General features: G+C 53.2%; 56 protein-coding genes (1 of these 56 running past the window's edge). 33 read left to right on the forward strand and 23 right to left on the reverse strand.

The window, feature by feature from the left end:
• From K0B01_09140 to K0B01_09150, 3 genes are all read left to right on the forward strand, one after another.
• Positions 1-309, forward strand: a 309-nt coding sequence (locus K0B01_09140; protein MBW6486298.1) for a hypothetical protein, incomplete at its 5' end; no start/stop codon positions are given.
• Positions 310-385: 76 nt separating this feature from the next.
• Positions 386-625 carry a hypothetical protein gene (locus K0B01_09145; protein ID MBW6486299.1) on the forward strand — a complete coding sequence of 80 codons (240 nt, stop codon included), beginning with the start codon at positions 386-388 and terminating at the stop codon, positions 623-625.
• A gap of 201 nt (positions 626-826) precedes the next feature.
• Entirely contained in the window at positions 827-1,024 is a 198-nt protein-coding gene (locus K0B01_09150; protein MBW6486300.1) for a hypothetical protein, read from the forward strand.
• Between the two features lie 274 nt (positions 1,025-1,298).
• Here the strand turns inward: K0B01_09150 and K0B01_09155 are convergent, their stop codons facing one another.
• Positions 1,299-1,652 (reverse strand): hypothetical protein, encoded by a 354-nt coding sequence (locus K0B01_09155; GenBank protein ID MBW6486301.1) that lies wholly within the window; start codon positions 1,650-1,652, stop codon positions 1,299-1,301.
• Between the two features lie 81 nt (positions 1,653-1,733).
• Positions 1,734-2,048 (reverse strand): hypothetical protein, encoded by a 315-nt coding sequence (locus tag K0B01_09160; GenBank protein MBW6486302.1) that lies wholly within the window; start codon positions 2,046-2,048, stop codon positions 1,734-1,736.
• A gap of 1,509 nt (positions 2,049-3,557) precedes the next feature.
• Between K0B01_09160 and K0B01_09165 the strand changes: the two genes are divergently transcribed.
• The 10 genes from K0B01_09165 to K0B01_09210 all read left to right on the forward strand — a co-directional run bounded on the left by K0B01_09165 (position 3,558) and on the right by K0B01_09210 (position 14,784).
• Positions 3,558-4,391, forward strand: coding sequence for a hypothetical protein (locus K0B01_09165; GenBank protein ID MBW6486303.1), 834 nt, complete (start codon positions 3,558-3,560; stop codon positions 4,389-4,391).
• Positions 4,348-5,346 (forward strand): flagellar motor switch protein FliM, encoded by a 999-nt coding sequence (gene fliM, locus K0B01_09170; GenBank protein MBW6486304.1) that lies wholly within the window; start codon positions 4,348-4,350, stop codon positions 5,344-5,346. The genes K0B01_09165 and fliM overlap by 44 nt, the downstream gene beginning before the upstream one ends.
• 16 nt (positions 5,347-5,362) lie before the next feature.
• A complete protein-coding gene (fliN, locus tag K0B01_09175) occupies positions 5,363-5,809 on the forward strand; it encodes a flagellar motor switch protein FliN (protein MBW6486305.1) in 447 nt (148 codons plus the stop codon).
• A gap of 102 nt (positions 5,810-5,911) precedes the next feature.
• Entirely contained in the window at positions 5,912-6,778 is an 867-nt protein-coding gene (locus K0B01_09180; protein MBW6486306.1) for a MinD/ParA family protein, read from the forward strand.
• A gap of 62 nt (positions 6,779-6,840) precedes the next feature.
• The gene (locus tag K0B01_09185) at positions 6,841-7,611 is read left to right on the forward strand and encodes a hypothetical protein (GenBank protein ID MBW6486307.1); all 771 of its coding nucleotides are present in this window, start codon (positions 6,841-6,843) and stop codon (positions 7,609-7,611) included.
• 96 nt (positions 7,612-7,707) lie between these two features.
• The gene (locus tag K0B01_09190; protein ID MBW6486308.1) at positions 7,708-7,941 is read left to right on the forward strand and encodes a hypothetical protein; all 234 of its coding nucleotides are present in this window, start codon (positions 7,708-7,710) and stop codon (positions 7,939-7,941) included.
• Between the two features lie 64 nt (positions 7,942-8,005).
• On the forward strand, positions 8,006-9,493 hold the full coding sequence (locus tag K0B01_09195) for a response regulator (GenBank protein MBW6486309.1): 1,488 nt from the start codon (positions 8,006-8,008) through the stop codon (positions 9,491-9,493).
• A gap of 165 nt (positions 9,494-9,658) precedes the next feature.
• A complete protein-coding gene (locus K0B01_09200) occupies positions 9,659-10,447 on the forward strand; it encodes a glucose 1-dehydrogenase (protein MBW6486310.1) in 789 nt (262 codons plus the stop codon).
• Positions 10,448-10,625: 178 nt separating this feature from the next.
• Positions 10,626-11,450, forward strand: coding sequence for a hypothetical protein (locus tag K0B01_09205; protein ID MBW6486311.1), 825 nt, complete (start codon positions 10,626-10,628; stop codon positions 11,448-11,450).
• 4 nt (positions 11,451-11,454) lie between these two features.
• Positions 11,455-14,784, forward strand: coding sequence for a PAS domain S-box protein (locus K0B01_09210; protein MBW6486312.1), 3,330 nt, complete (start codon positions 11,455-11,457; stop codon positions 14,782-14,784).
• Between the two features lie 142 nt (positions 14,785-14,926).
• Here K0B01_09210 and ppdK read toward each other — a convergent pair whose 3' ends face one another.
• The 8 genes from ppdK to K0B01_09250 all read right to left on the reverse strand — a co-directional run bounded on the left by ppdK (position 14,927) and on the right by K0B01_09250 (position 25,907).
• Entirely contained in the window at positions 14,927-17,656 is a 2,730-nt protein-coding gene (ppdK, locus tag K0B01_09215) for a pyruvate, phosphate dikinase (protein MBW6486313.1), read from the reverse strand.
• 24 nt (positions 17,657-17,680) lie between these two features.
• The gene (locus K0B01_09220; GenBank protein MBW6486314.1) at positions 17,681-18,259 is read right to left on the reverse strand and encodes a LemA family protein; all 579 of its coding nucleotides are present in this window, start codon (positions 18,257-18,259) and stop codon (positions 17,681-17,683) included.
• A 33-nt stretch (positions 18,260-18,292) separates the two neighbouring features.
• Positions 18,293-19,024 carry a hypothetical protein gene (locus tag K0B01_09225; GenBank protein MBW6486315.1) on the reverse strand — a complete coding sequence of 244 codons (732 nt, stop codon included), beginning with the start codon at positions 19,022-19,024 and terminating at the stop codon, positions 18,293-18,295.
• 15 nt (positions 19,025-19,039) lie between these two features.
• Complete coding sequence (locus tag K0B01_09230; protein ID MBW6486316.1) at positions 19,040-19,822, reverse strand: TPM domain-containing protein; 783 nt, start codon at positions 19,820-19,822, stop codon at positions 19,040-19,042.
• Positions 19,823-19,860: 38 nt separating this feature from the next.
• On the reverse strand, positions 19,861-20,151 hold the full coding sequence (locus K0B01_09235; GenBank protein MBW6486317.1) for a hypothetical protein: 291 nt from the start codon (positions 20,149-20,151) through the stop codon (positions 19,861-19,863).
• Positions 20,148-23,297: an efflux RND transporter permease subunit gene (locus tag K0B01_09240; GenBank protein MBW6486318.1), complete on the reverse strand. Its 3,150-nt coding sequence runs from the start codon at positions 23,295-23,297 to the stop codon at positions 20,148-20,150. The genes K0B01_09235 and K0B01_09240 overlap by 4 nt, the downstream gene beginning before the upstream one ends.
• Positions 23,284-24,411, reverse strand: coding sequence for an efflux RND transporter periplasmic adaptor subunit (locus tag K0B01_09245; GenBank protein MBW6486319.1), 1,128 nt, complete (start codon positions 24,409-24,411; stop codon positions 23,284-23,286). Before K0B01_09245 ends, K0B01_09240 begins: the two co-directional genes overlap by 14 nt.
• Positions 24,412-24,593: 182 nt before the next feature.
• Positions 24,594-25,907 (reverse strand): TolC family protein, encoded by a 1,314-nt coding sequence (locus K0B01_09250; protein MBW6486320.1) that lies wholly within the window; start codon positions 25,905-25,907, stop codon positions 24,594-24,596.
• 420 nt (positions 25,908-26,327) lie between these two features.
• Between K0B01_09250 and K0B01_09255 the strand changes: the two genes are divergently transcribed.
• The 7 genes from K0B01_09255 (at position 26,328) to K0B01_09285 (ending at position 32,661) form a co-directional block, all read left to right on the forward strand.
• Positions 26,328-27,089 (forward strand): ABC transporter substrate-binding protein, encoded by a 762-nt coding sequence (locus tag K0B01_09255; protein MBW6486321.1) that lies wholly within the window; start codon positions 26,328-26,330, stop codon positions 27,087-27,089.
• Positions 27,090-27,284: 195 nt separating this feature from the next.
• Positions 27,285-27,956 (forward strand): amino acid ABC transporter permease, encoded by a 672-nt coding sequence (locus K0B01_09260; GenBank protein MBW6486322.1) that lies wholly within the window; start codon positions 27,285-27,287, stop codon positions 27,954-27,956.
• Positions 27,957-27,969: 13 nt separating this feature from the next.
• Entirely contained in the window at positions 27,970-28,728 is a 759-nt protein-coding gene (locus K0B01_09265; protein MBW6486323.1) for an amino acid ABC transporter ATP-binding protein, read from the forward strand.
• Positions 28,725-29,402, forward strand: coding sequence for an amino acid ABC transporter permease (locus tag K0B01_09270; GenBank protein MBW6486324.1), 678 nt, complete (start codon positions 28,725-28,727; stop codon positions 29,400-29,402). Before K0B01_09265 ends, K0B01_09270 begins: the two co-directional genes overlap by 4 nt.
• A 354-nt stretch (positions 29,403-29,756) precedes the next feature.
• Complete coding sequence (locus K0B01_09275) at positions 29,757-30,764, forward strand: DctP family TRAP transporter solute-binding subunit (GenBank protein MBW6486325.1); 1,008 nt, start codon at positions 29,757-29,759, stop codon at positions 30,762-30,764.
• Between the two features lie 107 nt (positions 30,765-30,871).
• Positions 30,872-31,387: a TRAP transporter small permease gene (locus K0B01_09280; GenBank protein ID MBW6486326.1), complete on the forward strand. Its 516-nt coding sequence runs from the start codon at positions 30,872-30,874 to the stop codon at positions 31,385-31,387.
• Positions 31,384-32,661 carry a TRAP transporter large permease gene (locus tag K0B01_09285; protein ID MBW6486327.1) on the forward strand — a complete coding sequence of 426 codons (1,278 nt, stop codon included), beginning with the start codon at positions 31,384-31,386 and terminating at the stop codon, positions 32,659-32,661. The genes K0B01_09280 and K0B01_09285 overlap by 4 nt, the downstream gene beginning before the upstream one ends.
• A 16-nt stretch (positions 32,662-32,677) precedes the next feature.
• On the opposite strand, the gene K0B01_09290 is transcribed toward K0B01_09285, so the two are convergent.
• The 11 genes from K0B01_09290 to mtaB all read right to left on the reverse strand — a co-directional run bounded on the left by K0B01_09290 (position 32,678) and on the right by mtaB (position 43,891).
• Positions 32,678-33,751: a 3-isopropylmalate dehydrogenase gene (locus tag K0B01_09290; protein ID MBW6486328.1), complete on the reverse strand. Its 1,074-nt coding sequence runs from the start codon at positions 33,749-33,751 to the stop codon at positions 32,678-32,680.
• 256 nt (positions 33,752-34,007) lie between these two features.
• Entirely contained in the window at positions 34,008-34,865 is an 858-nt protein-coding gene (locus K0B01_09295; GenBank protein ID MBW6486329.1) for an isocitrate lyase/PEP mutase family protein, read from the reverse strand.
• A gap of 56 nt (positions 34,866-34,921) precedes the next feature.
• Complete coding sequence (locus tag K0B01_09300; GenBank protein ID MBW6486330.1) at positions 34,922-36,121, reverse strand: CoA transferase; 1,200 nt, start codon at positions 36,119-36,121, stop codon at positions 34,922-34,924.
• 25 nt (positions 36,122-36,146) lie between these two features.
• Entirely contained in the window at positions 36,147-37,085 is a 939-nt protein-coding gene (locus K0B01_09305; protein ID MBW6486331.1) for a hydroxymethylglutaryl-CoA lyase, read from the reverse strand.
• Positions 37,086-37,276: 191 nt separating this feature from the next.
• Entirely contained in the window at positions 37,277-38,011 is a 735-nt protein-coding gene (locus K0B01_09310) for a GntR family transcriptional regulator (GenBank protein MBW6486332.1), read from the reverse strand.
• A 178-nt stretch (positions 38,012-38,189) separates the two neighbouring features.
• A complete protein-coding gene (locus tag K0B01_09315) occupies positions 38,190-38,933 on the reverse strand; it encodes an AAA family ATPase (GenBank protein ID MBW6486333.1) in 744 nt (247 codons plus the stop codon).
• Positions 38,930-39,595, reverse strand: coding sequence for a GGDEF domain-containing protein (locus tag K0B01_09320; protein ID MBW6486334.1), 666 nt, complete (start codon positions 39,593-39,595; stop codon positions 38,930-38,932). Before K0B01_09320 ends, K0B01_09315 begins: the two co-directional genes overlap by 4 nt.
• Before the next feature lie 29 nt (positions 39,596-39,624).
• A complete protein-coding gene (gene era, locus K0B01_09325; protein MBW6486335.1) occupies positions 39,625-40,587 on the reverse strand; it encodes a GTPase Era in 963 nt (320 codons plus the stop codon).
• Between the two features lie 103 nt (positions 40,588-40,690).
• Complete coding sequence (locus K0B01_09330; protein MBW6486336.1) at positions 40,691-41,746, reverse strand: radical SAM protein; 1,056 nt, start codon at positions 41,744-41,746, stop codon at positions 40,691-40,693.
• A complete protein-coding gene (gene rnc, locus K0B01_09335) occupies positions 41,743-42,468 on the reverse strand; it encodes a ribonuclease III (protein MBW6486337.1) in 726 nt (241 codons plus the stop codon). Before rnc ends, K0B01_09330 begins: the two co-directional genes overlap by 4 nt.
• Before the next feature lie 19 nt (positions 42,469-42,487).
• Positions 42,488-43,891: a tRNA (N(6)-L-threonylcarbamoyladenosine(37)-C(2))-methylthiotransferase MtaB gene (gene mtaB / locus K0B01_09340; GenBank protein ID MBW6486338.1), complete on the reverse strand. Its 1,404-nt coding sequence runs from the start codon at positions 43,889-43,891 to the stop codon at positions 42,488-42,490.
• 387 nt (positions 43,892-44,278) lie between these two features.
• On the opposite strand from mtaB, the gene K0B01_09345 reads away from it, so the two are divergent.
• Positions 44,279-44,731: a hypothetical protein gene (locus K0B01_09345; protein ID MBW6486339.1), complete on the forward strand. Its 453-nt coding sequence runs from the start codon at positions 44,279-44,281 to the stop codon at positions 44,729-44,731.
• 70 nt (positions 44,732-44,801) lie between these two features.
• Here the strand turns inward: K0B01_09345 and K0B01_09350 are convergent, their stop codons facing one another.
• Positions 44,802-45,293: an alpha/beta fold hydrolase gene (locus tag K0B01_09350; protein MBW6486340.1), complete on the reverse strand. Its 492-nt coding sequence runs from the start codon at positions 45,291-45,293 to the stop codon at positions 44,802-44,804.
• A gap of 165 nt (positions 45,294-45,458) precedes the next feature.
• Here K0B01_09350 and K0B01_09355 point away from each other — a divergent pair, with 165 nt between their 5' ends.
• Both K0B01_09355 and K0B01_09360 read left to right on the forward strand, forming a co-directional pair.
• The gene (locus K0B01_09355) at positions 45,459-46,784 is read left to right on the forward strand and encodes a DUF1015 family protein (GenBank protein ID MBW6486341.1); all 1,326 of its coding nucleotides are present in this window, start codon (positions 45,459-45,461) and stop codon (positions 46,782-46,784) included.
• 2 nt (positions 46,785-46,786) lie between these two features.
• Positions 46,787-47,560: a methyltransferase gene (locus K0B01_09360; protein MBW6486342.1), complete on the forward strand. Its 774-nt coding sequence runs from the start codon at positions 46,787-46,789 to the stop codon at positions 47,558-47,560.
• Here the strand turns inward: K0B01_09360 and K0B01_09365 are convergent.
• On the reverse strand, positions 47,520-48,026 hold the full coding sequence (locus tag K0B01_09365; protein ID MBW6486343.1) for a DUF721 domain-containing protein: 507 nt from the start codon (positions 48,024-48,026) through the stop codon (positions 47,520-47,522). The genes K0B01_09360 and K0B01_09365 overlap by 41 nt on opposite strands.
• Before the next feature lie 468 nt (positions 48,027-48,494).
• On the opposite strand from K0B01_09365, the gene K0B01_09370 reads away from it, so the two are divergent.
• The 10 genes from K0B01_09370 to mutL all read left to right on the forward strand — a co-directional run.
• A complete protein-coding gene (locus K0B01_09370; protein MBW6486344.1) occupies positions 48,495-49,118 on the forward strand; it encodes a protein-L-isoaspartate(D-aspartate) O-methyltransferase in 624 nt (207 codons plus the stop codon).
• Positions 49,106-50,065 (forward strand): M23 family metallopeptidase, encoded by a 960-nt coding sequence (locus K0B01_09375; protein MBW6486345.1) that lies wholly within the window; start codon positions 49,106-49,108, stop codon positions 50,063-50,065. The genes K0B01_09370 and K0B01_09375 overlap by 13 nt, the downstream gene beginning before the upstream one ends.
• A gap of 195 nt (positions 50,066-50,260) precedes the next feature.
• Positions 50,261-50,746 (forward strand): CarD family transcriptional regulator, encoded by a 486-nt coding sequence (locus tag K0B01_09380; GenBank protein MBW6486346.1) that lies wholly within the window; start codon positions 50,261-50,263, stop codon positions 50,744-50,746.
• 53 nt (positions 50,747-50,799) lie between these two features.
• Positions 50,800-51,807 (forward strand): PIN domain-containing protein, encoded by a 1,008-nt coding sequence (locus tag K0B01_09385; GenBank protein MBW6486347.1) that lies wholly within the window; start codon positions 50,800-50,802, stop codon positions 51,805-51,807.
• A gap of 47 nt (positions 51,808-51,854) precedes the next feature.
• Entirely contained in the window at positions 51,855-52,613 is a 759-nt protein-coding gene (gene ispD, locus K0B01_09390; protein MBW6486348.1) for a 2-C-methyl-D-erythritol 4-phosphate cytidylyltransferase, read from the forward strand.
• The gene (ispF, locus tag K0B01_09395) at positions 52,613-53,086 is read left to right on the forward strand and encodes a 2-C-methyl-D-erythritol 2,4-cyclodiphosphate synthase (protein MBW6486349.1); all 474 of its coding nucleotides are present in this window, start codon (positions 52,613-52,615) and stop codon (positions 53,084-53,086) included. Before ispD ends, ispF begins: the two co-directional genes overlap by 1 nt.
• Positions 53,087-53,215: 129 nt before the next feature.
• A complete protein-coding gene (locus tag K0B01_09400; protein MBW6486350.1) occupies positions 53,216-54,409 on the forward strand; it encodes a phosphoglycerate kinase in 1,194 nt (397 codons plus the stop codon).
• A 27-nt stretch (positions 54,410-54,436) separates the two neighbouring features.
• Positions 54,437-55,198 (forward strand): tRNA pseudouridine(38-40) synthase TruA, encoded by a 762-nt coding sequence (gene truA / locus K0B01_09405; protein MBW6486351.1) that lies wholly within the window; start codon positions 54,437-54,439, stop codon positions 55,196-55,198.
• Between the two features lie 106 nt (positions 55,199-55,304).
• Positions 55,305-56,066, forward strand: a complete 762-nt coding sequence (locus K0B01_09410; protein MBW6486352.1) for an MBL fold metallo-hydrolase — start codon at positions 55,305-55,307, stop codon at positions 56,064-56,066.
• A 119-nt stretch (positions 56,067-56,185) separates the two neighbouring features.
• Positions 56,186-57,671, forward strand: the 5' portion of a protein-coding gene (gene mutL, locus K0B01_09415) for a DNA mismatch repair endonuclease MutL (protein ID MBW6486353.1). It continues 455 nt past the right edge of the window; the window shows 1,486 of its 1,941 coding nt (coding positions 1-1,486); its start codon is at positions 56,186-56,188; the stop codon falls past the right edge of the window.

A 57,671-nucleotide genomic window follows, 5' to 3' on the forward strand; every position in this document is an offset into this window, starting at 1 on the left:
TGCCTTTCTCTGGGCAGGAGTCCCTTCATCGAATCGGTCAAGAAACGCGAGGGGGCTCCTTTTACTTCCCCTCACCCTTCTTGGCTAAATCAGATTATTTGTCCACCATTTTCTGTGGCCGTGCTCAATGTGGAAACGCTGATCTCCACGCGGCACAAGAGGGGCTATAAGCTCAACTTTGCCAAAGAAAACGTACTGATCCTAAAAAAGCAGGATATCCTTTTGATTGCTTTGGCCGTCATTTTACGGTGGAATGAGCTTTTCTCCGACTTCATTCTGGATATAGAAGAATTGCTCATTCTTTGCTGAGGGCGCCAGAAAAGCAGTTGATATTCAGTGGCGAAAGAGTTACATTGTGCTCAGTTAATTATGGAGGTAATGTTCAATGAGAACAATTGAAACAACCGCACGGGTGGGGAAGAACCGCAAGGCAAACCTGCTTTTGGAATTTCCGCCGGACGTTTCTCCGGGCGACTACAGAATGCTTGTGGTGGTAGATGAAAAGGCGATCGGTCCCGGCGACAACGGACATGTGGCCTTTGAATGTCAGACTTGGGACTGGAACGGCTGGCCCAAAAATACAACATTCCGGCGGGAAGAAATCTATGGCGAAAACGGACGATAAATTCTGCTTCCTCGATACAAACATCATTGTGTATGCTTCGGACAGCAGTTCTCCCTGGCATCAGTCTTCTCGAGAGAAGATCAAGAAGCTTCTCAGCGACGGATTCCGTTTGTTCATCAGTCCCCAGATATTGAGGGAGTATGTCTCGGTTGCCAGCCGGTCTACAGGAACCGAGAAACCTACTTGAGCACGGCAAGATAAATGGCACGATCACGGATACTGAAGCCAGAATTCTGGAGCGACGAGAAGCTTGCCACGGTGCCGAGGGAGGCGCGCCTTACCTTCGCGGGACTCTGGACCTGTTCCGACGACTACGGCGTCACCAAGGGACATCCCGCCTGGCTCAAGGCGCAAATCTTTCCCTATGACGTTGATCTGCCGCTTACGGAGTTCCTTTAAGTGGTAATCCTCACTTCTATTCCATATCAAATATAGCGGACTTGTAGGTGGACACAATAACCAGCGCATGTCTTTGGGGCTAACCATTACGGGTCGAACTCTGCTACAAAACCGAACCGACCGCCTTCGCTGACTACAATAATAAGTCGTTGAAATCTCAGCAATGTAAATGCTGTTAGAAAAAACCCCGCAGAGATTATGGTCGCTATCGGAAAAGAAAATCTTATAAGAACGCCACAGCGACATTAAGAAGCTCTTGCCGGACACTCAATTCTCAATACCATCGCTCATATCCAGCCTCATGTAGCGCCGTGGCTATCTCATTCAATGATTTCCTGCCAATCTTCCTGATCTTCAGTATCTTTACCGCACTCATATCGGCAATAATTTGAGGGTTCTCCAATATGTCTTCTGAACCGAAATATTCAGTTAATGCAATTTGAACCTTCTTTGATAATCGCTTTTTGAAAACTGGGGATGAATCGAAATTATCTTTTAGTTCCTTCAACCTGAGGTATATATGCCGTGCTCTTTCTATACTGATATCAAAGTCTTTTGCTATTTTACTGTATGTAGCTCCGGATTCCCTCATGGCGAAGATTTTTTCATTTCTTTCAGGTAGATTCATGGAGTAACTCTTAAATATTTTCCAAAGCAATATTATGATCGCAATGATTATCCGGCAAGAGCTGGCAACTGCCCCTTAAATTCAGCCTCTTTTATCCCTCTTTACGCCTGGCAGAAACGCTGTAAATGCCTTCACCAATGACGCTATCTGTCCGAAAAACATCTGCTGCATCTCTGCCGCCAGATGATTTCCCGGCGCCACACCCTCAAACTCCTCTGACGTGAACTTGCTGTTTTCAAACTTCTTCTCTTTGGCTTTTACGTAAGTGTTTCCGCCCACAGAAGATACTTCCCGATAGGAATACCGGAATGATAGAAACGGGCTGTTTCTTTTGACAGGATTGAGAATCTCCAGTTGTTTCACACGATCATCTTTGATTTCGGGTCTTTTTTCCATCTCAGCCTCTTTTTTGTTCGTAACAATCCGCAACTGAAATTGATTGTTTATATCAGACACATCATAGATCGAAATTGTGATAAGGTAAAGGGAAACGATATCATTCACAGCAAAAGGACTGATCAGCATGCAGTAAACAACCGCACTCACGGACCTTCAGGACCAGATAGAACGTTTGCCTTAAAAGCCGCCTCATGACTCTTGTGTATGTTGCCTGCCATAATTTCCTCCTTTTCCTCCGTTATGGCAGCCTGCCATGCACCAGGTTGCCCTGTCCAGATTTTGGGGAGTGTTATAGCCAACGGTTAGTCTGGCGGTCGGATTCTCAAGGGACTTGCGCCTACTGCGCCGGTGAATATCCCGTAAGACGGGTTCGTCGGACGGTAACAAACTGTCAAGAACTCTGAAATTGCTGGTCCGCAACAAATTGGATGCACAATCATGATTATTCTGCTATACTTCACATTGCGTGGTAGTTCACTGAAATACCGTCCAGAGCGGTACATTTTCAAACCGCCCGCTTTAGGGCAATATAAGGTTGCCACTGATATTTTTGGGGATATCACTGAGAACATCTATTCTCTAATAGCAATAAATACAATATATTAACATATCATTTCGACTCCCGCCGCCGCCCTGATTTCAGGAACTCAGGTAATTCCCGTTGTCAGTTTTGCAAGGGGAATTACCTTTCCCCTTTACCTGCAAGCCGATCTTAAATCATCGTCAGTATTCCTTCCCGGATACCGTTCCAAGGCTTTATTGGGATAGCTCGTGGCAGCCCATTTTATTCTTCCCGGTGAACGATATTTTCTCAAGGCCCGGACGGATGAATGGCAAATTCTGCAATAAAGTTATCGGGACGATTCTTTTGCAAAAATAGGGTTTAGGCGCGGGAAACTGTTTGTAAGATGATGGCATATTGTTTGCGTATAGAATAGGGAGGGGATAGTCAACGAATGGACTTTTTAGCAAGACAGTCAAGCTTTTGCCCACAATATCGTGGGACTCAACAGCGGGCTTCAGCGAATAATCTCCTAATAATATAGCTAAGTTGAAAACCCCGGGCGGGATACACAATATAAATTTGATGCTGGAGATAACTCATGTAAGCAAATGCCTATAGTGAAAATCCAAAGAGGTTCAACGTCAAAATTCTGTTTGAGTGGGCAAAAAGAAGTGTCAATATTTTGAGCCTTGGGCGAAATTACAGGCGATATTCTCTGACTTCTCGCCGGCTCAAAGGGTTTCGCTGGCGGCGGTCGTGATCACATTCCCGGCAGCGGCCTTATCGTTTACTGAAGCGGGCCGGTTGATTACAGGGTGCTTTTCTCATAGCTTTCCGGTGAATATGCCTGCGGTATGATTGGCAAACTCCGGGAAAAGCAGGGGTTCGATTCGCCGGCGGCGAGAATCGTCAAAATAATGACTAATAAAACTGCCTTATGGCAGGCGTGCCCGATCTTTTCAATATCGCCGGGCATGACAAGTCGAATGGGACGATCAGCTATGCGAGAAAAAAAGCGGTTGGCAAAACGGCTCTGCCGGATGGGTCAGCCGGCACAGGCAGATGCCCCGCAGATATTGGGGGATATCTCAAGCGACAGAGATTCGGAAAACCCGATTCTTGAAAAATTAAGGGGTGTTGACCCAGGGATACTGGCAGAATTCACAAAAAAGGAACATCCTCAGACGATAGCGCTGATTATGGCCCATCTGCTTCCCGGACAAGCGGCGGAAATTTTGGAGTGCTATTCGCCGACCCTGCAGTGCGAGATAATCAGGAGGATGGCAATTCTGAAGGAAGTGCCGTTGGAATTCATTGAGGAGGTAGCCAATACGCTGGAAAAAGAGATACCCGCAAACGCATCAGGCGAGCGCAAGCTTGGCGGCGCACGTTTTATAGGAGAGATATTGAAAAAGATGGGTCCCGCCAGCAATAGGGCGGTTATTTCCGCCCTTGATAAGATGGAGCCTGAGATTGCGTCCGCGGTTCGTAATTTCATGTTCAGTTTTGACGATGTCCTCAAACTCGATGACAAAAAAATGCAGGTGCTGTTGGGCGAGATCAGTTCCGAGGATCTTTCTCGTGCCCTTAAACTGGTTGATGAAAACGCACGGGATAAAATCTATCGCAACATGCCCAAACGGAAAGCGAAAATTATGAAGAAAAAGATCCGGATGATGCCCCCGGTACGACTTGCGGATGGGGAGTCCAGCCAAAGGAAGATAATTGAAACAATCATGAAACTTGAGGAAGCGGGGAAGATCGGTATTCGGCGAGGAGGGATGGATATAGATGGCGAACATATTGAGTCAGGAAGAGATTCGAGCCCTTCTTAGAGGTATCCCCGGAGAAGAAACAGAGGCCGCCGGAGAAACTGCTTTGGAGGGCGCTGTTCCTTATGATCTGACGAGTCAGGAAAGGATCATGCAAAGGCGGATGCCGAACCTGGAGATGGCAAACGATAAATTCGCCCGAATATTCAAGGGAACGATGTCTTCTATCCTGAGAAGGGTCGTAAACATAAAAATCATTTCGACAGAGATGCTGAGATTTTTGGAATTTACAAATACGCTTGCAGCTCCGACCAGCATGCATCTGTTCAGGATGGAGCCGCTGCGGGGAAGCGCCCTTTTTGTATTTGAGTCCGAGATTATTTTTACCCTGGTCAATTTACTTTTTGGCGGCTCCGAAACCACTCCCGATAAGATTGAGGGGCGGGAGTTTACCCCCATTGAGAACAACCTGATAAAAAAAATAGCCCTCAGCGCTTTGTCTGATCTGGAAACCGCCTGGAAGTCGTTGCTTGATATAGAAATTACCTATCTGCGCTCGGAGATTAATCCCCGGTTTGTGCAGATCGTCTCCCCTGCAGACGTAGTTATCGTGATCAATTATGAGGTGGAATTGGGGTATACAACAGGCGTAATGTCCATGTGCATTCCCTATTCATCCCTTGAACCCATCAGGGAAAAACTGCAGGCCGGCTTTCAGTGCGAAAAGGTGAAAGTGGATAAGATATGGGAGGGAAGGCTTAAGGATTATCTGATGATGGTCGGCTTGGACATTGCGGTGGAGTTGGGAAAAACCGAGATAAAGGGCAAGGATTTGGTAAAACTCCAAAAAGGGGATGTCATACGTTTGAATCAATTAGTGGCGGCTCCGCTGACCGCATTTGTGGAAGGTGTCGCAAAGTACAAGGTAGAGCCTGGTTATCACAAGGGCAATATGGCCGGGCGTATTACAGAACTAATTGCCAAAGAGGATATTGCTTATGGATCAGAAGGAGCTTGATCGTTCAAGGAACGGGATGCCTGAGTCTCCCCGGAGCGGCAAAAGGGCAGCCAAAAAGGACAGAGGTGGTAATCTTTTGGGGAACGATGTACAGAAGAAAGCATTGAAATCAAAGAAAGAGGCGACCAATGCGGAGGCAGATAAGGGTTGTTTTGATGAGCTTGTCCACAATCGTCCAAACAAAAGCCCGAATGATAAAGGTTCGCTGGATATGGAGTTTCTGCTGGATATTCCCCTCAATTTGACGGTTGAACTCGGCAGAAACCGCCTATTGATAAACGAGCTGCTGCAGCTTGGGCAGGGATCGGTAATAGAGCTTACAAAACTCGCCGGAGAACCGATGGACATATACGTCAACCAACGCTTGATCGCCAGGGGCGAAGTGGTCGTTGTCAATCAAAAATTCGGGGTACGCCTGACGGATATTGTCTCCCCCGCCGAACGGAGCAGCAGGTTCAAATGAAAGGATGGTCGGCAAAATTTCCAGGCGTCAAGTTTCAGGTGTCCGGCCCGACACTTGACCGTATTCCGGAGGGATTGGCCGTCAGGGGGTGAGGAGACAGAGATGGAGGAGGCGTTGATACTGAAAAAAATAAAAAGCGAAGAGGTTCCGAAAAATAGAAGGACCGAATCGCCGGGGGGAAAAAGTTCCTCCAAAACAAGGGTTATTTCGGTAACCAGTGGTAAAGGGGGCGTCGGGAAGACCAATATAGCCGTCAATCTTGCTGTTTCCTTGGCGCGGATGCGTAAGAAAACCCTGCTTCTCGATGCTGATGCGGGGTTGGCAAATATTGATGTAATCCTGGGTCTGACGCCTGAATATAATTTGTATCACGTATTGAAAGGGGAAAAAAGTTTTTCCGAAACGGTTATCAAAGGTCCCGGAGGGATCATGATTCTGCCTGCTTCATCGGGGATGGCGGAAATGGCGGAACTCTCAGCGGGACAAAAATTGACGCTTCTGGATGGGTTAAACGATCTTCGCAGCAGGATTGAATTCATGCTTGTTGATACGGCTGCGGGCATTGCCGGGAATGTCATGTATTTTAACGCGGCGGCCAGGGAAATTATCGTTGTGGTCTCTCCTGAGCCGGCCTCCCTTACCGACGCTTATGCCCTGATTAAGGTACTTTATCAGCGCCATGCCAAAAAAAGGTTCCGTCTGATCGTAAATATGGTAAAGAACCCGGCCGAAGCAAAAGAGGTTTGGGAGAGACTGAGCAGGGCCACCGACCATTTTCTTAACTTGACGGTAAATTATCTTGGACATGTTGTCAGCGACGAAAAGATTACGGAAGCGGTTCGCCGGCAAAAGGCGTTTGTAGAACTGTTTCCTGACTCTCCGGCAAGCAGGTGCATTCAGGAAATTGCCGAAAAGCTCGCAGAGGAGAGTCCCGATTACGAGGACGACGGGAACATATCATTTTTTTGAAATTGTTGCTGGCCTGTTGCTGGCAGCCAGATATTTTTTATAATCATGACAAGGTGAACTGCATGGATAAGGCCGACATTTACGAGAAACTGAATCAGCTTTTTGTTGAAGACATTATGGGGAAGATAATCCCCGGGGCTATTCATAACCTTTCCAACCCCCTCGGCGGCATAATAGGCAGAGTTCAGTTGATGCAGGCACGCACCTCGAAGAGTTTTGAGGCAATCGAGGTACAGCACCCTGAATTATATAAGGAGCTTGCCCTGGACAAGATAAAAAAAGACGTATCCATCCTTGCCGGAGAGTCGGAAATGATGCTTTCGATATTCAGAAACTTCGAGGGAAAGATTTTAGCGCTTTCCGCCCGTGGCCGGGAGATGATCGATATATCCAAAATGATCGCGGCGGAGCTCAAATTTGCCGATTTCTATCTGGATTTTAAGCACGAAATTAATATGACGGTGACGTTTAAGGATAACCTGCCAGTCATTTCGGGAGAAGGTCCCGGTTATTCCCTCTGCATCTCCGCCTTGATCAATTCCGCCCGGCAGAGGATGCAGAGTATGCCGGAAAAAGAGTTGACCGTTTCTGTTGATTATGACGATGTTGATATCAATATCGTTTTTCAGGACAGCGGTGAGAAGATTACCAATTCCTGTTACAAGCTTTCCGGCGGGGCAGAAATTTTTCCCGAGATAAAAAAACTTCCTGCTGCAGAGCATGGTTTGTATTACGCTTTTATGCTGCTTAAGAGCTACGGTTTCCAGATAGACGTGGATGCCCGCAGGGGGAGGAACATTATCTCGCTGCGCCTGCCTTATAAGACAGTTTAGCCGCAGAAGGTCATCCCAATCTTAAAAAATATTAAAGTTTTTGCATTTTATCGCCGATCAATGATATGCTTGGGCAAATAAGTGGGGGAGGGTTATATGGCAGCATCATTGTACAGTGTTGACAGCATGATAAATGCTTACAACAAGCATCAGCGGGTTAAGGCCAGGCACATTTCTTCTGCTGATGAGGGCGGAGAAAAAAAAGACAAGTCCGCTGATAAAGTTTATCTGTCAAAACAGGGTATTGAGGCGGAAGATATCTGCAATAAGTTAACGGACAAGCTTATCGATACCATGCTGAAAGACGACAAGAAAAAAATGAAGGCATAGGCGTCGATTCTGTTTCCTCATTCTTTTCCCATATTTTCTCTTGAAATCGGAAGGGTGGCTGATTTTGCCTGATGTCGTAAAAATGGAAAAAGTGAAGAGTAAGGTTGTTCTGGTTGTAGATGATTACGCGCCCACACGGAACCTGATTGTCGAGGCGCTTGAGCAGCAGGGGAATTATGAAGGACTGGAAGCCGAAAACGGGATTGAGGCGATCAAGTTTTTAGAGAAAAACCCCTGCGAAATGGTCATTACCGACGTCATGATGCCCGGCATGGGCGGCATGGAATTGCTGCAGTCGATGCGGGAGAGGGATTTTTATATTCCGGTTATCATGATGACCTCCCGGCCCGCTGTTGACCTTACTGTCTCCGCGATGAAAAACGGTGTCGTTGATTTTCTGCAGAAGCCGTTTGATATCGATAAACTGCTTTTTAAGGTCGATTTGTATCTCCGGGAAGGTTCTGTTCCCAACCCGGTCTCCCCCCAGGATTCCCTGGCCATGAAAGAGGAACGGGAGCAACTCTCCCTGAAAAGTTATGTCTATGAAGCGGTGGAGCGGGCCGCCGGGGATAATGACGAGATTTTTCAGACCATTGTCGAGTTGGCTATGAGGATTGTCGATGGGGAAAGCTGCGCGCTTTTGCTCTACGACAAGGAGTACCGTAAATTTTATCCGAAGGCCCAGAAGGGGGAGGATTATGATTTTTACCGGTCAAACACCGCCTCGACCATAACCGGTATTTATCAGGAGGCGATCGATAAAAAAGACGCGGTGATGGTGCATTCCGATAGTGATCCCTTTATCTTGCCTTCGCTGATTTGCGCGCCCCTGCTGATACGCGGGAGCGTTTTGGGAGTGCTTAGCATCCGGAAGAAGAGAACTGGCGGGGTATTTACCAAAAACGATCTCCATCAGATTTTGAGCCTGGCGAAAAGGGCCTCCCTGAATCTCGAAAACAAAATCCTCTATGAAAGCATGTATGATAATTTGACGAGTACCTTTATGGCGCTCGTGGCGGCGATTCAGGTGCGGGATCATTACACGGAGGAACATTCCCGCCGCGTTGCAGAAACATCCGTTAAGATAGCCCAAAAAATGTGCCTGCCGCCTCCCGAGGTGGAACGGCTGCGGATCGCCTCGCTGCTCCACGATCTTGGGAAAATATCGATTCCCGACAACGTGCTTCTCAAGCCGGGCAATCTTACCGAAAAAGAATTTGAAATTATCAGGCAGCATCCCCTTACCGGCGATGCTATACTGAGTTACATTCCCCTGCTTGACGATGAGCGGTTGATAGTTCGTCACCACCATGAACGGTGGGACGGCGGGGGCTATCCCGATGGTTTTGCCGGGAATGATATCCCGCCTTTGGCGCGGATCATGGCGGTTGCGGATTCCTTCGACGCGATGACGAGCGATCGTCCCTACAGAAAAGGATTGCACCATGAAACGGCAATCTACGACATTAAAACAAACAAAAACAAGCAGTTCGACAAAAAAATTGTGGACGTTTTTCTGGGAATTCTGGAGGATGATAATAGCTTTTCCTGAGAGCCAATTGCAAAACTATTTGTCATTCCCGAATGCTTCTATCGGGAATACGGTTTTTCAATCAGTTATAACCAGATTCCCGCTTAAAATCATTGCGGGAATGACAGAATGTGAGAGTTTTGCAATTGGCTCAGTATTCCTGATTTTTTTTGGGGGGGGTAGTTGATGCGACTGAACGATTTATTCAGTTTGCGCGGCAAGGTCGCCTTGATTACGGGCGGGGGCCGGGGGATAGGGAAATTCATCGCAACCGGTTTTGCCGAGGCTGGCGCCGATCTCATTCTCGTCTCCCGGAAGATGAAAAACCTGGAAGCGACGGCGAAGGCCCTTTCCGAAGAATTTGGCGTCAGGGCAATTCCCCTTGCCTGCGATGTCGGAAGCCCCGACGATATCGAGGCGATGCTGAAAAAGTCGCAGGAACTCTTTCCCCGGATCGATGTTCTTGTGAACAACGCCGGCGCTTCCTGGGGGGCGCCAACACTGGATTTTCCGCTTGAGCAGTGGGATCGCCTTTTTGCTGTGAACGTGCGCGGGGTCTGGATAATAACCCAGAAGGTGGCGCAGCTTATGAAAGAGCAGGGCGGCGGCAATATCATCAACATCTCGTCTGTGATGGGTTTCCGGGGGTCTGAAGAGCTGGTGCATCCAGCGGTTCCCTACAACTCCACAAAGGCGGCGATAAATCTGCTGACGATGAATCTGGCAGTCAAGCTTGCCCCTTATCATATCCGCGTCAATGCGATTGCCCCCGGCTTTTTCCGGACCGACATGATGGCCTATATTGAAAAGCCGGAATTCAAGGCCGCCCATGACCTGACGCTGGCCGCCATCCCGCTCGGCCGCATCGGCGATATTGACGACATGAAGGGGCTTGCCGTTTTTCTTGCCTCCAACGCCTCCGCCTACATGACCGGGCAGATACTGATCAACGACGGCGGCATGCTTGCGAAATAGCAAAAATAAAAATATCAATCACAGCTTGTGTTTTGTGCAATAATTGGGGATGGGTATAAGGATAATCCCCCATGACGGCCTGCCGCCCCAAAGCAGGATGAAAATTGGCGGGACGCGCCTTGTCGCGTCCGGGGCGGCTTTATGGGCATTAAGCTTCGCTTTCAGTTAAGGAGAAACAGTGAATAAAGAACCGGCAGATGCCGCAACCGTTGTTCTGCTTTCCCACCGATCTTCGGGCGGTTGCGAGGTATTCCTTATGAAACGGGTGAAGAGCCGCACCTACCGGGAGGAAATCTATGTTTTCCCCGGCGGCCTGCTGGAGGAGGCCGATCTCGATCCGGAATTGGAGGGCTGTGCGGGGGAATTCAGCGGTGTAAAAGCGCAGCGTCTTCTCCAGGAACCTGATATTTCTGAATCTTTGGCCCTTGGCCTGTTTATGGCGGCGATAAGGGAAACATTTGAAGAAGCCGGGGTTCTGCTGGCGCGTGCTTCCTCCGGGGGAGTCGTTGACCTGGTGGAACCGGCTGCGGCCTCCCGTTTTGCCGGCTATCGGCGGGAAATCTATCAGCGGCGGCTGTCCTTGCGCGAGTTGGCAAGCACGGAGAAACTGGTTTTTGCGCCTGATCTGCTTGTTCCCTATTCGCATTGGATAACACCGGAGATTGTCCCCCGTCGTTTCAACGCCCGCATTTTTTTGGCGCTTCTCCCTGCCGGTCAGAAGCCGGAGCATGACAATCTCGAACTGACTGATTCCTGCTGGCTGACCCCCGAACGGGCGATTGCCGCCTACAGCGCCCGCCGGATGTTCATGATGCCCCCCACCATCAGGACCATTGAGGAACTGAATGAATCCCCCGATGCCGAAGAATTATTGACGACATCCCGCAGTCGAAAAATAGAGGTCATCCTACCCGAGGCGGTCCGGATGGCAGAGGGTTTAAAGGTGCGTCTGCCGGATGGTCGGGAATATTTCCCCGCGCCGAAGTCGCTGGAGGCAAACTGATTCCATGATGCGCAGCCGTTTTACAATCAGGAAAGTCTTGACGTTAAACTTCATTCTTGTGGCCATTGTGCCCCTGGCGCTGGTCGGCGCCATTGCTCTCCAGATATTTTCCAGAACGATAGAGCAGGATATATCCAATAGAAACGTACAGATTGCCCTTGCACTGTCGGGAGAAATAGACAGATTCATCGCCGAACCGCTCCGGGTTCTGGCGCTTGTCAACGACCGCAGTGGATACACGCGGCAAGGCGTCAATCATGATGATTTCCTGCGCCTGCTGCAGGGTCGGTTCGCTGTTTTTGAACGGATTGAATTAGTCGATCGGCAAGGTAGAATAAGATATACGGGGCCTTTCCAAAAAGAGCGGATAAACACGGATATATCCGGACAGCCCTTTTTCCGGGAAGCTCTGGCAACGGGGCAGGTTGTCTTTTCGGATACCTTCCCCTCCTTGTTGACCGATTTGCCGACAATCGCCGTGGCCCTGCCCGGGAAAGAGACGGTTGCCTTAGGCTATCTCAACCTTGCCGAGCTTAAAGGCATTATCAATAAGGTCAGCATCGGAAAGACCGGTTATGCCGTCGTCTTCGACCGGCTCGGCAACATCATTGCCCATCACGAACAGCGGCTTGTTGACGAGCGCGTAAACATCAAGCAGGCCGAACCGGTCAGGCGGGCCTTAAACGGTGAAACCGGAACCTTTCCCTACATTTTCCGCAATCAACAAAAAATTGGCAGCACGGCGATTGCCTCCGCCACCGGCTGGGTGGTGTTGGTAGCCCAGTCCAAGGAAGATGCTTTTGGCAAGATTGCGGAAATGAGAACCATCTATCTGGCGAGTGTGGCGGCCGTGGCCTTGCTGGCATTGCTTTTAGCCGCTCTGGTTTTAAAAAAACCCCTGCGGTCCGTGTCCGGTCTGGTTGCCGCCGCAAAAAAGATTGCCGAGGGGGACTACCGGCTCGAAGATATGCTGCCCAGTTATCCGGAAATAGATTTGCTGGCGGACGGATTCAAAGGGATGGTCGAGGAAATAGCCAATCGCGAGAATGCCCTGTTGAAGACAGAAGAACGATACCGGAATCTTGTCGAGGGGAGCTTTGAAGGGATATTCGTCCAGAAGGGCCTGAAGATAATCTTCGTTAATCAGCGCCTTTGCGAGATGCTGGGCTACGAGGAAAACGAGTTGCTCAAGGAGGAGCATTGGCGCATCTATGCTCCCGAATATCGCCAAATTACAAAGGAGAGAGCCATAGCGCGCCTGAAAGGCGAGGTTGTGACGCCGCGCTATGAGGTAAAGCTGTTGCGGAAGGACGGATCTTCTTTTGCGGGGGAGATCTCGGCCCGGGTTATAAAGATCGAAAATGAGCCGGGCATCCAGGTCTGGGTAAGGGACCTCTCGGAGCAGAAAAGGGCGGAGCAGGAGAGGGCGCTTTCCGAACAACGCTTCGGGCAACTTTACAATTCCGTTTCCGATCTGATCTACACTCAGGATTTTGAGGGTCGTTTTCTCTCGGCGAACAGGGCGATGTTTGATTTCTTTGGTTATGCCGACTATGAATTTATCGGGAGAAAAACTACCGATTTCATGAAACCGGAGATGGCCCCTCTTTTTGAAACCGAATACCTGGAAACGATCATGAAACTGGGACATTATGAGGGGACATCCGCCTATTTTACCAAGGACAAAGATATTGTCTATCTCGAGTACAAAAGCGATCTTGTCCGTCCCCCGCAGGGTGAGCCTTTTATCAGCGGCATCGCCCGGGATGTCACCGAACGTATTCTTGCCGGCAGGGCGATCCGGAAAAGCGAGGAAAATATGCGGGCGGTGCTGGATGCCTCCCCCAATCCGATTGTGGCTTACGATCCGGCCGGGCGTGTTCGTTTTATCAACAGGGCTTTCACCAACATTTTCGGTTGGACGCTGGACGATTTGCAGGGGAAAACGATTCCTTTTGTACCGGATGATCAGAGGGACAAAACAGTGGGACCCATCAGGGAACTGTTCAGGAGGAAAGAGCCGACGCCCATAACGATGGAAACAACGCGTCTGACCAAGGATGGAACAATTCTTGATATTTATGTAAGCGCCGCGTTGATCCTCGACTCGAAGGGAGAGCCGGCGGGGATGGTTGCGTCGCTTTCGGACATAACGCAAAAGAAGAAGCTGGAGGCGCATCTTCAGCAGGCGCAGAAGATGGAGGCAATCGGTCTCCTCGCCGGCGGCATTGCCCATGATTTCAACAACATGCTGATGGGAATCCAGGGTAACGTTTCGCTTGCCCTCCTCAATGCGGGCCTGGATGACAAGCTGCGCCGGAACATCGAGAACATCGAAGCGCTGGTGGGCAGGGGGGCAAACCTGACGAGGCAGCTTTTAGGGTTTGCCCGGGGCGGGAAGTACGAGGTCAAGCAACATGATTTAGGTGAGATACTGAAGGAAGAGGGGGAGCTTTTTGGCGACACCAGAAAGGACATAGTGATAGAGATAAAGTCTGAGCCGGATCTATGGAAGGTCGAGGCTGATCGTTCCCAGATGGAGCAGGTGTTGATGAATCTCTTCGTCAATGCCGGTCAGGCGATGCCCACCGGGGGCCAGCTTTATCTGAATGCCAAAAATGTCATTATCGATGATAATTTTGTAAGGCCCTTCGATATCAGTACCGGCAGGTATGTTGTGGTTTCAGTTATGGACACGGGCCAGGGAATGGACGAAGCCACGAAAAAAAGGATATTTGAGCCGTTTTTTACAACCCGGGAAAGGGGAAAAGGCACCGGGCTCGGCCTTGCCTCCGTTTACGGGATAATTAAAAATCATGGCGGCTTTATTAACGTTTACAGTGAACCAGGCAAGGGCGCATCCTTCAATATTTACCTGCCGGCAAGCAATTCCGGGACGGCAAAAATTGAACCGAAATCCGGAAGAGAAGCGGGATTTATCGCAGGAGAGGGAACTATCCTCCTGGTCGATGACGAGCAGATGATTCTGGATGTCGGAAAAGTGATGCTGGAAGCCATGGGGTATAAGGTTTTGACTGTTGCCGACGGCAGTGAAGCGATCGCAAAATTCACCGCCGTCAAAAACGGGGCAGGGGAGGTGGAAAAGATCGATCTGGTGATTCAGGATATGATTATGCCGGAGGTGGGGGGCGGCGCTGTTTTTGACCGCTTGAAGGAGATCGATCCGAATGTAAAGGTACTCCTTTCCAGCGGTTACAGCATCAACGGCCAGGCCAAGGAGATACTCGCCCGCGGCTGTCGGGGTTTCCTGCAGAAGCCGTTTTCGATGGAGGCGCTGAGCCGCAAGGTGTCTGAGGTTATGAACGCGCCGTGAAATTACCGTTGAAAACGATGCTTTCAAAATATTGAATTTATTGCGTTTATATTCACTCCCCTTCAAGGGGAGGGCAAGGGTGGGGATGGGTTCGCCCCGCATTTTCATTCTCCGTCTCTGTGCGCCTCGCAAGGGCAGGCGATTATGCTGCCGCTTTTCCGGCCTTGATCGCCGCCTGGGCGGCGGCGAGGCGGGCAATCGGCACCCGGAACGGGGAGCAGCTTACATAGGTGAGGCCCAGTTCATAACAGAACTCGACGGAGGCCGGGTCTCCCCCGTGTTCTCCGCAGATGCCTATCTTGAGATTCGGGCGAGTCGCACGTCCTCTTTCGACGGATATCTTGATCAACTGGCCGACGCCGTCGCGATCGATCGTCTGGAACGGATCGGCGGGGAGGAGTTTTTTGTCAAGGTAATCATGCATGAAGCCGCCGATGTCGTCGCGGCTGAAGCCGAAGGTCATCTGGGTCAGGTCGTTGGTGCCGAACGAGAAGAATTCGCAGTTCTTCGCCATCCGGTCGGATAAAAGCGCGGCGCGAGGGATCTCGATCATTGTGCCGTATTTGTACTCCAGTTCCTTCATCCCGAATTTTTCCATGACCTCCTTGTAGATGCGGTCGGTTACCCGCTTGGTCGTTTCGGTCTCGGAGACGTCGCAGGTGACAGGCACCATGATCTCCGGCAGGCATTTTCTGCCCTCTGCGACAAGTTCTGCCGCTGACTCGAAGATCGCGCGCACCTGCATCTCGGTGACTTCCGGGTAGGTGATGCCGAGGCGAACCCCGCGGTGCCCCATCATCGGGTTTGATTCGTGGAGTTCCTCGCCCCGTTTTTTTACCTCCTCCGGGGTTATTGCAAGCGAGCGGGCAAGCTCTGCCTGCTTTTCGGCGTCTTGCGGTACGAATTCGTGCAGCGGCGGGTCGAGGAGCCTGATTGTTACCGGGAGCCCCTCCATAGCCTTGAGCGTCCCTTTGATGGAGGCCTTGACGAATGGATAAAGTTCGTTCAGGGCGGCTTTTCTTTCTTCCCCGGTATTGCTCAAAATCATCTTGCGCAGGAAGAAGAGGGGCTCAGCGGAGCCTTCGCCATAGAACATGTGCTCGGTGCGCAAAAGCCCGATCCCCTCGGCGCCGAAGGCGCGGGCGACGGTTGCGTCCCTTGGGGTGTCGGCGTTGGTGCGGACGCCCATTGTGCGAAACTTGTCCGCGAGGGTCATGAACTGCTGGAAACGGGGGTTTTCGGTCGCATCCATCATTGGGAGAGCGCCTCGGTAAACATGCCCCCGTGTGCCGTTCAGCGTGACGATGTCGCCTTCTTTCAAGACGATAGAGGAACCGCTGATTTTTGCGGTTTTGGTTTTGGCGTCCACCTGCAGGCAGCCGGCGCCGACGATGCAGCATTTTCCCCAGCCGCGGGCAACGAGGGCCGCATGCGACGTCATGCCGCCCCGGGCGGTGAGGATGCCGACTGCCGCCCGCATCCCTTCGACGTCCTCCGGGTTTGTTTCTTCGCGGATCAGGAGGCACTTCCTGCCGGCCCGGGCGGAGGCCACTGCGTCTTCGGCGGTGAAGACAAGCGCCCCGGATGCCGCTCCCGGCCCGGCCGGAAGCCCCTTGGCAATGGCTGCGTGTCTGGCTTCGGCACTAGTGTCGATTATCGGATAGAGCAGCTCAACCAACTGCACCGGGTTAACGCGCGTAACGGCTGTTTTTTCGTCGATGAGTCCCGCCTCAAGCATATCGAGGGCCATGTTCAGGGAGGCAATGCCGGTGCGTTTGCCGACGCGGCACTGGAGCATCCAGAGCTTTCCCTCCTGGATGGTGAATTCGATATCGAGCATATCCCGGTAGTTCTTTTCGAGTTTATTGCGGATGTCGTCCAGCTCCTCGTAGGTTTCCGGCATGGCGTGCTGGAGGCTGACAAGGTGTTTGTTCTGTTCGTTTTTGGTGTCGTCGTTGATCGGACTCGGGGTGCGGATCCCGGCGACGACGTCTTCGCCCTGGGCGTTGACGAGCCACTCGCCGTAGAACTTGTTGTCCCCGGTGGCGGGGTCGCGGGTGAAGGCCACTCCCGTTGCGGAAGAGTCGCCCATGTTGCCGAAGACCATTGCCTGGACGTTGACGGCGGTTCCCCAGTCGTCCGGGATGCCCTCTATCCGCCTGTAAGAAATGGCCTTTTTCCCGTTCCAGCTCTTGAAGACCGCCGCGATTGCCCCCCACAACTGCTCCAGCGGGTCGTCGGGAAAGGGTTTGCCAAGGTGTTTTTCGATCAGTTTCTTGAAATCTTCCGCGAGTTTCTGAAGTTCCTCGGCGGTAAGCTCCGTATCGGACAAATAGCCTCGGCGGTGTTTCACCTCGTCGAGTTTTTCATCGAGCAGCTTGCGGATGCCCTTTCCCGTTGCCGGTTCCAGCCCTTCCGCCTTTTCCATGACGACGTCGGCGTACATCATGATCAGCCTGCGGTAAGAATCCCAGACGAAGCGAGGGTTTCCGGTCTTGGCAATCATCCCGGGGATGGTCGCGGTGCAGAGTCCCACATTCAAAACGGTGTCCATCATGCCGGGCATGGAGGAGCGCGCCCCGGAGCGGCAGGAGACAAGCAGCGGATTGACCGGGTCTCCGTATTTCATCGCCATGATCGCCTCTGTTTGCCTGAGGGCGGCGGGAACCTGTTCTTTCAGCTCTCCGGGAAGTTTGCAGTCATTTTCGTAATAGGCGGTGCAGCACTCCGTGCTGATTGTGAAGCCCGCCGGCACGGGAATCCCCAGCGCGCACATCTCGGCGAGATTGGCGCCCTTGCCTCCCAAAAGATTCTTGTCGCTTGCCTTGCCCTCGGCGGCGGCGCCGCCGAACGTGAATACGTACTTCGTCATGCAGAATCTCCTTTTTCCTCTATTTTATTGAAATTTTACCTGTGGCACGGCTTGGGCGGCCGCCGGCGCCTCAAAGAAGGCGGCCTTTGTGAAGCCGAACATCCCGGCCACCATATTGGCGGGGAAGCTGCGGATCAGCACGTTGTAGGTTTGTACCGCTTCGTTGTAACGCTTTCTCTCGACGGCGATCCGGTTTTCCGTTCCGGCCAGCTCATCCTGGAGCCGCAGAAAATTTACATTGGACTTTAAATCCGGGTACTTTTCGACAACGACCAAAAGCCTGCTCAAGGCGCCGGTAAGCTCGTTATTGGTCTTTATTTTATCGGGAACGTTTGACGCCCCGCCTACCCGGGCGCGCGCGTTGGTCACCTCGACAAGCACGTCCTTTTCCTGTTTCGCATAGCCCTTGACCGTTTCCACCAGATTCGGGATCAGGTCGTATCGGCGCTGGAGCTGATTTTCCACCTGCGCCCAGGACGCCTTGACCCCCTCGTCAAGGGTGACGAACTGGTTGTACGTGCCCTTGAAAAAGGAGTAAAAGGCGCCGACCAACAACACGATCACGATGACGGCGATCAATAATATTTTCTTTCCACTTGTCATAACATCCTCCTGTGTTTTTTTATATTCGTTGATTTACACTTCCAGCCGGTCTATCTGTTTGCAGAGGCGGCCGACGGACAGCAAATAGTTTTGGAAGAGCGTTTTTATTTCCGCTGCGGAAAAATGATCGGCCCCCCTCCGGACATCCTCGCAATTAAGAAAGACGTGCGCGTTGAAACCAAAGGCATCCCCTGCGGCAGTTATAATGTCTCGTTTATTGTCGGGAATTTCCATACCTTTCATATAGAGCAGGGCGCCGAAGAGGGAGATGAAAGAGGTCAGCGAAAGGCCGATCAGCTCCTTGATTTTTCTAGGTTTTCCTTCCGTCGCCAGCCAGCCTGTCCGCAAATGCAGTAGTTTTCCGCGGAGTTCCCGCTCGATCTGGAGACGGACGTACTTATTGTCGAACGTAAGCGGCGCCAGCAGGTCTTCGCCGTAAACGAGCCTGTAGCGGTGTTTGATGTTCAAGAATTCCACCGGGTACGAGTCCAGGGCGCCGGATATGTAAGAAGGGGTGAAGAAGAGGGGCTGCGCTACCGCGCTTTTGCTCCACCTCTTGACAATTTCCATAGCGTTTTCCAGCGATTCGACGCCCTTTTCGGTCAGGGTTATCATGAAATTGAGGTCCGATTTGCCGGGCAGGTAATCAGCCCCGGCACCGCTGCCGTAAAGAATAATTGACAGCAGTTCATCGCCAAAAACCGCCTGGCAGTCAGCGATGATAACAGGGAAAATATCTTCAGGTTTTTTCGGTATTTTGGACATGTGCCACCCCCTTTTTCAGAATCCGCGGCTCGAGCCGCCCCCGCCGCTCATCCCGCCGCCAAACCCGCCGAAGCCGCCGCCGAAACCGCCGCCGCCGCCGCGCCTTCCCCCGCCGCCGCTGGTCATCAGCAACAGCAGAATCCAGGGCAGCATGGCCCGGCCCTGTTTTGTCCCGAGGAGAAATCCCGCGGCGACAATCAGCAATAATAATTGGAAAATGCTTATTTTTCTTTGCGGTCTCGCCTGCCGTTGGGGCGGGCTGTTTACGCCTCCGGCGCCGATGGTTACGCCGGCGTCTTTGGCGACGATCGTGGCAATAATCGATAATGTTTCATAAAGGCCCTTGCCGTAATCGCCGGCGCGAAAATTGGGAACGGCGTACTGATCGAGAATTTCGCCGGTCAGGCCGTCGGGCAGGATGCCCTCCACCCCGTAACCTGTTTCGATGCGAACCCGCCTTTCCTTTACGGTCAGAAGGATCAGCGCCCCCTTGTCCTCGCCTTTTTTCCCGATTCCCCACGACTGGTAAAGGCGGTTGGCATAGTCGTTCAGGTCGCCCTCCCCGATTGTGGGTACGGTGGCGACAACCAGAGCCGTTCCCGTGCTTTGAAAAATTTCCCGGGCGATATTTTCCATTGGGGCTTTATAGGCGTCCGGAATTACGCCGGCGAAGTCGTTGATCGCCCCCGCTGGTTTCGGAAAGGCGGCATCGGCTGCCGCAGCCATTGACGTGAAAGTCAGGAAGGCCAGGGCAAACAGCAGAAAGACGATTATTTTGAAGGAGTATTTATTTTTCATCCATGTATCATAACCATAAGAGAGTAAAATAGCAACCGCTACAGAGTCTCATCCAGCGGCATGATGAAAAGGCGGACGCCGGCATGGGGACTTTCGCTTTCCAACTCGCCGATATATTTACGGATAAGCGGGAGTTCCTCATCAGGAAGGGTGAAAAAAAGGACATTATTTTTACCGGGCCAGATGTGCGTGCCCAGCTTCGGTTCGGTTTGGGTTCCCTCGCCGCGGGCCTCGACCATCTTGGTGTAACCGTTGATTCCCGCTTCCTTGACAACCGCAATTACCAGCTCATCGGCTGCCTCTGCATAGACAAGCATGCACATCTTCATGGTTTTTCACCTTTCTGCGTCATTTTATAAATGACGTCCTTTTTTACTATGCCGCTTTTCACTTTTTTGTTCCGCGTGAAGAAATTCTGGAAGTCGTCAAAAAGGTCGTAGGCGGCAGGAACCACGACCAAGGTCAGAAAGAGGGATGTCAGCAGGCCGCCGATCACCGCGATCCCCATCGGCGCCCTTGTCTCGGCCCCTTCCCCCACCCCGAAGGCAACCGGAATCATCCCGAAAACCATCGCAAAGGTTGTCATCAGAATCGGCCTCAGCCGGACCGGGCCGGCATGGAGGATTGCCTCGCGTTTGGAATAGCCGCGTTCTCGTAAAATGTTTGCGTAATCGACAAGGAGGATCGCGTTTTTCTTGACGAGCCCCATTAACAGAATCAAGCCGATGAAACTGAAAATGCTCAGAGTCTGCCCGGTTAAAAGCAGCGCGCCGAAGGCCCCGATAAAGGAAAGGGGCATAGCCAGCAGCACCGTGAACGGATGGACAAAACTTTCGAACTGGGCGGCCAGCACCATGTAGGCCATGCCCACCCCAAGCATGATCGCGAACGTTAGAAAGCCGAAAGATTCCGCCATTGTATCTGCTTGCCCGCTGTATTTGGGGATGTAGTCGGGGGGCAGGATGCCCGCGGCGATTTCGTTCAAATCGGTCATGGCCGCGCCCAGCGGTTTGTCTTCCAGACTGGCGAAGAGGGTGATTGCCCGCTGCCGGTCAACCCGGTTGATGACGCTGGGCCCGCCTCCCTCGTGAATCCGGATCAGGTTGCGCAGCTCAACGAGGTTCCCGCTCTTTGAGCGCACGTAAAGCAGACCGAGGTCGTCGGGATTGCGCCTGTCTTCGGGATTGAGGCGGATGCGCAGGTCGTAGCGCTTGCCCCGGCTGTCGTCCTTGAACTTGGTAACCTCCGCCTCGCCGCTGACGAGCAGGTTGATCGCTTCGGCAATAGTCGCCACGTCAACGCCGAGATCGGCAGCCTTGTCGCGGTCGATTGTCACCTTCAGCTCCGGTTTTCCCATTTCGAGCGAGGTGTCAATATCGACGAATCCCTGTTTTTTTGCCAATGTCGAGGAAATCTGCCGGGTATAATCCCGAAGCGCCTCGATATCGTTTCCCCGGATGCTGTACTGGATCGGCACCTGCCGCTGCCCGCCGCCGATCATCGAAAAATCCTCGGCCGAGGCTTTAAGGCCGGGGAATTGGCGTAATCTTTGACGAATTTCCTTTTTCAGATCCATTTGAGTTTTGGCGCGCTCGCTTTTCGGCTTCAGCGAGACCATCATCAGCGCCCGATACACCGTCCCCCCGATTCCCTGAACGTAATAAACCGCCCGTACCTCCGGCATTCCCCGGACGATCTGCTCCGCCGGACGGAATAGTTCATCCGCCTTGGCGACCGAGTAGTCGATCGGCGCCTCGAGACGGACGATGAACTGCCCCTGATCTTCCGGAGGGGTGAACTCCTTGCCGAGGAAGCGGGTCATGTAAATGCTGCCGACAAAAAGGACAAGCGCTCCGATCAGCATTAGCCCTCGATGATTCAACGAAAAGCTCAGGACATGGCGGTAGCCGGTTTCCACTTTCTTATAGCCGTTTTCGAAGAGCGCGGAAAAGCGGCTGGTTATGGCAGGGCGGGAAGCAGCAGCGGCGCCTTTATGAATATCAACGCGTTTGAGAAAGATAGAGGCAAGCATCGGCGTCAGCGTAAAGGAAACCAAGAGCGAGATAAGCACCGAAAAGACGACCGTAAGCGCGAACTGGATGAAAAAGCGGCCGATCATCCCCTTCATGAATGCGACCGGCAGAAAGATCGCGACGATCGCGAAGGTAGTCGCCATGACGGCCAGGCCGATCTCCGAGGTGGCAAATGTCGCCGCCTCGCGCGGGGCCATTCCCTCTTCGACATGCCGGTAGATGTTTTCGATGACGATGATCGCGTCGTCGATCAAAAGGCCTACGGAGAGGGTGAGGGCAAGCATCGTCATGTTGTTGAAGGTGAAATCGAAGGCGCGCAAAAGCGCAAAGGTGGAGATGATCGAGATCGGGAGCGCCACGGCGCTGATCAGCGTCGTCCGGACGTTCCGCAGAAAGATGAAGACGGCGAGAATGGCAAACAGGCTTCCCAGAACAAGGTGTTTTTTGACCTCGTCGATCGAGCGGCGAATGAAGTTGGACTGGTCGATCGCGATGTTGAGGGTCATCCCCGGCGGCAGCGTGGCGCGGATATTCTCAATTTCCTTCCTGACCGCGTTGACGACGGCGACGGTGTTCGTTCCCGACTGTTTCTGAATCCCCATTGCCACCGCCGGTTCGCCGTTGAAGCGGACTATGGAGCGTTGTTCCTCCATCCCGTCTTCCGCCCGGCCGACGTCGCGCAGGCGGATCGGGGCGCCCTTGTCATAGGCAACGACCAGCTCGTTGAAAGCGGCGACGTTGGGGAATTCCCCTTTGATTTTGACCGTGTACTCCTTAGTCAGGCTCTCGATCCGGCCGGCCGGCAGTTCGACGTTCTGCCTTTTGAGGGCGGAAGCTATATCGCCGGCTGTCAGTCCGTAGGCCTTGAGCCTTTGCGCGTCGAGCCAGACCCGCACCTGCCGGAGCCGCAATCCCCAGAGCTGGATGTCGCCGACGCCGTTTATCCGCTGGAGTTTTTCCTTGAGCACCTCATCGACGTAGGTGGATATATCCCTGACCGATTTCTGCCCGGCCAGATTCAGCCACATTACCGCCGTTGCGTCGGGATCTACCTTCGCGATCCGTGGTTCTTCGATGTCGTCGGGGAGCTTGTTGCGGATCAGCGCGACCTTTTCCCGGACATCCTGCACGGCCAGATCGATGTCCCGCTCCAGGACGAACTCCACTGTGATGCGCGAACCTCCTTCGGTGCTTCTCGACGTGATCGATTTTACCCCGTTAATCGTATTTACCGCCCCTTCGATCTTGTCGGTGATGTCAACGTCAATCACCTCGGGACTTGCTCCATTGAGGTGGGTGGAAATGGTCACGATCGGGAAATCGACCTTCGGAAAGAGATCGACGCCGATTTCCGGATAACTGACCACGCCCAATACCACCAAGGCCATGATGAACATGGTGGCAAAAACCGGTCTTTTGACGGAGGTGTCAGCGAGCCACATGAACCGGCGCTCCTTCCATCAGATTGTTCTGCCCCACGATTACGACAACCTCCTTATCCTGCAGGCCTGCGACGATCTCCATGTATTCGCCATACTTGCGGCCTGTTTTCACGTTTTTCTCCCTGGCCTTGTCCCCCTCGACGACAAAAAGCTTTGTTGTGGAGTTGTCGTAGATGAGGGCGGTAACAGGAACGACAACCCGCTCCTTTGCGGGGCCGGTATAAAGGGTGATCCGCGTAAAGAGGCCAGGCTTGAGACGTCCGTCGGCATTGGCGACCTGCGCCTCCACCTGGAGGGTGCGGGTGCGCTCATCGAGGGCGGGCAGGATGGCGGAAAGCCGGCCGCGAAATTTGTGATCGGGAAATGAATCAGTAATGAAGACAATATCCTGTCCCAGTTTTAGACTTCCGACATCCTTTTCGGAGACGGAAAAGATCAGCTTCAGCAGATCGGTCCGGACGATTGACGCCAAAAAGGAGCCATTGCGGACGTAATCGCCCGCCGTTGCCCTTTTTTCCTTGACGGTTCCCGCAAGCGGGGAAAAGATTCTGGTGCGGGCAAGCCGTTCTTTTGCCAGGTTTTGTCCGGAGTGGGCCCGGGCGACCTCCGCCTCGGCCAGCTTGACGCGCGCGGCTATATCGTCAAATTGCTGCTTAGTCAAAAGCTCCTCCCGGTAGAGGGCCTCCTTGCGCTCATACTCCTGCCTGGCGTTGGCAAGGCCCGTTTCACTCTGGGCAAGCTGGGCAGCCGCCTGTTCGAGCGCCAGCCGATAATCCGTGGGCCGGATCTCGGCGATTGCCTGACCCTTCTTGACGAAGTCGCCCTCATTAACGGAAATTGAAGCGAGAATGCCGTCCAACTCGGAGCTGACAGTGACTTGATCGCGGGGTGCAAGCGAACCTATTGATTCTACGAACGGTCGGAGCGAGCGTGTCTCCGCTGCCTGCACCCGCACGTTTACCGCCGCCTGTTTGCGAACCTTTTCCGGCGGTTTAGTGCAGCCGATGAAGCCGATTATAATAAATACGATTAGCATCAAGATGGTCTGCCGATTGCTGAAGATATCTGGCGACAGAGCCTCGTGTCGATCCGGGAACATCCGGTTTTTACTCATTTACCGCTCCTTCTAATGCTGATTTTTCCCTCTTGTTTTCACGCGAAATGCATGCCGATAAATTGGTGATTGATATATAAATGGTTTCCTTCCAGGCAACCTCGACGGGCATTCAACATCTTTTTATGAACATTAAACTTCGTTTTCATCATTCTTTGCGCCGGTACGCCGTCAGGAGGGTTTCACTTTTCCGGTGCCGGGATGACAACTGCCGCCAGGGCCCACGGCAGACCGGCGGCTTTTTTGAGACGAAGCGATGCCAGTTGGAGACTATAAGCTGTCGCTGCCGCCTTCCTTTCCGCTGAAACCAGCAGCGTATTGGCATCCAGCAAGTCAAGGCTATTGGCCAGCCCTACTTCAAACTGTCGAAAAACCGCATGATAATTTTCGCGGGCAAAAAGCAGTTGGTCTTCGAGAAAGCGCAGGATGCCCTGCTGCGTCGTCAGCTCCAGGTGGGCAGCCTTCACCTCAATGGCAATCTCCTTTTTTGCATCCTCTATTCGCAGATCTGCCTGGCGTTCGCGCACCCTCGCCTCGGAAACGTCTGCCTTCCTGAGGCCACCGTCGAAAAGCGGAAAATTCAGGGCGATTCCCCCATAAAAACTATCCCGGTTGAGGCTGTTGGTAGCCGGTTGCTGATCGGCGCCAGCATACGCTCCGGTAACGGTCAGCGAGGGCAGAAACGCCCCTTGGGCAAAGCTGATCTGGCTGCTTGCCATCTTTTTTTGCATCCTTAGGCTTTTAATTTCCGCCCGACGAACGAGAGCTTGCTTCTGGAGTTCGTCCAGTTCCGGGATCTCAACTTTTCGGGCAGGTTCCGGCTGGAGCGTGAAGGGGGGCTTAATTCCTACCTGGCTGGCCAGGACGGCGATCGCCAGCTCGATGGTATTTTGAGCCCGGAGCTGATCGGATTTTGCCCCGGAAAGCTCGCTTTCGGCACGCAGCAGCGCCGTTTTGGTCACATCGCCGATGCGCAGCCGTTTTTCGGCCGCATCCCGATAGCGGCTCAACCGCTCCAGATTCACAGATGCGATCTCGAGATTACGCCCGGCCAGCAGGACGTCGTAATAGGCCGCCGCGACATTGCCTATCAGGTAATCATCGCGCAGCGCCTCGACATCATAACGGGTTTTGAGCAGCGATTGCCGGGAAATTTCGAGCGCCGTCAACTCGCGGCCGCTGAGCGAAAGGGTTTCGTCCATCCTGACGCCCCAGGTGGAGGCGCTCTCCGGCTGCAAGACGCTGCCGGCGTTGGTAAATTTACGTTCGGAATACCGTGTCATGCCGGCGGCAGCCGTCAGGCGTGGATACAGGTAGGCGCGGGCCTTTTCGGTGCCGATTTCCGCAAGCGCGATGTTCTGCTCGGCGAGCTTCAACTTTTCCGAGGAGACCAGGGCGATTCGGCAGAGATCCTCCAAGGTATAAGAATCGGCAAAAAGTGGGGCGGGCGCAGCCGCCATAATCAACAGCAGGATTCCTGCCTGCATAAATCTCATACTTTGCTTCATCACTGTTCCTTAATATGAAAATACCCCGTCCGCCATCCTTTCCTTAAACGGAAGAGGGCTTTTTCGAGAGTGATTTTCATCCTTCGCAATGTCTGTCGCGGGCATGATCTGAAACTTAAAAAAACCGGCTAAACCATATTTTACGGGGGGATGGTATGAAGAGCGCCCGCAATTGTCAAGGGAAATTTATCCTCATCTTTTTCTTGATCTTGACAGTTGCAACGATTTTGTTTAAGCTTCTGTCCCAATGTGCAACCGGTCATTATCAGAAGATGAGCCGGGCGGCGGAAACGGGGATGGTGAAACTCTAAAAGCTTCGCCATTGCCCCGTAGAATGAATGACCACGCGGACGGAAGGTTGGACAAATTCAAAGGTTTTATAATTAAATTTTGAGGGGAGTGGAGTTTATGAAGAAAAAATCGATTTGGGGAGTTTTTTTCGGGTTGTTGACGGTTTTCATGGCGCTTGCGGTTTCGGCTGTTGCCGCGGAAAAGGTCTATATCAACGGGATCGATGCCAATTTCCCGCCTTTTGCGTATGTTGACAAGGCCGGCAATCCGGATGGCTTCGACGTCAAGGCGCTGGACTGGATTGCCAAGGAGATGAAATTCAAGGTCAAGCATCAGCCGATGGATTGGGACGGCATTATCCCCAGCCTGAAGGCAAAAAAGATCGACATCGTTGCCTCCGGGATGAGCATTACCGAGGAGCGCAAAAAACAGGTTGATTTTACGAATGCCTACTGGAAGATCAAACAGGTGCTCGTTGCGAAGAAGGATGCCGCGGTAACCGCCGAGAAGGCCCTTGCCGACGGCAACAAGATCGGCGTGCAGCGCGGCACCACCGAGGCCAAGTGGATCGACGAGAATATGCTCAAAAAGGGCGGCAAGAAGTTCGAACTCGTCCAGTATGATTCAGCGCCGATGGCAATCGAGGATGTGGTGAACGGACGGATTATTGCAGCCGCGATGGATGACGCCCCGGCGCTCGATGCGGTCAAAAAGAAGCCCGTCAAGATTCTGGGCGGTTTCGGGATGAAGGATGAGGAGTTCGGCTACGCAGTGCGCAAGGAGGACAAGGAGTTTCTGAAAAAGCTCAACGATGGTCTGAAGAAACTCATGAAGTCGCCCTACTGGGCTGAGCTGAAAAAGACTTACCTTGACAAGTAATTTTGGCGCGGAGTAAATCAGAACAGCGCTTTGAAAAATGCTGAATTACCGGGGCGAAGAAAAACTCTTAAGACAGATGCCGGAAGTTCAGCGTGCCGACGCCTTTTAAAATTGTGCGTTTCGTTTTTTCCGTAGAAGCGCGTATCGGGAAGGCCCCTCCAGAAAGGGGCCTTCCAATTTTCAAGGTTTTGTTAAATGCCGGAAAGTCTGCTTGCCATTAGTGACGCCCTCCCCTATCTGCTGCAGGGCTCACTGGTAACCATCGCCGTGGTCGCCGGGGCACTGAGCTTTGGTTTTCTGATCGGTGTCCCGCTGGCGGCCGGACAGGTCTATGGCGGCGCGGCGATTCGCCGGAGCGTCGGAGTTTATGTCTGGTTTTTTCGCGGCATTCCGCTGCTTGTTTTTCTTTTTCTCTTTTACTTCGGGCTCTGCACGGCGCTGGGGATCAACCTCTCGGCCTTTGCCGTCGCGATCATTGTGCTGGGGCTCATCAGCTCTGCTTACCAGTCCCAGATAATTCGTGGGGCGATTCAGGCGCTGCCGGAGGGGCAATTGAAGGCGGCGCGGGCGCTGGGGATGAGCGATTTTACGGCGATTGGTTTCATTATCATTCCCCAGGCGCTGCGGCTTTCCATCCCCGGCTTTTCCAACGAATACTCCATTCTGCTGAAGGATTCGGCGGTTACCTACGCGCTCGGCGTGGCCGAGATCATGGCGCGCACGCATTTTGTGGCGACCAGAACCTATCAGCATTTCCCGCTCTATTTTGCGGCGGGGGTTATTTTCATGATCCTGACCTGGCTGGGGGTAAAGGGATTGCGGATTTTGGAAGACAAGGTAAGAATCCCCGGCTATTCAAATAATTGAACTCAGGAGTGATATGACGTCTCCTATTTTGCGGATTGAAAATCTCTCGAAAAGATATGGGCAGCGGGAAGTGCTGAGGGGCGTGTCCCTGGAAGTGGACAAAGGCGATTTAAAAATTCTCATCGGCCCCTCCGGCGCGGGGAAGAGCACCTTTCTGCACTGCATCAATTTTTTGGTGAAGCCGGATCAGGGGCGCGTCTGGTTAGACGAGCGGGAAATCCATCCCGAGCGCAAGCGCGAGCTGTACGCCTATCGCCAGAAGGTGGGGATGATTTTTCAGGATTTCAACCTGTTCGATCACCTAAGTGCCTTCGAAAATGTCCGGATCGGTCTTGTCAGGGTCAAGGGGATCGGCAAGGTGGAGGCGGGGGCGCGCGCAAGGCTGGAGCTCGAGCGAGTCGGCCTGAAAGAGCACATGCAGAAATACCCTGCCCAGTTGTCGGGGGGTCAGAAACAGCGGGTCTCGATCGCCCGGGCGCTGGCCATGGATCCGGAGGTGATGCTTTTGGACGAGCCCACCTCGGCCCTCGATCCGGAATTGATCGGCGAGGTGCATGCGGTCATCCGCGATTTGGGAACGAACGGGATGACGATGATCATGGCAACTCACCAGATTGGCTTTGCCAGTTCGCTGGCAAGCGAGATCATCTTTATGGAGGACGGCCTTATCGTCGAACGGGGAACGCCCGACAAGATCTTCAACAACGCCGAACATTCGCGAACCCGCGAATTCTGCTCGAAAATTACCGATCTTTACGGGGAACGCGGATGACCGAGTGGCTGCTTTATATCCAGACAGAGGTTCTGCCCGCCCTTTTCCGGGGCTTCGGAGTCAGCCTGCAGCTGATCGTCCCCTCGGCGCTCTTCGGCCTCACAATCGGAATAGCCGCCGGGGTTCTCAGGGTATACGGCAGTCGTCCCGTCCGCAGGGCGGCCGATGTCTATGCGGTGCTTTTTCGGGGGATTCCGCTTGTCATCCAGCTTTTCATCTGGTATTTCGGCCTGCCCTATTTCAACATCTATCTTAGCCCGTTTGTCGCCGCGGTTTTGGGATTTTCCCTCTGCAGCGGCGCCTACAATTCGGAATATGTACGGGGGGCGCTTTTGTCGATCAAGCGGGGGCAGATGCTGGCCGCCGAGTCGCTCGGGTTCAGCAAATTCCGGATGATTGCCTCGATCATCCTGCCGCAGGCGGTGCGCCGGGCCCTCCCCGGCTGCGGGAATGAGGTTATCTATCTGATAAAATATTCTTCTTTGGCCTACATGGTGACCTGCATCGAACTTACCGGCGAAGGGAAGATCATCGCCTCCAACTCCTTTCGGTTTACCGAGGTATTCCTGATTGTCGGGATCTTTTACCTGCTGATGACGTCGGTTGCGGGATTGATCCTTGCCCGGGTGGAAAATCATTTGCAGATCCCCGGCTTCGAACAGCAGCGGACGTGAAGTATATCCGGTATCTTGCTTGTCGCAATTCCTTTTCAACACAGGAAATATCAATATTTTGGCAAGATATTCAAATATTTACGCTTAAAAATGACGCGAGATGCCATAAGATTATATAGTTATATAGATATACGTTTATAAGATATGTTCTGTAAGCATCCGGAATATCACTGTAAAAAATGATCATTGGTAAAGCGCTTGACAAATAAAACAACTTGTAGTCGATCAATCACGCGGATGCATCATCAACCCCGAAAAAATAAAGCGCCGGTTTCATGCGTTTACCGCGCGTATCTGGAACGGCGAAGTTAATCTCAAGGGCCATGAATTTTACTGAAAAAGGAGGATCGACGAATGAAGAAGCATAGTTGGGGAAAGGTTTTGTTTGCAGCCGCGGTATTTGTGGCGGCCCAGGCAATATGCGGGCCGGCGGCATTGTGGGCGAAGACGGAAATAAGGCTGTCGAATCAGTTGCCGCCTTCCCACCACATTTCGAAGGGGCTGGCGGTATTTGCCGAAAAGGTAAAGGAGTATTCCAAAGGTGCGGTTGAGGTGAAGGTGTTTGATTCCGCCCAGCTTTTCAAGGATACAGAGATTGTCGAGGCGCTTCAGGAAGGGCTGGTCGATTCCGGGCTTGTTCCCATCAACAAATGGTCGGGGATGATTCCCGCGGCCGATGTCTTTGAGATGCCGTTTATTTTTAAGGATTTTTCTTCAACGAAGCAATTCATCGAGGGAGGGGCAGGGGAGCTGCTCGACGCGGAGTTCCAGAAAAAGGCCGTTAAAACCTTGTTTTGGGTTGATTATGGCTACATCCAGTTTTTCAACAACAAACGTCCTCTAACAACCCCCGCCGATTTCAAGGGACTGAAGATGAGATCCTTCAGCAGCGGCGATGCCGAGACGCTCCGGGCGCTGGGCTCGGCGCCTACGGTCATGAGTTCCTCGGAGATGTATATGGCGCTCCAGCGGGGAACGGTTGACGGGGCGACAACCGGAATGCCGGCCGCGGTTTCCCGCAAGCTTATGGAAGTGCAGAAGTACATGACGGAGGCAAACTATACGACGGCGCAATTTGCCGTGCAGGCGAACCTCAAAAACTGGCAGAAGCTGCCAAAGGATCAGCAGGAAGCTGTGTTGAAGGCAGGGGACTACGCCGCCGCCTGGATCCGCGGGGCGATCGCCGATTCGGAAAAAAAGGCCAGGGAGACGCTTGTAAAGGCGGGGGTGACGATTCAGACGCTGACGCCGGCAAACCGCAAGCTGTTTATCGCGGCGACCGAGCCGGTACGCAAGAACTTTGCCGCCAAGACGGGCGCTTTGGCCAAAAAACTGATGGATATTGCGCTGGGCATGAAATAATTAAGAGGGACGGTGCGGTGCGCGCTTGCCGCCGCACCGTCCCTCAAAAGCGCTAAAGACGCTGCGGCTGATTTTCCCTGTCTCCGGGAAAAGTGAAAGGGCGTGCCATGATGGAGAAAATACGGGCGATCATTGAAAAAAGCAACCTCTATTTAGGAATCATCAGCGGGATGGGGATCCTTTTCATGGGACTGATTCTGGCTTACGAGGTTGTCTGCCGCTATATTTTTAACGCGCCGACGATCTGGACACAGGAGGTTTCCATCTACCTGTTCATGTGGACGATGCTCGCGGCTTCGTCCTATACGCTTCAGACCGGGAAGCACGTGCGGGTAGATTTACTCTTGGAGAGAATGCGCGTCAGAAAAAGGCTGATTGCGGAGGGGGCGACCGGCATTGTCGGCGCCTTGTATTGCCTGATCGTTGCGCAGCAGGCCTGGCAGATGCTGGCCATGTCGATTAAATACGGAAAGCTGTCGGCCACCCCGCTGCGGGTGCCTCTGTGGATGCCTCAGTCGGCCCTGCTGATCGGTTTTGTGCTGCTTACCCTGCAATTTATCATAATCGTTCTGGGTAGGTTAATGGAATTGCGCGCCATCGGAAACAGGGGGGCAGTCAGATGATAACATTTCTCATTATCCTTGCCCTCATTTTAATTCTGCTTTTTGCCGGATTGCCGGTGGCCTTTTCCCTCGGCTCGGCCTCGGTGCTGCTGCTTTTTTTTTACGACCTGCCGCTGAAGATTATCGGCAGCACCGTTTTCGGCTCGTTGGACAGCTTCGTTCTTTTGGCCATTCCCCTGTTTGTCATGATGAGCCAGGTGCTGCTCGACGGCCGGATCGGGGATGACCTCTTCGATACCGTCAATGTGTGGGTCCGCCATCTGCCGGGAGGGCTCGCGATCGCGACCGTTATTGCCTGCGCGTTTTTTGCGGCGATCACCGGCTCCGGGGCTGCCTCGGCCGCGACGATCGGAATGGTGGCGTATCCGGCGATGCTGGCGCGGGGATATGACAAGAAATTTACGCTGGGACTATTGGGAACCGGCGGTACGCTGGGGATCCTCATCCCGCCCAGTATTCCGCTAATCATATACGGCGAGGTGGCCGAGGAGTCCGTAGGCAGGCTCTTCATGGCCGGAGTCATTCCCGGGGTTGTCCTGACGACTATCCTGGTTCTGTACGCGGCCTTTCGCAGCGTCAGGGGAGGTTATCAGCGTCTTGAGCCAGCGTCCTGGCCGGATCGGCTGCGGGTGACGAGAAAGAACCTCTGGGGCATCATGCTGCCGGTTATCATTCTGGGCGGCATTTACAGCGGTGTTTTTACGCCTACCGAGGCCGCCGCTGCCGGACTGGTTTACAGCCTCTTCATCACGCTGTTCATTTATCGCACCATTCGCTTACGCGATATTCCCCAGATTGGCCTCAAATCGGCAGCCACTTCGTGCATGATTGCGATGATCATCACCGGGGCGATGCTGTTCGGCAGGGTGATGACGCTCCTGGAGATTCCCCAGCAGCTCACGGAACTGATTATTCAGTGGAAGCTTTCCCCGCTCATGTTCGTGGTGGCGATGAATATTCTGATGCTTCTTCTGGGGTGCATCCTGGAGACCGTCTCTATTATTCTGCTGACGATGCCGCTGGTTGTTCCGATCATCCATACGCTGGGGATCGACCCGATCTGGTACGCGATCGTGCTTACGGTCAACATGGAGATGGCGCTGGTGACGCCGCCCGTCGGGATGAACCTCTACGTCATCAGCGGGCTTGCCCCGGAAATCCGCATGGCGGAGGTGATCCGGGGCATAACGCCCTTTATCATCATCCTCGTTTCTTTCCTTATTTTAACGATCGCCTTCCCGGCGATGAGCACCTGGCTGCCGTCGCTTATGTAATTGTTTCGATGCCCGTTCATTCTTGGGCAATGTATTCGGCAATCAGGTCGCCTGCTTCCCTTGTCCCCATTCCCATGCTGCCGGAAGCGAGGCTGCGGATGTCCTGGATGAGCGCTTTTTTTACCGCAGTTTCGATGCGCACTGCCGTGGCGGATTGTCCCAGATGTTCGAGCATCATGGAGGCCGCCATGATCGCGGCCAGCGGATTGATCACGTTTTGCCCGGCATATTTGGGCGCCGAACCGCCGATGGGCTCAAACATCGAAACCCCGGCGGGGTTGATGTTGCCGCCGGCGGCGATTCCCAGCCCACCCTGGATCATCGCGCCGATGTCGGTGATGATGTCGCCGAACAGATTGTCGGTGACGATTACGTCGAACCATTCCGGGTTTTTGATCATCCACATGGAAACCGCGTCAACATGAGCGTAATCTATTGTTATATCGGGATATTCTGCTGCCACCAGATGAAATGTCCGTTCCCAGAGATCAGACGCATAGGTCAAAACGTTCGTTTTACCGCAGAGCGTCAGTTTCTTGCGTTTGCCGCGTTTTCTACAGTATTCGAAGGCATAGCGAATACAGCGCTCGACGCCGTAGCGGGTGTTGATCGATTCTTGGATTGCCACCTCCTCTTTAGTCCCTTTTCTTAGAAATCCTCCCCCGCCGGTGTACATTCCCTCCGTGTTTTCCCGGACGACGGCAAAGTCTATCTCTTTGGGGCCCTTGTTTTTCAACGGCGTTTCCACGCCGTCATAGAGGGTAACCGGTCGGAGGTTGATGTACTGATCCAGCCGGAAGCGCAGCTCCAAAAGGAGACCCTTTTCCAGGATGCCCGGCTTCACGTTCGGGTGACCGATTGCCCCGAGCATAATCGCGTCCATCTTGGCAATTTCCGCAAGAACGCTTTCCGGAAGGATTTCGCCTGTCTTGAGAAACCGCTCGCCGCCGAGATCGTAGTGGTGCAGATCGAAGTGGAGCTGATCGCGGCTCCCGGCCGCTTCCAGGGCTTTCAGAGCCTCCCGGATCACCTCCGGGCCGGTCCCGTCGCCGGGAAGGACGGCGATTGAAAAGGTCGTTTTTCCGCTCATGTTTTGTCTCCTTATCCTGTGGTGGAATTATGCATCAAATTCACCGTTGGGCGCCGGCGGCTGCGATGCTGGTTTAAAGAATGATTGCGGGGGGATGGTCATCCCCGTTTTTTGCGTTTGCCCGCCTGGTTAATTCTGACTTGACAAGAACCGCCTTAAATTCCTTCTTTGGCAAAAAAACAAGTAATGCGCGAATTGCTGTCGCTGAATGTTCAAGTTATCTTTCAGGCGCAATTATATTTCCATTGCGCGCTGATTACGAGAATTTCTTTTCCAGGGCGCGCATCTCGCCTACGCCTATAAGGTTGTTGAACTCTTCAAAGCTGACGAGGTCTTCAAGACAATCCTCCGTGGAGCCTTTCTCCCGCAAATGGGTCAAGACCTTCATCATTGCCCTGGTTGCCGCGTACAGGGTTGAAACCGGATAGATCGCGATCTTGAAGCCGATTTGCTCCAGTTCCTCCGCGGAAAGAAAAGGCGTCTTCCCCTTTTCGACCATGTTGGCGATAAGCGGCAGCCGCAGCTCGCGGGCGATCTCCTTCATCTCCGCTAGCGTCTGCGGCGCTTCGACGAAGAGCACATCCGCGCCGGCCTCGGCATAGGCAACCGCTCGGGCGAGTGCGTCCTTCAGGTTGGTTACCGCCCGGGCATCGGTGCGGGCGACAATGACGAAATCTTCGGACTGCCTGGCATAAACGGCGGCCCGTATCTTTGCCGCCATTTCTTCCCGGGGGATGAGCTGTTTTCCTTCCATGTGTCCGCAGCGCTTCGGAAAAACCTGATCCTCCAGTTGCAGACCGGCGACGCCCGCTTTTTCGAACTCTTGCACAGTCCGTATTACGTTCAAAACCCCGCCGTAGCCGGTATCTCCATCGGCGATAAACGGGATAGCAACGGCGGAAGCCATATTCCCTGCTTGACTGACCACCTCCGACATCGTCATCAGACCAATGTCGGGCTGGCCAAGAACGCTTGCAGCGGCGCCATAGCCGGTCATATAGACGGCGGAAAAACCCGCCTTTTCCACCAGGCGCGCGGACCAGGCGTCGAAAGCGCCAGGGGCGCGCACAAGGCCCGGTTTCTGGAGAAGATCGCGTAATTTCTTCCTTTTCATGCTCCAATGCCTCCTGTTCCTGAATTTATCCTTATGTAAGTCGTCTGTCCCTGCTGTCAGTTTTCAGTGGCGCCAGGAGCGGCAAAGACAGCGCCTGCCTCGAGCAAAGCGTCTATTTCTGCTTCCCGATAGCCCAGTTCACGCAATACCGAAACGGTATGCTCGCCGATCTGGGGCGACGGTTTATGCAGTCGGGCGGACGTCCTGGAGAACTTGACTGGAAATCCCGGCATCTTGACCGGCCCGCCGGGTTGAGCCGACTCGATCGCCATCTCCTGATGGAGCACCTGGGGATCGGAAAAAACCTGTTTCAGATTGTTCACTGGACCGCAGGGCACCCCGGCCTGGTTGAGCAGGTCGATCCACTCGTCCCGTTTTTTGGTCTCTATTATTCCCTGAATTATTTCATTTATTTCACTTCTGTTCTGACGGCGTTTCTGCTGGGTGTCGAAACGCGGGTCGGCGGGGAGATCGTCCCGTTTCAGAACGGTGCAGAGCTGACGCCAGTTTTTTTCAGCGCTGGGAGCGATGGCGACGGGACCGTCAGCGGCATCGAAAAGTCCGTACGGAGAGACAACCATGTGATCATTGCCGTTGCGGGGCGGAAGCTCCCCGGTCGCGAAATAGGCGGAAGAAGCAAAAGTGAACATGCTGATCAACCCGTCCACCATCGCGGTCTGGATTTCCTGGCCCCGTCCGCTCTTCTCCCGCTCCCGCAGGGCGGCCAATATTCCGAACGCCGCATAGAGCCCGGCTATCGTGTCGCTGATGGGGACTCCGACCCGGAGCGGCGGCATCTGTTCGTTGCCGTTGAGGCTCATAAAGCCCGACATCGCCTGGGCGATGAAATCGAAGGCGGGGCGATCCTTGTAGGGGCCCGATTTGCCGAAGCCGCTGATTGCGGCGCAGATCAAGGAGGGGTTCAGCGCGCTCAATTCGTTGTACCCGAGGCCAAGGCGGTCCATCACCCCCGGCCGGAAATTTTCCACAACGATATCAGCTTTTTCGGCGAGGCGCCGAATGATTTCCTTGCCTTCCGGTTTTTTCATGTCAACCGTAATGGCTCTTTTATTTCGGTTGAGGTTTACGAAATAGGGATTTTCGCCCTTGCCCATGATCCCGGTAACGCGGGACGGATCGCCTTCAGGCGCCTCTATTTTGATAACGTCCGCCCCCAGATCGGCCAAGAGCATTGTGCAGAAGGGGCCTGAGACGACCCTGGTCAAATCAAGAACCTTCAATCCTGTAAGCGGCATGGATGGCAACTCCTGTTCTTTAAAATCAATGGGTTATCCCGCAGATTCCTGCCGCCAGCAGAGGATCGCGGGGGCCGCTTTTCATTACCTGCCCGGGCAGCGTTCTGCCGAGAATTGACTCAAGCTGCCGTGCGGCTTCGATAATTTTCCGCAGATCGATGCCGGTATCATACCCCATGTCTTCCAGCATGAAAACCACATCCTCCGTGGGAAGGTTGCCGGCGGCCAGCGGAACGTTCGGGCAGCCGCCGATCCCGCCCAGAGCCGTGTCGAATGTGTCGGCGCCCGCTTCGAGCGCTACGTAGAGATTGGCCATCGCGGTGCCCCGGTTGTTGTGCAGATGGAGAGAGTAGGGGATTTGGGGGAAGCGGCCCGTGAAGCCCTTTATCATTCTGATGATTCTGGCCGGCGTCGCCATTCCCGTCGTATCGGCAAGAATTACCGAGGCTGCGCCGCCATTGATATAGGCGTCGGCGAGGCGATAAACCTCTTCATCCGACACATCGCCCTGGTACGGACAGCCGAAGGCGACGGCCAGGGCGCCCATCACCGGTTTGTTCCGCTCCCGGGCAAGCGTAAAGATTGCCTGCAAATCCGTCACCGACTCGGCCACGGTCCGGCGCACGTTTGCCAGATTATGGGCATCAGTTGTGGAAATCACCACTACCAGCTTGTCCGCGCCGTGGTCGAGCGCGAGCTGGGCCCCCTTGAGGTTCGGGACGAGCGGGCTGTGGATGCATCCGTTTTTGGGGAGTCCCGCCATAACTTCCGCCGCGTCGCGCATCTGGGGTATCGCCTTGGGGCTCACAAAGGAGGTGGTTTCCATCTCTGTTATCCCCGCTTCGAGCAACTGGCGGATGATGGCGATTTTTTTTTCGGTCGGGACGAATTCCGGCCAGGACTGGAAACCGTCGCGGGGCGCGACCTCGCGAATATGTATCTTTCCGGATTCTGACGATTTCATTTAAATCTCCCCTCTGAGCCAATTGCAAAACTATTTGTCATTCCCGAAAGCGGAGCTTAATATACACAATGCTTCTATCGGGAATACGGTTTTTCAAGCAGTTAGAACCAGATTATGAACATTAAACTTCGTTTTCCCGCTTAAAACCATTGCGGGAATGGCAGAATGTGAGAGTTTTGCAATTGCCTCCTCTAAAAAGATATTTTCGTTTTATAGACGTACAGGTCGCCGCGAAAATGGATGCAGGAGACTTCGACCGGCGCTTGGGAGATGTCCATGTAGGTATTTTCAACAAGGAACAGCGCCTCTCCGAAACCTATTCCCAGTTTTGCGGAGGTATCGATGTCGGCGACGGTTGCGCGCACCATTTGTTCGACGCTGGCCAACTGAACGCCGCAATGATCGCGAAAGACGGTGAGAAAGGGCTGTTTTAAGAACATTTCCTTATTGACGCCGGACATCAGCTCGGGAAGAGCGTAGTTGACGATAAACGAGGCAGGATGTCCATTTAACTTTCTGATCCGCTTCATGCGCCATATCGGGGCACTGCCTTTTGCGTGGAGCAACTCGGCTATCCTGTGGGGACAGGGAACGGTGGCAAGCTCCAGCACCTCCGTCTCCGTCTGCAAATTTCCGGTCAGCGCGGAATCGGCCCAGTTCCAAAAATTGCCGGACAATTTAAGTTCCACAATTTCCTCGGGGCGCTTGGTAACCCTTGTTCCCACGCCCTGTTTCGGTTCTACATACCCCTCCTCAACGAGGATGCTCATCGCCTTGCGGATAGTTATGGCGCTTACCCCGAATTCCTGTTCAAGATCGCGGGCGGGGGCGAGCAGCTCCCCGGCCCGGTATTCCTCCTGCAGGATGCGGCCTTTCAGTGTTTCGGCAAGCTGGACGTAGATGGGTGCTTTTCGATTGTCGCTCATGGCAGGAAGTGTCCCGGAAAGATAGTTTTTAATGATAGCAAACGCATATACTGAAAAAAGTCGGCTTTCCACTAAACAACGCCGGTAGCGGAGGACAAGCAATTTGTATATGTTTATACAAATATCATGTCTGACTGTCAAGAAAAATATAAATCAATAAAAAATTCGGGCAAGCGATCTACCAAGTGCGAACCTTTTCTGCTATTTTTTTGAAATTATTTGCCATCCCGGAATGGGGGGAGGCAAGGACGGCTATTTTCTGCGTGAGGATAGACTGGGATGCCAGTTCATCGTTGAGGATATGGCCGGTATAATGGAGATCGAAGCCCAGAAACTTTTTGCAGATGGAATTGATATGGTTGAAAAGCCGCATCGCCTCGTTTTCGTTGGCTACGGCATTGGCGATAATGCCGAAATCCTTGCGCTCAAATACCTGAAACATCACCTTGATCATGGAATAGGCGTCGGTCAGGCAGGTAAGCTCCTTGTTGATGATAACGATGTTTTTGGAGGCGAGCAGATTGAACTGCAGCACAACCTCGGAAATGCCGGCGCCGGTGTCGAGCATGATGATATCGTAATCGGTGAACTCCAGGATCATCGTTTTTACCAATTCGATCTTTTCAAAAAGGAGCTGCGCCATATCCCTGACCCCGGAACTTGACGGAATCAGATCGAAGCCGCCTTTTGTCGGAATCACTATATCCCGCAGGTTTTTGTCTCCAAAAATCACATCCTGCAGCGTATGAGGAGGGTTAATTCCCAGCATAATATCAATATTGGCCAGTCCCAGATCGCAATCCACGACAAGGATTTTCTTTTTTGTCTGGGCCAGCGTCGCGGCCAGATTGAGGGTGGTGAATGTCTTGCCGACGCCGCCCTTCCCGCTGGTTACCGAGAGGATTAGAGGCTTTTTTTTCATTGCTTTTCCATTTCGTTTATTTCGGCAAAGCGCACAAAAAGCGCTTTTCTTTCCGCATTATTGACGGCGGTGTTTTCAGCTTTCGCATCGAGGTCGTGGAAGATATGGTTTTTACCTGTTTTTTTTGCCTGGCAAAGATTGCCGTCCGCTTGTTGGAAAAAGGCGTCAACACTCATCTTGTGAGACGATTTATAAATGGCAAGGCCGACACTGACCGACACGCGTTGGCCTCCCGCCGTATAAGCCGTGAAATCAATGCTTTTCAGAGAATTTTTGATTCGTTTGGCGACACCGATGCCCTCGGTAAGCCCGGAGGAGGGCATGATTATGAAAAACTCGTCCCCGCCGAAACGGCAGGCAAAGTCGGTTGGTCGGACGCTTTTACCCAAGATGCCGGCGAACTGAGACAGGAGCTGGTCTCCGATATAATGTCCGAAGGTATCATTGACATTCTTGAAGTTGTCCAGGTCCAGAGCAATCAAGGTGCAGGGCTGACCGGTGCGTCTGGCCCGAGTAGTTTCCACCTCCAGTTGCAGGTAAAAGAAGCGCTTGTTGTACAAACCAGTCAGCTCATCGGTAAGAAGCAGGGATTTCAGCCGCTCGTTCTCATTTTCCAGTTCCGTTACCCGCCTTAGCAGCTCATCGGGAGTTTTTTCTCGCATTTTATTCTCAGGCATTTTTAACCCAACTTTCATTCTTGACGTCCCGGTCCCTTGTTTTCCATATATCCGAATTCCTTCAGTAAACGAGGGTCGCTGGTCCAGTCTTTCGCCACGCGGACAAAGAGTTCCAGAAAGACCCGGGAAGCGAAGAACCTCTCCATCTCCAGCCGCGCCTTTGTGCCTATCTCCTTGAGCATCGCGCCCCCCCTGCCGATGACGATCCCCTTTTGTGAATCCTTTTCCAGATTGATCGTAGCCTTGATGCGGATCATGTTTTTGGCCTCGTCTTCCTGGAAGGAATCAACGACGACAGCGGTAACGTATGGTATTTCCTGATGCAGACGAAGGGTGATCTTTTCTCTGATGATTTCGGCGGCGATAAAGCGCTCGGAGCGGTCTGTCATCATCTCTTCGGGGAAGTAGCGGGGCCCCTCGGGAAGGAGTTTCCAAATCTCGGAGACAAGGTGCGCTACTCCGTCATTTTTTAAGGCGGAAACGGGAATGAGCTCGCGAAACTGGTAAAGGGCGCTGAAGGAGTCGATAAGGGGCAGAAGGCGCTGCTTTTCGATGAGGTCGGTCTTGTTGATAACCAGGATTACGGGTTTTGTAAGACCTGCCAGCGATTCGATGATGAAGCGGTCGTCACTGCGCGGCGCCTCCCCCGCTTCGACTAAAAGCAGAAGCAGATCGACATCGCCGATGGTTCCGGAGGCCGTCTCCACCATGGCTTTTCCCAGGGGAGTCTTGGCCTTGTGAATGCCGGGCGTATCGAGAAAGATCAGTTGCCCTGGGTTCGGCTCATCAAGGTTTTTTATCCCCATGATCCGGTTGCGCGTCGTCTGGGGTTTACGGGTGGCAATGGCGATTGTTTCCCCTACGAGTTGATTGAGCAGGGTGGATTTGCCGACGTTGGGCCGTCCGATGATGCCGATGAAGCCTGATTTGAACAAGTCTGCCTCCGTTTTAAAGGAAAAACTCCCGGCCCTATCCACCTTTCGCAAATAAAGCGGCCCGTATTGATATCACGCCGGGACTATCTATGCAAACATTTTCCCGAACGCTGAGCGCCGCCGGCGAAAAACGACAGCCGACCGTTCAAAGTTCGTCAATCCTTCCCGAAAAATCCGTCCTTAATTTTTTGCCCTCGTCGTCAATGACCAGGGTTCCCCTTGCCAGCAAGGGATCAACCTCCACCTGGATATTCTCTACCCGATAGTTTTCCTTCAGCGCGGCAAGGTTTCCCTGCCGCAGCCCCCGGAGGTTGGAGACGTCTTGCGGGGAGACGATAAATTTGATTTCTTTTTTTCTTCCAGCGGCAACATTGAGGAGCGCTTCGGCCATTTCAAGAAAGATTGCCGCCTCGACAAGCGCTCGGAAGGCCGGATGAAAAGGCCCACCGAGCACGGCGCCCGGCTTTTCCAGCTCGCCCGTTGTCTGCAGGCCCAGGCGGATAACGGGAATGCCCGCTATTGTAAACTTTTTGAGAGCCTCTTTGGACAGTTCCGTTGCCTCCAAAAGAGTAAGCGGCCGGTATTTTTTCTTTATGAAATCCCGGGCCAGGGTTGTGTTTGCAAGGACAATGGTCGGGTGAATCCGCACTGTGTCGGGACGCAGGGCGATCGCCGTTTTCACCGTTTTGGCGAAGCGCTCCGGGGTGTCCCCGGGAAGCCCGACCATCAGGTGAATCCCGGTTGTAAAATCCCCTTCCTGGAGCAGTTTTATCGCCCGGATATTGTCCGCCGCGGTATGCCCCCGCCGGGACTGAAGCAGAACCGCGTCGTCAAAGGACTGCACCCCTATTTCGACGGCAGCAACGCCCGACCGCTTTAAAAAAGCGAGATTATCGGGGGCGATCTCGTCCGGGCGGGTGGAAATCCGGATGCTTTCAACCCTGCCTTCCCTCAAAAAAGGGGCGGCAAGCATAAGCAGTCTTTCCTGTTCCGCCTGCTCCAGGCCGGTGAAGGTACCCCCGTAAAAGGCGATCTGAACGGGGCCCTGCTTGCGGGAGGGCTTGGCCAGATGGGTGAGGATGATGTCGTTGAAGTCATCAGCGGTTATTCGGGCCGGATGGCAGCCCGCGGTAAGGATTTCATTGCAGAAGATGCAGCGATGCTTGCAGCCCCCGTTCATGATGAAGATCGGAATGATCACCCGCCTGTTTCCCCTTGCTTCCGCCGGAGGGTTAAAAGCGCCGTCCGCGCCGCTTGCTTTTCGGCCTCTTTCTTGCTTTTCCCGCTTCCCGCAGCAATGAACCTTTCTCCGATAAAGAGGCCCATTTCAAAGAGCTTGTCGTGGTCAGGGCCGGTTTCGGACAGTACGCTGTAGCGGGGCACTGTTTTGAAGAGGAGCATGCTTCGCTCCTGGAGGGAGGTCTTGTAGTCAAGACAGGTTGAGTCGGCATCACCCTCCCGGAGCAGGGGTTCAAAGATTGTGCCGAGCAAGGCGGCGGCGCATTCAAAGCCCTTGTCCAGAAAAAGCGCAGCGATAACGGATTCAAGGGCGTTTGCCAAAAGCGACGGTTTTGTCCTTCCCCTGGAGGCCTCTTCCCCTTTTCCCAGCAGCAGGTGCTCTCCGATTGTGAATTTACGGGACAGCTCGGCAAGCGGATGTTCGTTAACGGCAGAGGCGCGGAGTTTTGAGAGTTGCCCCTCTGTGTAAGTAGGGAATATTTTCATCAGCATGTCGCTTACAATCAACTGCAATACCGCGTCTCCGAGAAACTCCAGCCGCTCATTGTCGCCATTGGCTATGGATTCGTTTTCATTGGCGAAAGATCGGTGGGTAAGCGCCCGGTTGAGGAGGGACTTATCGGTGAAATTCCAGCCGAGACGCGCTTCGAGTTCGGCAAGGCTTCGCAGTCGTTCATTATCCATTGTTTCGATCCTCAAAATGTCAACAATCTATGACGTTCGCAAGGAGGCGCTCACCGTCCAGAGATTCCGGGACAACTCTGACGATGCTGTTGACTTTCACCCCGTTGCCGCGGACGGCCACGGGGATGTAGTTTTCTGAAAATCCGGTCGGGCGCCCTGTCCCTTTATCGGTTCGGCGTTCGATGAGCACCTTGAGCGGCTTTCCTATGAAGCCCTCCGCAAAGCTGCGACGCTTTGCCGCTCCCGCTTCCCGAAGCAGCTTTACACGGTTTTTCTTCACATTATCAGCGACTTGTTCAGGCATCGTCGCCGCGGGCGTGCCTGGCCTGCGGGAGAAGGGAAATGCGTGCAGGTAGGCCAGAGGCAGCTCTTCGATCAAACTTAGAGTTTCGGCGAACTCCTCCTCCGTCTCTCCGGGGAAGCCCGCGATCACGTCTATCCCGATGGCAAGACCAGGAATTGCGCGTTGGAGCTTCAGGACGAGTTCCCGGAAAAAGGCCGCATCGTAATTGCGCCGCATCTGCTTAAGGATTCTGTTGCTGCCGCTTTGCAGCGAAAGGTGCAGATGGGGGCAGATAATATCAGAGCCCCCGATCAGGGAAAGCATTCCCGTTGTCACCTCGCGCGGTTCCAGGGAGCTGATGCGGAGACGTTCAACCAGTTGTTTTTCCACAATTTCCTTCAGAAGGGAGGTAAAATTGGCGGGAGGGCGTAGGTCGCGTCCCCAGGCGCCGAGATGGATTCCGGTCAGGACGATCTCCCGATAGCCGTGGGCGGCAAGTCGCGCCAGCCTCTGCATGATCTCTTCCGGAAAAAGGCTGCGGCTTGTTCCCCGCGTGTAGGGCACGATGCAGTAACTGCAAAAGGCGTCGCAGCCATCCTGAATCTTCAGGAAAGCCCGGGTATGTTCGGGAAAAACCGCGGCGCCCAGCGGGGAGATGGCCTTTTCGTTGCGGATATCGCCGACAATAATTTCATTTATGGCGATCTCAGAAAAGAAGCTTGCTTCCCCACTATTTGTTAAATTCAAGCTGCGCTTGCCCGCCTGAAGCAGCAGATCGGGGATCAAGGCCTTTTCGGTGTTGCCGATGACGAAATTAACCCCGGCCAGCGAGGATAGTTCCCGGGGCGCTCGTTGAGCGTAGCAGCCGGTGACGATAATTATTGCCTCCGGATTCTTTCGGAGAGCCCGGCCGACGAGCTGTCGGGATTGATAATCGGTTTTTCCTGTAACTGTGCAGGTATTGATTATATAGGCATCCGATTTTTCCTTGAACGGGACAATCGTCAATCCCCGGGCGCCAAGCATTGCGGATATTGACGCCGATTCGCACTGGTTTAACTTGCAACCGAGGGTGGCAACCGCCGCCGTCACGATTTCCCCGATTTTTTTTGGATCTTTTTGTGCAGTCAATCTTGTCATTTCCTTTTTTAGCCCTTCCTCTAATCGCCGGAGCTCGCATTGTCAAGTAAAACTGCTTTTTTAACCGCGGCGCTGTTGCAGCAAGACATTTCCGCGGATTTCCAAATCAATGGCACAAGCCACTTTGGCGACCATTTGGAGAATTGTCTGAAAAATACGCCAAGGCGAAGCTTGATATTCCGAAACATTATTGACAATTGTTCCCGACTTAGTGTATCTCACAGGCCAATCAGCTCGTTATTGGACTTCATCAACAGGGAAATTGCGATTTCTGCCCTGAGCAGCGCTGTAACTTACAGGGCAACCGGCAAGCGGACAACGATTCATCAATGCTTTAAGGGGAGACGATTATGAAAATAGATATTTGCAGGAGGTTATTGATATAGTATGGAGAGAATAATCGGCATTGCCTCCGAATACCATCTAATCGCCATAGCGATAGGTTTTTTGGTTTTGCTGGTGGTCTATTTCCTCCTCAAAAGCCTGATGAAAATCGCCCTCTTTGTATTGATAATCGTAATCGCGATCGGGGGTTATTTTTACTTCCAGCACCCGGGGACAGACCAGGCAAGCGTTAAAGACGCCTTCAACAGGGCGAAAGCCGATTCCGAAAGGGTTGTGGAAAAGGGGCGAGATGCCTGGGAAAAGGGTGAAAAGTTGGTGGGGGAGGGCAAAGAGGCATACGAAAAAGGGAAAAAAACCATAGAAAACGGCAAAGAGTTGCTTGATAAGGGGGTCGAAAAGGGGGACGATTTTGTTGAAAAAGTGAAAAAGGTTGTGAGAAAAATATATCTTCTTTTCGAGACGAAAACTGATGACGGCGCACAGCAGAAAAAATGACTTGCAGTAAAATATTAACGCTTTGCCGGGTGCGGGTTGCTGACACTCGGACAGGAGTCCTCTCCTCTTGCTATGATCTTCCTATTTCCAAAAGATTGTCCCATTCTATTGCCGGGAATGTCGCAAGCAGGCTGTGGTCGTCTTGGACGAGGCGATAATCGAGATTTCGAAAAATGGATTGCGCGACCTCGTAAGTAGGTTCCGGAAGAACGACGGTGTCTTCGCTTCCCTGGTAGAGCGTGACCGGCAACTGAAGCGGGACGCGGCAGCGGGCGTGGAAGTCTGCATAGGCGAGGGCCGGGGCGAGCAGCACGAGACGCCGGACGCGCTTTTCGTTTTCACAGGCGAAAATTGCCGCCATGAGACCGCCGAAACTTGAGCCAACTATGATTATATTGTCTTTACTTCCAATATATTCCGAGAGTTTGCTCATCCTTTCATTTAACGTTCCCTGGTAGTCGCCGACCATCATCTCCGGGTATCTTTTTCTGAAGTAGCTTCCCTTGGTTCCCTGGCTGCTGCTGTCCAATCCGTGGATAAATACGCGTGTAATATCGTCCATTCCCATACTCCCGTTTTTTTAAAAAATTCTGCAAGAATTATTGCTTTCCTTATCCCGGTATGTTAGGAATTTGCAAGCAAAATGAATGAAACGGCGGCCGTTTTTCATACAAAATGCTATAATTATCAATAATTGACGCGCCGTTCGGAAAGAAGGGAGAGGAAGATGTCAATAGTTGAGCCGTTCAGGGCGCTGCGGCCGCGGGGTGAATTTGTCGGCGCAGTCGCTGCGCTTCCCTATGATGTTATGAGTGTGGAGGAGGCGCGGCAGCAGATCAGAAAAAATCCGCTCAGTTTCCTGCGGGTGGAGAAGGCCGGATGCGATTTTCCCGTTGGAGAGGAAGCTGCTGAACAGATTGTCTGCCAAAGAGCCAAGGACAATCTGGAAAGGATGATTAAAGAGGGAATCCTTGGTCAGGATGAATCCGCCTCGTTTTATCTCTATCGCCAGCAAATGGGAGGGCATGTGCAAACGGGCGTCGTGGCCTGTGTCAGCGTTGATGAATACAGAAAAGGCCGGATAAAAACCCATGAGCTTACCCTGGAAGCCAAGGAAAAGGGACGGACGCTGCATATCGACTGCATCGGGGCGCAGACCGGGCCGGTATTTCTTACCTATCGGGGGCAAGAACAGATAGACAGCTTACTGGCAAAGGTGGCAAAACAGGTTCCCGAGTATGATTTTACGGCGGACGACGGAATTCGTCACACTGCGTGGATAATTGATGAGCTTGCGGATATAAAGGCGCTTCAAACGGCCTTTTTGCCGGTTGAGTGCCTTTACATAGCCGATGGCCACCACCGCGCCGCCGCCGCCGTCCGGGTAGCCGGTCTGCGGGCGGAACTTTCGTCCGGGAAATCGAAGATTAATGTTCATAAAGCGAGGCTTGATGTTCATAAAAAGGCCCTCAACGAGCCTGATGTTATGCTGGCGGTACTTTTTCCCAGCGATCAGTTGCGGATCATGGATTACAACCGTGCCGTCAGGGATTTAAACGGCCTTGCCAGGGACGAGTTTCTGGAAAAGATAGAGGATAAATTTCTGATAGCAAAAAATTTTCCGGAGAAAGCGGAGCTTAATGTTCATAAATCGCAGCTTAATGTTCAAAAATTGCCCCGGCGACCCCATGACTTCGGCATGTATCTGCAGGGGAAATGGTATCTTCTGTCGGCCCGTGAAAAGGCGCTGTCAAAGGCAAAACTGGCCGACGCGCTTGATGTTTCCGTTTTGCAGGATAACATCCTGGGGCCGGTTCTCGGGATCGATAATCCGCGCACGGATAAGCGAATTGCCTTCATTGGAGGGGTGCGCGGTGCAGCCGGTCTGGAGAGTATTGTTGACAGAGATGGTTTTGCCGTCGCCTTTTCCCTTTTTCCGCCGACAGTTGAGCAGATGATGGCCGTGGCTGACGCCGGGATGGTCATGCCGCCCAAATCCACCTGGTTTGAGCCGAAGCTGCGGAGCGGCTTGTTCGTCCATCTGATCGATTAGCCATGAATGGCAATTTTTTGCAGCAAGAAGGGGAGAAGATCGATCGGATCCTCGCCGGTCGGCTCCGGATCATTCAGAAGGAGAGGGGTTATCGCTTTTCGATAGATGCCCTCTTGCTTGCCCATTTCGTCATTTTAAATGCCGGCGATGACATAATTGAGCTGGGAACGGGCAGTGGGATTGTTGCGCTTATCCTGGCGCAACATCCTGGTCTCGGGCGTGTTTTGGGGATCGAGATTCAGGAACAGCTTGTTGCCATTGCCCGGAGCAATGTGTCCCTGAACGGCCTGACCGACAGGGTTGAAATCAGACAGGCCGACGTCCGCTTTCCGGAATCACTCTGTCGGCCGCAAGCCTTTTCCGTCGCGGTATTCAACCCCCCTTACCGGCGGATGCGCTCGGGCAGGCTCAATCCCGACGCGGAGAAGGCCGCCGCCCGCCACGAAGTCTTCGGAACGGTGAATGATTTTATCGCCGCGGCCGCTTTCGTCCTGCGGCCGGGCGGACGAATGTTTGCAATTTATCCGGCGACCAGAATGGTGGAGTTGATCGCCCGGATGCGCTCATTCCGGATCGAACCCCGGCGGCTGCGACTTGTCTATTCCCGAGCTGGCGGGGCGGCTGTTTTTGTGCTCGTGGAGGGAACAAAGGGGGGCGGGGAGGGTCTGGACGTTCCACCACCGCTTCTCATTTACGAGTCAAACGGGGAATATACGGCCGCAATGAACGATATTTTCAGGGAGCTTGCCGCTTTTGAATCGCCCGGCGCCGACTGATCTCCGTGATCATCGTCCTTTCGATCGCCGCTCGGAGTTCCGGATCCCCGATCGCCGTGAGGCTCTGCTCCACCATTTGCCGGTCTCGCAACCGGAGCTTCTGGATGACCAAAGCGGGGGGGTACTTGTCGGGCGCCTGGGAAGGGCTCTCAGGAACCTCGCCGATCGAGAAAGAAAGACGCCGGAATTCTTCTGTGCCGGACAGTTCGTTAAGCTTGACGAGGATTTCCTCCTTGAGAAACTGCAGTTGATGAAGCCAGACCGTGGTGGAAACGATCACGTACAGCGAACCCCTTTTGAGATTTTCCGGCAGGGTGCGCGAGGCGATCAGGGGGCCAACAGCTCGCTCCCACAAATCTAAAAGGCGGCGGTCGGTCCTTTTGTGGGGAATGTCCATTTTTTTTAGAACCTTGTGGAGGATATCCCCGAGCGGTTCCGGTTTTCTGGATGAAGTTCTCTTGCGCATGATCTCTTTTCTCACATTTTGCGGTTGCGGGTCAAGCAGCAGGGTTTCCCCGGGTTAAAATATTTCTCTTGACCTCTTCGCTGTTGCCGGGTTAGCAGAAATAAACGCTGCATTGGCTTGACAAGGGCGCATTTTGCAAGAGGGAGGGAAAACCGTATGAGTTTAACAGCCATGATCGACAGTATCAAGGGACAACCCGATTACAAACGGGAGAGCCAATTGCAAAACTATTTGTCATTCCCGAAAGCGGAGCTTAATGTACACAATGCTTCTATCGGGAATACGGTTTTTCAAGCAGTTAGAACCAGATTATGAACATTAAACTTCGTTTTCCCGCTTAAAATCATTGCGGGAATGACAGAATGTGAGAGTTTTGCAATTGCCTCGGGATGTTGTAACGAAGGTTGAAATATAAGGAATTTTCAGGATGGGAATGTGGCGGACATCTTTCAAAAACAAAGACTAAAAATGGTTGACATCCAGGTTCGGGGAAGGGGGATCTCCGATCAGCGGTTGCTCAGGGCAATGGAGAAGGTTCCGCGCCATCTTTTCATCGCGGAGGGCTTGCGCGATCAGGCGTACAACGACCGTCCCCTTCCCATTGAAGAGCAGCAGACGATCTCGCAGCCCTATATCGTGGCTTTGATGTCCGCAGCACTGGAGCTGACGGGAAGAGAAAGGGTGCTGGAGATCGGAACCGGTTCCGGCTATCAAACCGCGGTTCTTGCCGAACTGGCCGAACGGGTCTTTTCCATCGAGCGCATTGCCGCTTTGGCCGCCGGGGCAAGAAGGATTCTCGATGCCCTCGCTTATTTCAATGTTGCCATCCGCGTTGGCGACGGAACCTTCGGGTGGCGCGAGGAGTCGCCTTTTGCGGCTATCATGGCGACCGCCGGCGCCCCGCAAGTTCCCAGACTGTTAATCGAACAGTTGGCCATCGGCGGCCGTCTGGTGATTCCTGTGGGGGGACGCAATTCCCAAACCCTGCTCAGACTGACCAGGCTCTCGGATGATCCTGAAGATGTGAAGCAGGAAGAACTATGCGGGTGCCGTTTTGTAGATCTGATTGGTGAACACGGATGGAAAAACTGAACAAAGAGTTTTATCGACCTGTTCCCCCCGAGGGAAGATGGGGCGCCCTTGCCTTTTTTCTGCTTTTCATCATTTCCTGTTCGGGGTTGCCCTTTAAGGAAGCCGGACCGAGCGGGGTTTATCACCGGGTAAAAAGCGGGGAGACACTTTTTGCCATTGCCAAAGCATACCACACAGATCTGCAGGGCCTGGCCGAGATTAACAATATAACCAATCCTTCTTTGATCGAGAAGGACAGCGTGATCTTTATCCCCCACGCACAAATGGTTATCGACGAAATAGAAATTATTGCCAGAGCTAAAAAAACTAAGACAAAAAGCACCGTAAAGGAACCAGTCCTTGAAAAGAGAACCGTCCCCACTGGCCCAGTTGTTCAAGATTCCCGAAAAAAATCGGACGTTGCCGAAAAAAATCGGACAAATGCTGCAGGCGACCTTCTGAAGGAAGAGACCATACATCCCTCCCGGGATGCCGCCAAAAAAAGCGCCGCGGGAAGTCCCGAAGAAAAAATCACATTGTTGAAACCCGAGAAAGCTGCGGATAAAAATGAAAAACAGGAGCAGGTGCGTTTTAATAAAAACATTTTCATTTGGCCGGTTAAAGGAAAGGTTGTCTCTTTTTTTGGCGTTCAGCCCAACCGGATGGTTTTCAACGGGATTCGGATTGCGGCGCCTGAAGGCGCCGTCGTTGTTGCAGCCGGGGATGGCGTTGTCATCCATTCGGATCCTTTAAAATATTATGGCGAGACGATGATCATCCAGCATGCGGATGATTATGCATCTGTTTATGCCAATCTGGGCGTCCGCATTGCCGTTTTAAACGAGCGGGTGAAAAAGGGCGACAGGATTGGTTTTATCGGCAGCGACTCCGGAACGGGGGAGGCAACTCTCCATTTTGAGATCAGAAATAAAAATAAGGCCAGAAATCCCCTTTTTTTCCTTCCCTGAAAACGTAAATTAATGTTCATAAATCGTAGATTAATGTTCATAAAACGAAAAAGCCTTGTCGAACATATAAAAAACTGATTTCCGGCAAGGGGAGTTCATAACCCGCAAGCTTCTCGAAACATCGCGAATCGTATTGACTATTCTTGAAAAACCTGATATCATCGCTCTCCAAAACTAAACACTATAGGTGTAAAAATGTTCAATGTTGGAGATTTAGCGGTATATCCGGCACAGGGAGTGGGAATCATCGAGGCAATTGAAAACAGGGAAGTGGGAGGCGCCAGGCAGAAGTTCTACATAATGAAAATTATGAGCAATGGGATGAAAATCATGATCCCCCTGGATGGCGCCCAGACTGCTGGTTTGCGCAAGGTGATCAAGGAAAAGGAGATCCCCAAGATATACGAGATTCTGAAAAACAGGGATTTTACGATTGACAAGCAGACGTGGAACAAAAGATACAGGGAATATCTGGAAAAGATAAAAACGGGTTCGGTATTTGAGATAGCCAGGGTTCTGCGGGATCTTTGCGTTCTTAAAATCGACAAGAACCTCTCTTTTGGTGAGCGGAAGATGATGGATACGGCCAAGGGGCTGCTCGTCAAGGAGATTTCCGTTGCGGCCAATGCCGAGGAGGCGAAGATCGAAGAGGATATCAATACGATCTTTACCGTGCAGTGAAGTTTTATCCCGCCTGTCAGGGGGAAGGAGTTTTTTCAGATGAAGGGGGGTGAATAGCACTGATTGTAAAGGCGATACTGATTATTTTATGTTCCTTGAGCGGTTATTTCATCGCCTATCACAGCTATTACGACTGGTGGAAATGGATCGTCGGCGTTTTTGTCGGGGCGCTGGCGGCGGTGCTGGTAATCCAGATTGAGAAGATTGCCCGCCGGGTTTCATTGCGGGTTATCCTTGGCGGCGTAGTTGGGATGCTTATTGGTCTTTTAATTGCTTTTTTACTTGCCTATGGTTTGAATTTCGTCAGCAATATTATGGAGAACCGCCAGGTTGTCCCCTGGATTTATACGCTTCTTACCGCGGCGTTGGGTTATATGGGGCTGGTTCTCGGCTCGCAGAAGGTCGAGGAAGTCAGCATGTTCGGCTGGGGGCCCGCTCGGGAAATCAGTGATTACCGGATACTGGATACCAGCGTGATTATCGATGGGCGGATTGCCGATATTGCCGATACCGGTTTTCTGGAAGGCAATCTGATTGTCCCCCGTTTTGTGCTCGATGAACTCCAGTACGTTGCCGATTCCGCCGATTCCCTAAAAAGGGCGCGCGGCCGGCGAGGGCTCGATATCCTCAACCGGATGCAGCGCAGCAGCGGGATTTTTATCGATGTCGTAGATCATGATTTTCCGAAGATCAAAGGCGTTGATTCTAAACTTGTCGCCCTGGCGAAAAAGACGAATGGCCGGATCATCACCAATGATTTTAACCTCAACAAGGTTGCAGAACTTCAGGGGATAAAGATTCTCAATGTCAACGAGCTGGCCAATGCCCTGAAGCCGGTTGTTCTACCGGGTGAACTGATGACGGTGAAAATAATCAAGGATGGCAAGGAACCGGGGCAGGGGGTTGCGTATTTGGAAGACGGCACCATGATCATTGTTGATAACGCGCAGCGCTATCAGGGAGAGAATGTCGAGGCCCTGGTGACCAGTGTTTTGCAGACAACCGCCGGCCGGATGATTTTTTCCGAAATGAAGACGGCGGCAAACGATAAAAAATCGTAAATACTTCGAGTATTTGCCATTCGCCGTTAGTTTCCCAGGTCTGCGGCATGAAAACGAAGTTTAATGTTCACAAAACGAAGTTTAATGTTCATAAAACAGTGGCGATAATACCCGCCGGGGGAGCGGGAAGGAGAATGGGCGGCAGCATCTCCAAACAGTACCTGCTCCTTTTGGGGAAACCGGTTCTTGTTCGCGCCTTACAGCCATTTCAGGATTCACCATTAATAGATGAAATAATTCTCGCCGTTCCGGAGGAAGATGTTGCGCAGGTGCGGAAAGAAATTGTTGAAAGATACTCCCTTTCGAAGCTTGAGCGCGTTGTTGCAGGGGGGAATGAACGACAGGATTCCATCAGAAATGCGCTTGCCTGTATTGCCGATGAAACGGAGATCATTGTCATTCATGACGGAGTCCGGCCGCTTGTCACGACCGAGCTGATTGAGAGGGCAATCGAAAGTGCGGGAAAGCTGGGCGCTGTTGCGACGGGCATTGGCATCCGGGATACGGTGAAACGGGTCGCTAAAACAGGAAAAATCGAAGAGACAGTGCTTAGGGACGGTTTGTGGCTGGCGCAAACGCCCCAGGCCTTCAAGAGGGACATTCTTCTTGCCGCTTACCGCGTGGCGGAGGAAACGGGATTTTACGGTACCGACGACGCCTCGCTCGTCGAGAAGGCCGGAATCCCCGTCTGGATGATTCCCGGCGACAGGGAAAATCTCAAGGTGACGACGCACGAGGACATGATGATCTGCGCAAGGATCCTGCAGTACCGGGAAAAAGACTTGAGCGATATCGGGCGGCTCTGATGAAAACCGGCTTCGGATATGACAGCCACCGCCTTACGGCTGGACGCAGACTTATCCTGGGGGGGGTGGAGATTCCCTCCGAAAAGGGGCTCGCCGGCCATTCAGATGCCGATGTTCTTGTGCACGCCGTTTGCGATGCGCTAATTGGCGCCCTGGCCATGGGCGACATCGGCAGGCTTTTCCCCGATAGCGACCCCGCCTTCAAGGATATTTCCAGTCTGATTTTGTTGAAGCGGGTCGGGACGCTGGTTTCTGAACATGGTTATCAGGTGCGCAATATCGATGCGACGATCGTTCTGGAGAGGCCGAAATTGGCCGGCTATCTGCCCGTGATGGCGCAAAATATTGCCGACGTTCTGGCGATTTCCGGGTCTGCTGTAAGCGTCAAGGCCAAAACAAATGAAGGAATGGGGATGATCGGTGCAGGAGAAGGGGCCGCGGCATTTGCCGTTATCTTGATCGAAGAAGCCTGACGGCAGCCGGAAATCGAAGATTGATGTTCATAAACTGAAAAAGGGTTTTCCCGATATTTCCGCAGGGCAGGGGCCGCTTATAACTCAGAAATCGAAGATTAATGTTCATAAATTGATTAAGGAGGCAGCATGAAATTCATAGACGAATTAGACATTCATAAAAAAAAGGTGTTGTTTCGCTTCGATTTTAACGTTCCTCTGGACAGTTCTCAAAACATTACCGACGATATCCGCATCCGGTCGGTCCTCCCCTCGATAAATTACGCCCTCGATGAAAAGGCCAGGGTGATTATCGTTTCGCATCTTGGCCGTCCCAAGGGGAAGGTTGTGCCGGAGATGAGTCTGGCTCCGGTGGCGAAACGCCTTTCGCGGCTTCTGGGCAAGGATGTCCAGTTTGCCCCGGATTGCATTGGCGAGGATGTCCGCCGGAGGGTGGACGCCTTGCAGGCCGGCGACGTGCTGCTTTTGGAAAACCTGCGATTTCATAAGGAGGAAGAGAAAAACGACGAGGCATTCGCCGCCGAACTGGGCGGTCTGGCTGATATTTACATTGACGACGCTTTCGGCAACGCCCATCGTGCGCATGCCTCCAACGTCGGCATTACCCGGTTTGTGAAGATGCGCGGCGCAGGGTTTCTGATCAAAAAGGAGATTGAATATTTCGGCGGGGCGCTGGAAAAACCGGCCCGGCCGTTTGTCGCTATTGTCGGCGGTTCCAAGGTCTCAGGAAAGCTGGAGGCCGTTGCCAACCTGATTCGGAAGGTTGACAAGATCATCCTGGGCGGGGGCATGGCCTTTACGTTTCTGAAGGCCCTCGGCTACGGCATCGGTAAATCCGTTGTGGAGGACGAGCTGATCGGCAGGGCGGCCGAGGTGATGAAGGCGGTAAAGGAGCTGGGTGTAAAGCTCTATCTGCCGGTTGACTGCGTGATCGCGGAAAGCAGGGAAGCGGGCGCCCAGATCAGGGTAGTGCCCGTTCAGGAGATTACTCCGGGCTGGATGGGGCTGGATATTGGCCCTGCAACGGTAACCCTCTTTGCCGAGGTGTTGGAAAATGCCAAGACGATCCTCTGGAACGGGCCGATGGGCGTCTTTGAGATACCGGCCTTCAGCCACGGCACAACAGCGATGGCAAGAACTCTCGCGAACTCCGCGGCGGTAACGATTGTGGGCGGCGGCGATACGGACGTGGCCATCCAGCAGGCCGGCGAAAGCGACAAGATTACCTATATTTCAACCGGCGGCGGCGCCTCGCTGGAACTGCTTGAGGGCAAGGTGTTGCCGGGGATAGCCGCTTTGGAGCCGGACGGCCAAGAGGCGTAACGAGCAGGACGAGAGAGTTCGAGATATTTGGATTCGCAGGTTAAAGACGGCAGGAGAAATATCCGGCTGACAGTCGAATATGATGGCACTGATTATTGCGGCTGGCAGTGGCAGAAAAACGGGCTTTCCCTTCAGCAGGTTATAGAGGAGGCAATCGGCCGGATCACTGGGGAAAAAATCAGGATCAACGGCTCGGGGAGGACGGACAGCGGGGTACATGCCTGGGGCCAGGTTGCCAATTTTCATACAAATTCAATACTTCCGGAAAAGAGCCTCCTGCTGGGGATCAACAGTCTGCTGCCGCCGGATATCGCCGTCCGCGAGCTGGAGGAGGCCGACCCTGAGTTTCACGCCCGTTTTTCCGTAAAGAGCAAGGTTTATCTGTATTATATTTGCAACCGTCCGGTCCGGCCGGTCAGGGAAAGGCGTTACTCCTGGTTTATCTGGGAGCCTCTTTGTGTCGAGAAGATGCGGGAGGCTCTAACTGTTTTTCAGGGAAGGCATGATTTTACCTCGTTTTGTTCAACCCATACCGACAGCGCCGATCACGTGCGCACAATTCTTGGCGCGACTCTGGAAAAAGACGCCGGGGAGATGATAACGATCTCGATCGAGGCGGATGGGTTTTTGCGCTACATGGTGCGGGCGCTCGTTGGCACGCTTGCCTATGCGGGGCTGGGAAAATGCACGCAAAAGGAGGTGGCCGCGATTCTTGAGGCAAAAGACAGGCGCAGGGCCAAACTGACCGCGCCGCCGCAGGGATTGTTTCTCAAACAGGTCAATTATTGATGAAGATGCCATCCCCGGGAGATGAGAAATTGGGAGGTTGCGTTCAGGGATTATCTGACGCAGATCGGCGCGCTTGAAGCCGGCATGATTGATTGAGGGTGCGAAAATGGTTTACGCGGTTCCCGACGGCGGCTTTGTTCGTTCCTGGGTAATTGCGACCGGGGATGGTCTGATTGTTGTGGATCCGGGCAGCGTTGGTGCTGCCGAATCGGTAAAGGCTTTCATTCGCGGGAAACCGGGCTGGAAAATGGGAGACGTCCGAGGGATTGTTGCCACCCATTTCCACATCGACCATATCGGCGGAATCGGGCGGCTGCTGCGGGCCTGCCCGGAAGAAACGGTTGTGTTTTTTCACCGGCGCATCCAGGATTACCTGACCGGCGAGCAAGATTTGCCCCGTCTGCATAACTGGTCATCCGAATTCCTGCCGGTCGCCCTGAAAAGCCTCCGGCTTTGCCGACACCCGCTCCAGTTTGTCGTGGAAAGCCTGGCCGGCATCCCGCTTTGGGGATTCGGGAACCGTTTTCGTCCGCCGATTCCACGCGAAAAAATTCGCTGGCTTTGCAAGGAGGAACTGAAGCGTTGTGCGCTTGGGTTCGGAGACTGGGAAGTAATTGCAACGCCCGGCCATACCGCCGATTCCCTTTCCCTGTACAGCGAATCATCCCGAGAGCTTATCTGCGGCGACCTGATCTTGAATATGGACCGCGACGGCGGCCATCTCAATACCTTTTGTGAAAACGTGGAGGAGACGGAGGAGACATTCATCTCTCTTGCCGCCTCCATCCAGCCCCGGACCATTTACCCCGCGCACGGGGAGGAAATTCATCACGGAACCAACGCCCTGCTTTTGGTAAAAACTGGTTAGACAGGGTAGCGCTGATATTTTTGCCCCCAGTGACCGCCGGGATCTTGCCATCTGTTCGGCCAGGATTTGCAGGGGACAAAAATGCTGACGCCGGTGGAGGCCTTTGACAAGGTGTTAAATTGTCCAATAAAATAATAATTTTGCCGGAGACGTTGACCCACCGGATTGCGGCGGGCGAGGTGATCGAGCGGCCGGCTTCGATTGTCAAGGAACTTGTCGAAAATTCCCTTGATGCCGGGGCGACTGAGCTTGCGGTGGAGCTCGAGAAGGGGGGAACCCAGTCGATTCGCGTGACGGACAACGGGGAGGGGATGGGGCCGGACGATATCCTTTTGGCCTTTTCCCGCCACGCCACGAGCAAGATCACCCAATTCGACGATTTGTACAGCGTGCGCTCCTTCGGGTTCCGGGGCGAAGCCCTGCCGAGCATTGCCTCGATCGCCCGCGTGGAAATCACGAGCCGTCCGGCGGAGCGGCCCTTCGGCGCGCGCCTTGTTATTGAGGAGGGGGAGTTGAAAGAGCAGTCAGAAGCCGGGTGTCCGGTTGGCACATCCATTCTCGTGACTTCCATATTCGAGCCGATTCCCGTGAGGAAAAAGTTTCTGAAGGGAGACATGACGGAGCAGGGCTACTGCCTCGACTGGATTACCCGTCTGGCCCTGGCCCGTCCGGATATCCGCATCCAGATGTCGGCAAACGGCAAAACTAAGCTTAATATCCCCGCCGCCCGCGACCTTTCGGAAAGAATTGCCCTGACGATGGGGGCTGATTTCCGGGAGCAGCTTGTGGAAACGTCGCAGGAAAAAAACGGCGCGTCGGTTTATGGTTTTGTCTCCCGCCCGGAATTTACCCGCTCCAATGCAACCCAGATGTACATCTATGTAAATGGCAGATTCGTAAAGGATTCTTTTCTGAGCCATGCGGTGATGACCGCGTATCGCCGCCTCATCGAGCCGCGCCGCTACCCGTTGGCGGTAATTTTCGTTGACGTTCCGGCCGGCGAGGTTGACGTAAATGTGCACCCGACCAAGATGGAGGTGCGTTTCCGTAACCCCCGCGAGATATATGGTCTCATTGTGGAAACGCTGGGAGAGGCAATCGGGGTCGGGTTTGCGGAGAAAGGCGGTTCGGCAGCATATAACCGCACCGATAATCGCACGGCCGTCGTGGCGCCTGGTTCATATAATGATCGTGTCGAAGAGGCCCTGAAACGCTACCGGATTTCTTCCGGTACGCAGAAACTCTACTTTGGCGGTCAGCCGGGACTAAGTTCCGAGACGCCGTCATTTTTCCCGGAGCGTCAAACGCATCCGGCCGTGGATGATGAGCGGGCGCCTGCAATGTCGGAGCGCCCGGCAGCTTTGTCCGAATTGTCCAAAATGCCGGCAGGGCTGATGGGAATTAATGATTCAACGCCTGAACAGCCCCGCGAAAATGTTCCTGATGAGGGAGACGCTGCGGTCGGGGAACATTATTTTACTAATCTGCTTTATCTGGGGCAGGTAGAGGGGACATATCTTGTCTTCGCGGGTGAGGAAGGGCTGGTAATTATCGATCAGCATGCCGCCCATGAGCGTGTTTTATTTGAGAAAATGAGAAGGCAGG

It is taken from the genome of Syntrophobacterales bacterium (assembly GCA_019429105.1).
Classification (GTDB): domain Bacteria; phylum Desulfobacterota; class Syntrophia; order Syntrophales; family UBA5619; genus DYTH01.

Bases quoted from the DNA above. Each gene is read 5' to 3' on its own strand.
- K0B01_09145 (MBW6486299.1), top strand. From the start codon at position 386: ATGAGAACAATTGAAACAACCGCACGGGTGGGGAAGAACCGCAAGGCA.
- K0B01_09150 (MBW6486300.1), top strand. From the start codon at position 827: ATGGCACGATCACGGATACTGAAGCCAGAATTCTGGAGCGACGAGAAG.
- K0B01_09155 (MBW6486301.1), bottom strand. From the start codon at position 1,652: ATGAATCTACCTGAAAGAAATGAAAAAATCTTCGCCATGAGGGAATCC.
- K0B01_09160 (MBW6486302.1), bottom strand. From the start codon at position 2,048: ATGGAAAAAAGACCCGAAATCAAAGATGATCGTGTGAAACAACTGGAG.
- K0B01_09165 (MBW6486303.1), top strand. From the start codon at position 3,558: ATGCGAGAAAAAAAGCGGTTGGCAAAACGGCTCTGCCGGATGGGTCAG.
- fliM (MBW6486304.1), top strand. From the start codon at position 4,348: ATGGCGAACATATTGAGTCAGGAAGAGATTCGAGCCCTTCTTAGAGGT.
- fliN (MBW6486305.1), top strand. From the start codon at position 5,363: ATGCCTGAGTCTCCCCGGAGCGGCAAAAGGGCAGCCAAAAAGGACAGA.
- K0B01_09180 (MBW6486306.1), top strand. From the start codon at position 5,912: ATGGAGGAGGCGTTGATACTGAAAAAAATAAAAAGCGAAGAGGTTCCG.
- K0B01_09185 (MBW6486307.1), top strand. From the start codon at position 6,841: ATGGATAAGGCCGACATTTACGAGAAACTGAATCAGCTTTTTGTTGAA.
- K0B01_09190 (MBW6486308.1), top strand. From the start codon at position 7,708: ATGGCAGCATCATTGTACAGTGTTGACAGCATGATAAATGCTTACAAC.
- K0B01_09200 (MBW6486310.1), top strand. From the start codon at position 9,659: ATGCGACTGAACGATTTATTCAGTTTGCGCGGCAAGGTCGCCTTGATT.
- K0B01_09210 (MBW6486312.1), top strand. From the start codon at position 11,455: ATGATGCGCAGCCGTTTTACAATCAGGAAAGTCTTGACGTTAAACTTC.
- ppdK (MBW6486313.1), bottom strand. From the start codon at position 17,656: ATGACGAAGTACGTATTCACGTTCGGCGGCGCCGCCGCCGAGGGCAAG.
- K0B01_09220 (MBW6486314.1), bottom strand. From the start codon at position 18,259: ATGACAAGTGGAAAGAAAATATTATTGATCGCCGTCATCGTGATCGTG.
- K0B01_09225 (MBW6486315.1), bottom strand. From the start codon at position 19,024: ATGTCCAAAATACCGAAAAAACCTGAAGATATTTTCCCTGTTATCATC.
- K0B01_09230 (MBW6486316.1), bottom strand. From the start codon at position 19,822: ATGAAAAATAAATACTCCTTCAAAATAATCGTCTTTCTGCTGTTTGCC.
- K0B01_09235 (MBW6486317.1), bottom strand. From the start codon at position 20,151: ATGAAGATGTGCATGCTTGTCTATGCAGAGGCAGCCGATGAGCTGGTA.
- K0B01_09240 (MBW6486318.1), bottom strand. From the start codon at position 23,297: ATGTGGCTCGCTGACACCTCCGTCAAAAGACCGGTTTTTGCCACCATG.
- K0B01_09245 (MBW6486319.1), bottom strand. From the start codon at position 24,411: ATGAGTAAAAACCGGATGTTCCCGGATCGACACGAGGCTCTGTCGCCA.
- K0B01_09250 (MBW6486320.1), bottom strand. From the start codon at position 25,907: ATGAGATTTATGCAGGCAGGAATCCTGCTGTTGATTATGGCGGCTGCG.
- K0B01_09255 (MBW6486321.1), top strand. From the start codon at position 26,328: ATGAAGAAAAAATCGATTTGGGGAGTTTTTTTCGGGTTGTTGACGGTT.
- K0B01_09260 (MBW6486322.1), top strand. From the start codon at position 27,285: ATGCCGGAAAGTCTGCTTGCCATTAGTGACGCCCTCCCCTATCTGCTG.
- K0B01_09265 (MBW6486323.1), top strand. From the start codon at position 27,970: ATGACGTCTCCTATTTTGCGGATTGAAAATCTCTCGAAAAGATATGGG.
- K0B01_09270 (MBW6486324.1), top strand. From the start codon at position 28,725: ATGACCGAGTGGCTGCTTTATATCCAGACAGAGGTTCTGCCCGCCCTT.
- K0B01_09275 (MBW6486325.1), top strand. From the start codon at position 29,757: ATGAAGAAGCATAGTTGGGGAAAGGTTTTGTTTGCAGCCGCGGTATTT.
- K0B01_09280 (MBW6486326.1), top strand. From the start codon at position 30,872: ATGATGGAGAAAATACGGGCGATCATTGAAAAAAGCAACCTCTATTTA.
- K0B01_09285 (MBW6486327.1), top strand. From the start codon at position 31,384: ATGATAACATTTCTCATTATCCTTGCCCTCATTTTAATTCTGCTTTTT.
- K0B01_09290 (MBW6486328.1), bottom strand. From the start codon at position 33,751: ATGAGCGGAAAAACGACCTTTTCAATCGCCGTCCTTCCCGGCGACGGG.
- K0B01_09295 (MBW6486329.1), bottom strand. From the start codon at position 34,865: ATGAAAAGGAAGAAATTACGCGATCTTCTCCAGAAACCGGGCCTTGTG.
- K0B01_09300 (MBW6486330.1), bottom strand. From the start codon at position 36,121: ATGCCGCTTACAGGATTGAAGGTTCTTGATTTGACCAGGGTCGTCTCA.
- K0B01_09305 (MBW6486331.1), bottom strand. From the start codon at position 37,085: ATGAAATCGTCAGAATCCGGAAAGATACATATTCGCGAGGTCGCGCCC.
- K0B01_09310 (MBW6486332.1), bottom strand. From the start codon at position 38,011: ATGAGCGACAATCGAAAAGCACCCATCTACGTCCAGCTTGCCGAAACA.
- K0B01_09315 (MBW6486333.1), bottom strand. From the start codon at position 38,933: ATGAAAAAAAAGCCTCTAATCCTCTCGGTAACCAGCGGGAAGGGCGGC.
- K0B01_09320 (MBW6486334.1), bottom strand. From the start codon at position 39,595: ATGCGAGAAAAAACTCCCGATGAGCTGCTAAGGCGGGTAACGGAACTG.
- rnc (MBW6486337.1), bottom strand. From the start codon at position 42,468: ATGGATAATGAACGACTGCGAAGCCTTGCCGAACTCGAAGCGCGTCTC.
- mtaB (MBW6486338.1), bottom strand. From the start codon at position 43,891: ATGACAAGATTGACTGCACAAAAAGATCCAAAAAAAATCGGGGAAATC.
- K0B01_09345 (MBW6486339.1), top strand. From the start codon at position 44,279: ATGGAGAGAATAATCGGCATTGCCTCCGAATACCATCTAATCGCCATA.
- K0B01_09350 (MBW6486340.1), bottom strand. From the start codon at position 45,293: ATGGACGATATTACACGCGTATTTATCCACGGATTGGACAGCAGCAGC.
- K0B01_09355 (MBW6486341.1), top strand. From the start codon at position 45,459: ATGTCAATAGTTGAGCCGTTCAGGGCGCTGCGGCCGCGGGGTGAATTT.
- K0B01_09360 (MBW6486342.1), top strand. From the start codon at position 46,787: ATGAATGGCAATTTTTTGCAGCAAGAAGGGGAGAAGATCGATCGGATC.
- K0B01_09365 (MBW6486343.1), bottom strand. From the start codon at position 48,026: ATGCGCAAGAGAACTTCATCCAGAAAACCGGAACCGCTCGGGGATATC.
- K0B01_09370 (MBW6486344.1), top strand. From the start codon at position 48,495: ATGGTTGACATCCAGGTTCGGGGAAGGGGGATCTCCGATCAGCGGTTG.
- K0B01_09375 (MBW6486345.1), top strand. From the start codon at position 49,106: ATGGAAAAACTGAACAAAGAGTTTTATCGACCTGTTCCCCCCGAGGGA.
- K0B01_09380 (MBW6486346.1), top strand. From the start codon at position 50,261: ATGTTCAATGTTGGAGATTTAGCGGTATATCCGGCACAGGGAGTGGGA.
- ispD (MBW6486348.1), top strand. From the start codon at position 51,855: ATGAAAACGAAGTTTAATGTTCACAAAACGAAGTTTAATGTTCATAAA.
- ispF (MBW6486349.1), top strand. From the start codon at position 52,613: ATGAAAACCGGCTTCGGATATGACAGCCACCGCCTTACGGCTGGACGC.
- K0B01_09400 (MBW6486350.1), top strand. From the start codon at position 53,216: ATGAAATTCATAGACGAATTAGACATTCATAAAAAAAAGGTGTTGTTT.
- K0B01_09410 (MBW6486352.1), top strand. From the start codon at position 55,305: ATGGTTTACGCGGTTCCCGACGGCGGCTTTGTTCGTTCCTGGGTAATT.